This window comes from Pseudomonas sp. 05L36 (genome assembly GCF_056398125.1).
The window spans coordinates 57,672-115,342 of the sequence record NZ_JBFTOU010000015.1; the positions used below are offsets into that span (position 1 = coordinate 57,672).

Annotated in this window: 45 protein-coding genes, 1 pseudogene and 1 riboswitch (2 of these 47 cut by a window edge); of the genes and pseudogenes, 16 read left to right on the forward strand and 30 right to left on the reverse strand. The window is 59.7% G+C overall.

All coding sequences use genetic code 11. From position 1 onward, the window contains the following. From AC1DKH_RS16945 to orn, 5 genes are all read right to left on the reverse strand, one after another. Positions 1-4,022, reverse strand: partial view of an RHS repeat-associated core domain-containing protein gene (locus AC1DKH_RS16945; RefSeq protein WP_477798719.1) — the 5' portion only. It extends 721 nt beyond the left edge of the window; 4,022 of the gene's 4,743 nt are visible here — the first part of the coding sequence; its start codon is at positions 4,020-4,022; its stop codon lies off the left edge, out of view. A gap of 87 nt (positions 4,023-4,109) precedes the next feature. Further along, positions 4,110-5,141 carry a hypothetical protein gene (locus AC1DKH_RS16950; protein WP_477798720.1) on the reverse strand — a complete coding sequence of 344 codons (1,032 nt, stop codon included), beginning with the start codon at positions 5,139-5,141 and terminating at the stop codon, positions 4,110-4,112. 359 nt (positions 5,142-5,500) lie between these two features. Further along, entirely contained in the window at positions 5,501-9,508 is a 4,008-nt protein-coding gene (locus tag AC1DKH_RS16955) for a dermonecrotic toxin domain-containing protein (RefSeq protein ID WP_477798721.1), read from the reverse strand. 109 nt (positions 9,509-9,617) lie between these two features. After that, positions 9,618-10,229 carry a trimeric intracellular cation channel family protein gene (locus AC1DKH_RS16960; protein ID WP_477798722.1) on the reverse strand — a complete coding sequence of 204 codons (612 nt, stop codon included), beginning with the start codon at positions 10,227-10,229 and terminating at the stop codon, positions 9,618-9,620. A 157-nt stretch (positions 10,230-10,386) separates the two neighbouring features. Beyond that, positions 10,387-10,929: an oligoribonuclease gene (gene orn / locus AC1DKH_RS16965; RefSeq protein ID WP_007995036.1), complete on the reverse strand. Its 543-nt coding sequence runs from the start codon at positions 10,927-10,929 to the stop codon at positions 10,387-10,389. Between the two features lie 106 nt (positions 10,930-11,035). Between orn and rsgA the strand changes: the two genes are divergently transcribed. From rsgA to AC1DKH_RS16985, 4 genes are all read left to right on the forward strand, one after another. Beyond that, entirely contained in the window at positions 11,036-12,067 is a 1,032-nt protein-coding gene (rsgA, locus tag AC1DKH_RS16970) for a small ribosomal subunit biogenesis GTPase RsgA (RefSeq protein ID WP_477754989.1), read from the forward strand. Between the two features lie 198 nt (positions 12,068-12,265). After that, a complete protein-coding gene (locus AC1DKH_RS16975) occupies positions 12,266-12,673 on the forward strand; it encodes a TIR domain-containing protein (protein WP_007995042.1) in 408 nt (135 codons plus the stop codon). Between the two features lie 2 nt (positions 12,674-12,675). Further along, positions 12,676-13,635 carry a caspase family protein gene (locus AC1DKH_RS16980; protein ID WP_477798723.1) on the forward strand — a complete coding sequence of 320 codons (960 nt, stop codon included), beginning with the start codon at positions 12,676-12,678 and terminating at the stop codon, positions 13,633-13,635. Next, positions 13,635-14,126: a toll/interleukin-1 receptor domain-containing protein gene (locus tag AC1DKH_RS16985; RefSeq protein WP_477754986.1), complete on the forward strand. Its 492-nt coding sequence runs from the start codon at positions 13,635-13,637 to the stop codon at positions 14,124-14,126. Before AC1DKH_RS16980 ends, AC1DKH_RS16985 begins: the two co-directional genes overlap by 1 nt. Before the next feature lie 51 nt (positions 14,127-14,177). Here AC1DKH_RS16985 and motB read toward each other — a convergent pair whose 3' ends face one another. Together motB and motA are read right to left on the reverse strand one after the other, a co-directional pair. Next, complete coding sequence (gene motB / locus AC1DKH_RS16990) at positions 14,178-15,206, reverse strand: flagellar motor protein MotB (protein WP_477798724.1); 1,029 nt, start codon at positions 15,204-15,206, stop codon at positions 14,178-14,180. 3 nt (positions 15,207-15,209) lie between these two features. After that, on the reverse strand, positions 15,210-16,061 hold the full coding sequence (gene motA, locus AC1DKH_RS16995; protein ID WP_477798725.1) for a flagellar motor stator protein MotA: 852 nt from the start codon (positions 16,059-16,061) through the stop codon (positions 15,210-15,212). 167 nt (positions 16,062-16,228) lie between these two features. Here motA and AC1DKH_RS17000 point away from each other — a divergent pair, with 167 nt between their 5' ends. Genes AC1DKH_RS17000 through asd form a run of 3 tightly spaced genes read left to right on the forward strand, consistent with a single transcriptional unit; the run spans position 16,229 to position 19,503 of the window. Beyond that, on the forward strand, positions 16,229-17,767 hold the full coding sequence (locus AC1DKH_RS17000; protein WP_477798726.1) for an HDOD domain-containing protein: 1,539 nt from the start codon (positions 16,229-16,231) through the stop codon (positions 17,765-17,767). Positions 17,768-17,808: 41 nt separating this feature from the next. Then, on the forward strand, positions 17,809-18,624 hold the full coding sequence (locus AC1DKH_RS17005) for a rhodanese-like domain-containing protein (protein ID WP_477798727.1): 816 nt from the start codon (positions 17,809-17,811) through the stop codon (positions 18,622-18,624). A gap of 18 nt (positions 18,625-18,642) precedes the next feature. Next, positions 18,643-19,503, forward strand: a complete 861-nt coding sequence (gene asd / locus AC1DKH_RS17010) for an archaetidylserine decarboxylase (protein ID WP_477798728.1) — start codon at positions 18,643-18,645, stop codon at positions 19,501-19,503. A gap of 121 nt (positions 19,504-19,624) precedes the next feature. On the opposite strand, the gene serB is transcribed toward asd, so the two are convergent. Further along, complete coding sequence (gene serB / locus AC1DKH_RS17015; protein ID WP_108218400.1) at positions 19,625-20,839, reverse strand: phosphoserine phosphatase SerB; 1,215 nt, start codon at positions 20,837-20,839, stop codon at positions 19,625-19,627. Positions 20,840-20,974: 135 nt separating this feature from the next. Here serB and AC1DKH_RS17020 point away from each other — a divergent pair, with 135 nt between their 5' ends. Then, positions 20,975-22,498, forward strand: a complete 1,524-nt coding sequence (locus AC1DKH_RS17020; protein ID WP_477798729.1) for an AhpA/YtjB family protein — start codon at positions 20,975-20,977, stop codon at positions 22,496-22,498. Between the two features lie 251 nt (positions 22,499-22,749). Here AC1DKH_RS17020 and AC1DKH_RS17025 read toward each other — a convergent pair whose 3' ends face one another. The 9 genes from AC1DKH_RS17025 to AC1DKH_RS17065 form a co-directional block, all read right to left on the reverse strand. Then, positions 22,750-23,463: a PqiC family protein gene (locus AC1DKH_RS17025; RefSeq protein ID WP_477798730.1), complete on the reverse strand. Its 714-nt coding sequence runs from the start codon at positions 23,461-23,463 to the stop codon at positions 22,750-22,752. A gap of 175 nt (positions 23,464-23,638) precedes the next feature. After that, on the reverse strand, positions 23,639-25,906 hold the full coding sequence (gene parC / locus AC1DKH_RS17030) for a DNA topoisomerase IV subunit A (protein WP_477753911.1): 2,268 nt from the start codon (positions 25,904-25,906) through the stop codon (positions 23,639-23,641). Positions 25,907-25,913: 7 nt separating this feature from the next. Further along, positions 25,914-26,438 (reverse strand): retropepsin-like aspartic protease family protein, encoded by a 525-nt coding sequence (locus tag AC1DKH_RS17035; protein WP_477798731.1) that lies wholly within the window; start codon positions 26,436-26,438, stop codon positions 25,914-25,916. Then, entirely contained in the window at positions 26,435-27,424 is a 990-nt protein-coding gene (locus AC1DKH_RS17040; RefSeq protein ID WP_477787947.1) for an esterase-like activity of phytase family protein, read from the reverse strand. Before AC1DKH_RS17040 ends, AC1DKH_RS17035 begins: the two co-directional genes overlap by 4 nt. Next, the gene (gene parE, locus AC1DKH_RS17045; RefSeq protein WP_477798732.1) at positions 27,424-29,328 is read right to left on the reverse strand and encodes a DNA topoisomerase IV subunit B; all 1,905 of its coding nucleotides are present in this window, start codon (positions 29,326-29,328) and stop codon (positions 27,424-27,426) included. Before parE ends, AC1DKH_RS17040 begins: the two co-directional genes overlap by 1 nt. Before the next feature lie 50 nt (positions 29,329-29,378). Further along, on the reverse strand, positions 29,379-29,987 hold the full coding sequence (locus AC1DKH_RS17050) for a YqiA/YcfP family alpha/beta fold hydrolase (protein WP_477763680.1): 609 nt from the start codon (positions 29,985-29,987) through the stop codon (positions 29,379-29,381). Positions 29,988-30,035: 48 nt separating this feature from the next. Then, positions 30,036-30,851 (reverse strand): 3',5'-cyclic-AMP phosphodiesterase, encoded by an 816-nt coding sequence (gene cpdA / locus AC1DKH_RS17055; RefSeq protein WP_477753916.1) that lies wholly within the window; start codon positions 30,849-30,851, stop codon positions 30,036-30,038. Between the two features lie 112 nt (positions 30,852-30,963). After that, positions 30,964-31,416, reverse strand: coding sequence for a DUF1249 domain-containing protein (locus tag AC1DKH_RS17060; RefSeq protein WP_007977461.1), 453 nt, complete (start codon positions 31,414-31,416; stop codon positions 30,964-30,966). Continuing rightward, the gene (locus AC1DKH_RS17065; protein WP_008016925.1) at positions 31,407-32,024 is read right to left on the reverse strand and encodes an NUDIX domain-containing protein; all 618 of its coding nucleotides are present in this window, start codon (positions 32,022-32,024) and stop codon (positions 31,407-31,409) included. The genes AC1DKH_RS17060 and AC1DKH_RS17065 overlap by 10 nt, the downstream gene beginning before the upstream one ends. 226 nt (positions 32,025-32,250) lie before the next feature. Here AC1DKH_RS17065 and AC1DKH_RS17070 point away from each other — a divergent pair, with 226 nt between their 5' ends. Then, the gene (locus AC1DKH_RS17070; protein ID WP_477760288.1) at positions 32,251-32,997 is read left to right on the forward strand and encodes an RsiV family protein; all 747 of its coding nucleotides are present in this window, start codon (positions 32,251-32,253) and stop codon (positions 32,995-32,997) included. Here AC1DKH_RS17070 and cytX read toward each other — a convergent pair. Continuing rightward, on the reverse strand, positions 32,966-34,258 hold the full coding sequence (gene cytX / locus AC1DKH_RS17075) for a putative hydroxymethylpyrimidine transporter CytX (RefSeq protein ID WP_477798733.1): 1,293 nt from the start codon (positions 34,256-34,258) through the stop codon (positions 32,966-32,968). The two genes, AC1DKH_RS17070 and cytX, sit on opposite strands and share 32 nt — an antisense overlap. A 151-nt stretch (positions 34,259-34,409) precedes the next feature. Then, positions 34,410-36,299, reverse strand: coding sequence for a phosphomethylpyrimidine synthase ThiC (thiC, locus tag AC1DKH_RS17080; protein WP_477753919.1), 1,890 nt, complete (start codon positions 36,297-36,299; stop codon positions 34,410-34,412). A 165-nt stretch (positions 36,300-36,464) separates the two neighbouring features. Next, positions 36,465-36,570: riboswitch (TPP riboswitch) on the reverse strand. Between the two features lie 204 nt (positions 36,571-36,774). On the opposite strand from thiC, the gene AC1DKH_RS17085 reads away from it, so the two are divergent. Next, on the forward strand, positions 36,775-38,214 hold the full coding sequence (locus AC1DKH_RS17085) for a TolC family outer membrane protein (protein ID WP_477753920.1): 1,440 nt from the start codon (positions 36,775-36,777) through the stop codon (positions 38,212-38,214). A 100-nt stretch (positions 38,215-38,314) separates the two neighbouring features. Here the strand turns inward: AC1DKH_RS17085 and waaA are convergent, their stop codons facing one another. After that, positions 38,315-39,592: a lipid IV(A) 3-deoxy-D-manno-octulosonic acid transferase gene (gene waaA / locus AC1DKH_RS17090; RefSeq protein WP_477798734.1), complete on the reverse strand. Its 1,278-nt coding sequence runs from the start codon at positions 39,590-39,592 to the stop codon at positions 38,315-38,317. 11 nt (positions 39,593-39,603) lie between these two features. Continuing rightward, complete coding sequence (locus tag AC1DKH_RS17095) at positions 39,604-40,506, reverse strand: LysR family transcriptional regulator (protein WP_477753922.1); 903 nt, start codon at positions 40,504-40,506, stop codon at positions 39,604-39,606. A gap of 103 nt (positions 40,507-40,609) precedes the next feature. On the opposite strand from AC1DKH_RS17095, the gene AC1DKH_RS17100 reads away from it, so the two are divergent. The 4 genes from AC1DKH_RS17100 (at position 40,610) to AC1DKH_RS17115 (ending at position 44,075) form a co-directional block, all read left to right on the forward strand. Further along, on the forward strand, positions 40,610-40,942 hold the full coding sequence (locus tag AC1DKH_RS17100) for a DMT family transporter (protein WP_007977444.1): 333 nt from the start codon (positions 40,610-40,612) through the stop codon (positions 40,940-40,942). A gap of 147 nt (positions 40,943-41,089) precedes the next feature. Beyond that, complete coding sequence (locus tag AC1DKH_RS17105) at positions 41,090-42,265, forward strand: NAD(P)/FAD-dependent oxidoreductase (protein ID WP_477798735.1); 1,176 nt, start codon at positions 41,090-41,092, stop codon at positions 42,263-42,265. Next, positions 42,262-43,074 (forward strand): aldo/keto reductase, encoded by an 813-nt coding sequence (locus AC1DKH_RS17110; RefSeq protein ID WP_477798736.1) that lies wholly within the window; start codon positions 42,262-42,264, stop codon positions 43,072-43,074. The genes AC1DKH_RS17105 and AC1DKH_RS17110 overlap by 4 nt, the downstream gene beginning before the upstream one ends. A gap of 32 nt (positions 43,075-43,106) precedes the next feature. Continuing rightward, a complete protein-coding gene (locus tag AC1DKH_RS17115; protein ID WP_477760291.1) occupies positions 43,107-44,075 on the forward strand; it encodes a metal ABC transporter ATPase in 969 nt (322 codons plus the stop codon). 109 nt (positions 44,076-44,184) lie between these two features. Here the strand turns inward: AC1DKH_RS17115 and hldE are convergent, their stop codons facing one another. The 3 genes and pseudogenes from hldE to msbA all read right to left on the reverse strand — a co-directional run bounded on the left by hldE (position 44,185) and on the right by msbA (position 47,781). After that, entirely contained in the window at positions 44,185-45,606 is a 1,422-nt protein-coding gene (hldE, locus tag AC1DKH_RS17120; protein ID WP_477753926.1) for a bifunctional D-glycero-beta-D-manno-heptose-7-phosphate kinase/D-glycero-beta-D-manno-heptose 1-phosphate adenylyltransferase HldE, read from the reverse strand. 37 nt (positions 45,607-45,643) lie between these two features. After that, positions 45,644-45,874 (reverse strand): annotated as a pseudogene (locus AC1DKH_RS17125) (adenylyl-sulfate kinase); the annotation flags it as partial. 104 nt (positions 45,875-45,978) lie between these two features. Then, a complete protein-coding gene (msbA, locus tag AC1DKH_RS17130) occupies positions 45,979-47,781 on the reverse strand; it encodes a lipid A export permease/ATP-binding protein MsbA (protein WP_477763687.1) in 1,803 nt (600 codons plus the stop codon). A 154-nt stretch (positions 47,782-47,935) separates the two neighbouring features. Between msbA and AC1DKH_RS17135 the strand changes: the two genes are divergently transcribed. Both AC1DKH_RS17135 and AC1DKH_RS17140 read left to right on the forward strand, forming a co-directional pair. Next, the gene (locus AC1DKH_RS17135; RefSeq protein WP_477798737.1) at positions 47,936-49,798 is read left to right on the forward strand and encodes an O-antigen ligase family protein; all 1,863 of its coding nucleotides are present in this window, start codon (positions 47,936-47,938) and stop codon (positions 49,796-49,798) included. Further along, complete coding sequence (locus AC1DKH_RS17140; protein WP_477798738.1) at positions 49,798-51,021, forward strand: acyltransferase family protein; 1,224 nt, start codon at positions 49,798-49,800, stop codon at positions 51,019-51,021. The genes AC1DKH_RS17135 and AC1DKH_RS17140 overlap by 1 nt, the downstream gene beginning before the upstream one ends. A gap of 68 nt (positions 51,022-51,089) precedes the next feature. On the opposite strand, the gene AC1DKH_RS17145 is transcribed toward AC1DKH_RS17140, so the two are convergent. The 6 genes in view from AC1DKH_RS17145 to AC1DKH_RS17170 are tightly spaced (at most 8 nt apart) and all read right to left on the reverse strand, a layout consistent with a single transcriptional unit that may run on beyond the window. Beyond that, positions 51,090-51,974, reverse strand: a complete 885-nt coding sequence (locus AC1DKH_RS17145) for a glycosyltransferase (RefSeq protein ID WP_477798739.1) — start codon at positions 51,972-51,974, stop codon at positions 51,090-51,092. Next, positions 51,971-53,125 carry a glycosyltransferase family 4 protein gene (locus tag AC1DKH_RS17150; protein ID WP_477753616.1) on the reverse strand — a complete coding sequence of 385 codons (1,155 nt, stop codon included), beginning with the start codon at positions 53,123-53,125 and terminating at the stop codon, positions 51,971-51,973. Before AC1DKH_RS17150 ends, AC1DKH_RS17145 begins: the two co-directional genes overlap by 4 nt. Continuing rightward, positions 53,122-54,564, reverse strand: a complete 1,443-nt coding sequence (locus tag AC1DKH_RS17155; RefSeq protein ID WP_477798740.1) for a PIG-L deacetylase family protein — start codon at positions 54,562-54,564, stop codon at positions 53,122-53,124. Before AC1DKH_RS17155 ends, AC1DKH_RS17150 begins: the two co-directional genes overlap by 4 nt. An 8-nt stretch (positions 54,565-54,572) precedes the next feature. Further along, positions 54,573-55,469, reverse strand: a complete 897-nt coding sequence (locus AC1DKH_RS17160; RefSeq protein ID WP_477798741.1) for an antimicrobial resistance protein Mig-14 — start codon at positions 55,467-55,469, stop codon at positions 54,573-54,575. Further along, on the reverse strand, positions 55,469-56,599 hold the full coding sequence (locus AC1DKH_RS17165; RefSeq protein ID WP_477798742.1) for a glycosyltransferase: 1,131 nt from the start codon (positions 56,597-56,599) through the stop codon (positions 55,469-55,471). Before AC1DKH_RS17165 ends, AC1DKH_RS17160 begins: the two co-directional genes overlap by 1 nt. After that, on the reverse strand, positions 56,583-57,671 hold the 3' portion of the coding sequence (locus AC1DKH_RS17170; protein ID WP_477753620.1) for a carbamoyltransferase family protein. The gene runs 669 nt beyond the window's last position; the window shows 1,089 of its 1,758 coding nt (coding positions 670-1,758); its start codon lies off the right edge, out of view; it ends in the stop codon at positions 56,583-56,585. The genes AC1DKH_RS17165 and AC1DKH_RS17170 overlap by 17 nt, the downstream gene beginning before the upstream one ends.

The window sequence follows — 57,671 nt, forward strand, 5'->3', positions numbered from 1 at the left end:
AAGTGCCCGGTGGGGTCGACCCGATTGATCGGATCGCCACCGCAATAGGCATAGGGATTCAACCCGCCCGCACCGAACGGGCTCATGCTATCCGGGCTGAGGAAGCGCATCAGCGCAGGGCTGTAAGCCCGATAGCCATTGCCCAGCAGATACAACCCCGTCAACGGATCGAGTTGCTCGCCGCTGAATCCCAGCACGCTGAACAGCCCGCCTTCCGCCGGACGATGCCCGTATGGGCTATAGGCGAAGTCCCGACGCTGCGCCCCCGTCACTTCAGTCAACACATTGCATTGTTGATCAGTACCCAGAAGTCCAGTCCCGGCACCCTGCCCCTGCCGGTTCTGCCCCAATACAACATCAGCGTTGCGCAAACAGGTGCGCTTGTCCTGGCCACGCACTTCGTTGATCACTCGCCCTTCGCGATAATAACGCTGGGTTGCCGGGCCGGCCGGCTGCGACAACTCGACCAGACGATCCTGCGCATCATAGTGATAACCACGCACCACCGCTCCGACGGCGCTGGCCACTTGAGTCAGGCGCCCCAGTGCGTCGTACGTCAGTATGCGGGCCTGTTCATCCTCGATTAACTTTCCGTTGGCGTCGTACCGCAGCACCACCGGTGCCGGGTAATCCTTGTGACTGTGCTGAATGCCGATCAATTGAGTGGGATCGCAGGGACTGTAATTGTAGGAAGCGAGGTTTTTACCGCCGGGAAATTCGGTTTCCAGCGTGACGATGTTGTCTATCGCGTCGAACACATAGGTTTGCTTGACGATCTCTTTGCCGTACGGATCTCGGGGCCGGTGCGTACCAATGCTGCTGTACTGGCTCAATCGCCCGCGTTTGTCATAGCTGAAGCGCTCGTCACGCAAGACCACATTGCCGTTTTTCAAGGTCCTTTGCGCCAGCTTGCTGGCCGGAGTGTAACTAGAGGTCAGTGTGTGGGTACCCGACCCGCTGACCTCGAAACTGCGCGATATCTCTCGCCCCAGATCGTCGTATGCAAGGTCGGTTACCAGCGAACGGGTACCCGTCTTATCCTGTGCGTTGACCCTCGTCAATTGGCCGAGCGCGTTGTAAGTGAATGCCGCCTTGAGCGCATGGTGTTCAAACGATTTAGGGCGTCCGAACTCATCGTAAGTGGTCGCGTGTCGGTTCCCGATCACATCGGTGCAGGTCAAGGGGCGTCCGCCCAAGGAATAGGTATAAAATGCCTTCTCCTGCTTCGCACCCACGATCGAGACTTCACGTTTGAGTCGCCCGGAAGGGTAGTACTCGAAACGGCTCTCGCGTCCTTGCTCGGTACACATCGTCGGAAGACCAAGCTTGGGGTGATAGGTATAGCTGGCAAGTAAATCGCTGGCTTTGCGTTGTGTCACTTGCCCACCGAGGTTGCGCTCATAGAGGTATTCAACCCTCTCGCCGCCCGATGCCAGCTCCCAGGCCGGTTTACTGAAACCGCCCTCGAACCCTGCCGTGGCCACCCGCCCACCGACCTTGGACTGGGTCAACCGTCCGAGCCCGTCAAAGGTCTGCTGGCCCAGGCTACGCCCCGCGACTGTCACCTCGACGGGTAATTGGCCATGGCTCTGGGGCGCATACTCGGTTTCCACTATATTGCCATCCGGCAAAACGCTACGCCGAAGTCGATTGAATACGTCGTACTGGTAGAGCGTTTTGTTGCCGGACGGATCAGTCTGACTGACGCCCCGCCCGAGTCCGTCATATTCGTGAAGGGTCTTGCCCAGGCTCCCACCCTTGAGGTCAAACAGTTCGATGCTTTCGGGCTTGCCGAAATTCTTGTAGGCCGTGACAGTCTTGCCCATGCCTTCCTGCCAACTCGTTTCACGCAAGGTCACAGGGTCATACTCAACGTGTTCTTTGCGCCCATCGGTATGCAGCGTGGTCTTTACCTGACCCCAGTCATCGAAGACAAAGGCGGTTTTGAGTACCAGTGGTGCGCCTTGCAACCAATCAGTCGCAGTCTCTTCGACGAGTTGCCCCACCGCGTTGTATTGCGCCGAATAAACCGTACGCAACGGCCCGTCAGCCTGATCATCTGCGTCCTGCTCTTCGACGCGAATCGTGCGACCCAGGCCGTCATAGGTGACTCGTTGTTGCTGGCCGTTGACGTCGGTGCTGAGCCTCGTCGCGGGGACAGTACTGCCGGCAGCCAATTGATAACGGTTGCTGCGCCTGGCTTCGAACGCCGTACCCGGAGCGATTGTCTCACTCACCATCCGGCCAAGCGCATCGTACTCGAAGATCACCGTTCCTTCGTCTTCGTTCTGCTCGGACAATTTCGCACCATTGAGTAGCGAATAGATCCTGGTTGCCGTAGCGCGAGTGCCGTCAAACCCAGTCAACGTGGTCCGCACCGTGCGGCTAGTATCGCTGTGGCTGTACTGGAACCCGGAGTGAGTCGACTTGCAATTGCAGGTGACGGTTTGCTTTTGCAGCAGACCATGGAGTCGTGGGTCGTCGGGGCGCTCGAAATAAAGCAGGCCGGTTTGTGAGCGCAAGGTTTCGTTGTTCTTTACAAGCTCAAACAATTGCTCCCGCACGGGAACCACGTTTTGTACCGTTGCGCCGCTCACCCCTTGTTGCAACTGATAGCGATAGCGAGTGACGGTCGTTGCGGCCGCCGCGATCCCCTTAGTCGGGGACACCGTTCGTTGCTTTTCGAATCGCACGAATCCCAAAGGATCCGCCGGACAACCCTCAGCACCCGATGCCGGGTAGAACTCGGAGTCCGTCGTTACACCGTTCGAGTCGACCTGTTTAAGCAGGTTGCCAAAAACGTCAAACTCGGTGCGCTGCACCTCATCCCGCGACTGCTTCGTCTCAAGGTTCGTGTAACGTACTGTCTGGATTTTTGGCAATCGGAACTGTGCCGGTTGTTCCGCGAAATCCTTGCGCGGGTCCAAGTGGTACTCAATCAAGTGTGAGGTCACCATCTTTTTACAGGTCGTCACTTCCGACACCTGCAAATGGTACTTATTGTAAGTACGTACCGTAAAACTATGAGTTTTACCCTCCAGCATCACGCGCTCGGTCGATGTATAGGAATAGTCGCCCGCAGCTTGATAGAGATTGTCGCCCTCCGCTGACCACTTGATGCCTTCGGCATTGAACCCCAGAAAATTCTCGTCGGAAAACTCATAGTTCGTGGTTGAGGCTGGCTGGTCGTGCCTAGGGAATACAGTACGCGAATTGACGAATGGAATGGATCGCAGAGGGGCCCCTCGCGGGAATCGATGCCCTGCTTGCTGGTAACCGATGAACTCGCGTGCGCCCAACGGTGAATCGACTTGCGTCAAATAACTGCGACCGCCAAAAACCTCATACGTCAGGTTCCAGAATCCACCGGTAGGCAACCCTATGGATGCAACCCTGTCGTTTATGAGCGTCAGGATAAACTTCGCCTCGCACGGAGTATTTGGATATTGAGTAAAAGTGACGGCTCCCGGGGTGCGTGTAACACTCAGCAAAATTCGCTGATCATCGCTAACATCCTTGAGAACTGGCTGATCGTTGATCGCGCTGTAGTTGAGCTTGATGCTTGTGCCATTTGCCGCCACTATTCGTTTTGGAACGGCGACTTCGCTAGCACTGTAGACTTCCAACTCTTCACGCAAACCACTTTTATGCACGACGTCATAGCGGTTGGGTGATGGCCGACTGGCTTTGAAGGTTTCAAGTTTCAGCTCATCGAAAGTCAGACCTGTAGCCGATACGTTGGCCTTGTACGTTTCACCGCTGGACAGCGTCAAGATCTCAGTCGAAGCGTCAAAGCGGGTCAGTGCAAGCGACCACCCGGCCCCAAAGCCTATATCAATGTCATTGAGCGGATTGAAATACAAATTGATAGGCAAGGAAGGACCGTTCAACCCCCCGGACTTGATCTCACCGACTGTTAAAGCGCATGTATAAATCCCGGTACGAGGATCAACTCCACCCGAAATAAAACCCTGAAAATTAAATGCATTTGAATAAATATGCAGCGAATTCCTGGCAGCCATTTGGCCTCCACTCGTATTGATAACGAAGCACCCTGATGACAAACAGGCGCGCAGACTTCCAATGAAAATCTGCGCGCCAACCGAACATCAGCCTCTGCGCAGGACAAATGCGACTTTACTTACATCGATCCCGATCGACAGTTTATGATCATTGCCGTATTCATCAATAACTGTAAAAGGAAACTCTCCAACCCTGATCTCCCCCCCCATGACATGACTGGCAGAAACACCTTGCACAACCGTCAACTCCCCGGAGCGCATATTTATATCAACCAGATATTGACGAAGTGGCATATTTACTTGGACCGCCCGACCATACGGAGAAGGAAATTCGCCGACAAAGGACTTAACACCCTTCACACCGCTCACCGAACCCGTATTGCAAAATTCTACCGGATACCTATTTTTCGGATTATATTTTGAGCTCTCCCAACTAACCAACTTAAACTGCCTTGACCCCGGATAGAGTCCTAAGTGATATCGATAGAGTGTTTCTCCAGGACGTTCCCCCCCGACCCTTTCCGACTGCCAGATAAACTGATCTGGACTAAAGGTAGCCTTTGGCTGCGCGACAATCAGGACACTGCTGTTTATTTTCTTGCCGTCCGGATTTGTGGCGTTGTTACTTTTATAAACTTTTCCTTGCAACGTCACCTCTACGGCAATTTGCCTCTGCGAGACCTCGGAGGAAGAGACCCAGAAGATAAGAGGCTCACTTCTGCCCGAGGAATAATTCTCGACTGATACAGTTGCAAATCCACCAGGCATTTCATGGGCGTATTTATTTTCCATGGAACTGGCGCTCCAACCCACCAACGGTTTGCCCGTGTAAACCTCTCTTTCCAATGGTTTACCATTGTCGAAGTGAATCAACCTTGCAGAGATCAGATCAGGAAAATAGGGCAGTGATACAGGATCTCCATTTTCATCCTGGGCCTCTACAAAGACCAAGACACGCGTTTGCATCCTGCCATTGGCATATATCTTCTTTGATTCCACTCCAGGGATTTCAAATCTGACCTCCAGCCTGGTTACTTTAGCGATTCGACCGGTCGTGTTTATTTGCAACGCAGACACATCAGAAACAGTCTTGTCATTTAAATCATTAATATCGCTCATCAACATTCCTTGTCATTTATAATTACAACTCTTGGCTGCAGTGGATATCACAACCAGGCACTTAGCCAATCGCTACTTGCCCGACAGCACCAAACAAATAACAAGAAAATAAATTTACAGCCACCTGCAAGATTAACGGCTTATTTCAGACCTTTTGCCAAATAACTCCAAACACCCAACCCATTTTTAATGACTACAAGGCTGAGGACCGCACAAATACTCGCCCCCCGCTTTTTCAGAGCATACTCACATCAACCCACTCTTAACTTAATGTTTCTCGACTCTTACTGCTCCACGATTTGTACGACATCGATATACAGCACTACCGCAGCGACACCCGATTCACCGAGCACCGTAAATCAGTCGTCTCCCTCACCACTTTCCACACCACTTTCGTCAAATTCCGACTCATTTTCGACATCATCCTCATCGAACTCTTCTTCTAACGGTTCATCTATCTGAATCAAAACCCGCCGATCCAGGCTCGCATTATTTTTATAATCAGAAACACGTTGCTTGCTTGCCAGACTCAGTGGATTGTCAGAAAAGTTATAGTTCGCCTCACGTGTATCGGGCACATCGAGCAACGCCTCGGGCAGCTCGACAATCTCGTTGAATGTCAGGTCAACAAACGTCAGTTTTTCCAGTGCAAATAGCCCATAGGGCACTTCCGTAAGCCCTGTAGATTTCAATTGGAGCCGCTCAAGCCGCTTCAAATGACCGACTTCGGGACTCATACCCAACGGGTTGTTGTCCAGATCAAGCTCTTCAAGATTTTCCATATGAGCCAGCCCTTCCGCAGTGGCTTCAGTCAGACGCAGATTGCAGTTTTCAAGCGCAAGACTCACAAGCGATCGCATCTGGAAGGTTTCAACCGGAAAGCTGTCCAGACGAACGCCCCTTATCGTCAGGAACTCAAGACCGGGGAAGTTTTTCAAAAAGCTGCCAGCCTTTAGATAATCACTGCTGTTGACCAACAAAAATTCAGACACGTGACTGAAATCCGCCAACAACTCAGGCAAATCACCAATGATGTCCAGTTTTGAATAAAAACGGCGGGTATCGAAACGGTTCTCCGCTGTCAGCTGCCGACTCCAGCAAGCCTTCACGACCTCAATGAATGAAGCCCTGTTGCGCCTTTGAATGGCAGTCGCCTCCGCGGTCAAAGCAATATCCGTCAGCGGATGACGGTGTGGAATATCGGCGCCCCAGACATCCAGATCATTGACCAGCGTCAGGTATTCATTTTCCAGACGAGCCAAGGCCGGCAACGGATTGCCACCCAGTCGGGTTTCGCGCAAGGCCTGTAATTCTTCTTCTGCCAACGTCGGAAAAAGCCTGCGCAGGCGCGGCTCAACGGCACCGGACGCCGTAGGCAGGCTATCGCCTCCCCCCAACAGATACCCGGCGCGCCCAACGGCCAGCCCCATGGGTGAGCGCATGCCGGGCTCCAGCGGTGGCTGTCCGAACAACGTCCGCAACTCGGATCGCGGCAACAGGGTTTGGCGCATGACGGCCTGCTCCAGTTCGCCACCCTGCCCGACATGGGGCCGGCCAAGGGCTTCGCGCTGAGCCTGTGGCAGCGCGTGCTGAACAGAACCATATAAATTGTCGAGGCCATGGAGTTGCTCGCCATGCTCATCAAAGGCCTCGTACTTGCCCTGCTGCCTGACCAGCACCTTGCGTATCGGTGCATCGGGCCGACCGATGCTGTCAAGCAGAGCGCCGCCAACTTGTGCGTCACGTACCTCAATGCGCACATCCGCTGACCAGCCATCCAGTGTCTCAAGCGTATGCAGGGCAAGCACGTCAGTATCCGTACTCGATAGCGCCTCCAGGTAGAGCCCCTCATACGCACGATTGAGCCGCACTTCACGCAAATAGAACAACGCCTCATGCGCCATCCGCCGTGGCATGCCATGCCTGTTTTGCAGATGCAGGCGCTCTGCGGAACTGGCCTCGGCCCACAACTCTTGTGCGATCGCCCGCGGCAATTGTGGGAACACCCGACGCATTTGCTGTGCAGGGGTGTCAGCGCCCGATTCGAACGTATCGTCAAGAACCCTGAACAATTGTTCGCGAGAGGTTTGTGCCCATTGCGCCATCCGTCCGCGCAGCAACGAGGCACGGACCGACAGGGAAGGCAGGGAATCGCCAGACGCCGGGCTTAATCCCAGGAGTTTCTTCAGCGCTCCCTCCTCCAGTGTCGTCACAACGGTTTGAATCACGTTACCGTTACGCAACTGTCCCTCGGACAAATTCACTTGCCGAGTCTTCAGCAGGTGCAATTGCAGGCGCACGTCAGCCTTGGCGTAAAGCACCGGATCGGCACTACCCACATGATGACTAAACGCCCTGAGTTGCTCATCGAGCCTGAAGCGTCGAATCGTATCGCCCAGCAAGGCCGGCGGGCGTGTTGAGTGGACATGCAGGTGCCGCAACATGGCTTCGTCGACACCACTGACCGCAAGAATGCGCTGCGCCGTCTCGTCGGAAAATTCCGCCACCGAATGCCCCAGACGCCGGAACAGCTGTGCGCCTTGCCACTCCATCGGTCGCTCGACCTCATGTGCCCAGGCACCCGCACCGTTGTGGACAAGTCGCGGTCGGTAGGCTCCCGGCCGCTGTGGGTGACGAGCGTGATAGGTGCCACTGTTCGCATCGGCGCCCACTTCATAGGTACGGTCTTCAAGCGTCAGAAAAGCTTTGCCTGCCCGATGATGCAATCCCAGTTCATCCACTCCTGAGCCTGCGGGCAGCGATATACGTTGCTCATAGGGCTTGAGATCAGGATTCCACAAACGCGTGCGGCCGTCGTCCAGTACAACCGGTTCAAGGCTCTCGACAAACACCGAAGGTTTGACGGCCAACAACCTCCCGGCTACCGCCCCAGCAACCCCGAACCCGCCCAGTTGCGCCAGGTTTTCTGCGATGTCCAGAAGGTGGCCCGTGGCCTCGATCACCTGCCCTTCAGCCCAATCGAGAATGCCGGTAAAGGTTTCGTCCAACAGTTGATAAGCGGTATACGCCAGCATCAACTCGCCCAAAAACGGTACAAACGGCATTGCCACCACGGTGGCGACCTGGAGGATGATGGATGCCACTTTCTGCACACTGTCCCAAAACGCCCAGCGCGACTGGCGGTCTTCGTCCGCCGTGGGCACCGCGATGATGCGTGCGTCGTTGAGGATTTTGTTCAGCGATTCCTGGTACAACCACTGCCACGGGTCGCCCTGAACCTGGTGCACGTCAAATCGCAGCAAGGGATTGTCCACTCGTGTGCGACGCCAGGCAGGTTGCGGGTCACCGGGTTGCGGGGGATGCCACGCCACAACATTCAGAGACTGGTCGAGCGCGGCAAAAAACGCCCCGCGCTGTTCATGGGCGATAAACCGGGCAAAAAACCTTTGGTAGGCCGGTGAGCGCAGTTGCTCAATCAATGTCGCCCTGAACACCGACGTCGACGGATATTCCTTGATCGGGTGCTGTGGATCATCGGGTATGTACACCAAAAGCGGCTCAACGCTGGAGGAATGTTCCAGATCACTCGCCAGCAACATGATCCCGGTCAGCCGGGCCGACATGATCTGCAATTGATAACAATGCACGGCAGGGCTGCGCACGCCATCAAACAGGCGCAACAGCAAGGCCTGTGAATCCGCGCCAATATCCCCTTTCATCCGCGCCAACAACACAGCCGCTCTGAATCCGTCCTTTTGGCTGGTTTTGACTCTGTATTCCAGGCCCGCTTTGGCTACCGCATCCTCCGGTAATAATATGGCTTCCAGTTGCTGTGAGTACTGACCACCAATATCCAAATCGCGACAAATCGAAATAAACGCATCAACACCTATTCGCTCATTAATCGACAGAATATTGAAGTGGCCACGAATATCGGGCTCACTGATAAAACAAGAAGCACTGTCAAAGTAACTCGCAGCCGATTCTTTCGCTTCGAAGTTATGCAGCGCCGCATCAAGCAGGGAAAGGGTTTTAACCTGATACCCCTTCAAAATGCCCGTTGGCAGGTAGAGCCGCAGAAACGTCCGGGAGACGTCCAGTTCAACACCAAAACGATCTTTCAATGCCTTATGGAGCAAAGGCTCGGCAAACCGACGGACATCGGCAAGCGGCTCGAACACTTTATCCAGCCTGGACTGCGACAACCAGGCAGTCTTGATAGCTTGGGCCAGGGCGGCGTGAGAGGCTTCTGATGCGGTTCTGTACCAATCAGCAACGGCGACAGCTGCTCTACGTAGCGCCAAGCGTCTGTCAGGTAACGCCTGGATTAGCCAGTTCGGGACTTTTTCTTCGATGAATCGATTACGACTATTACCTGTGCATTTCTCTGAACATTCGTCAACCATTACAAGTAGCCTATAAACTGAAATGAAAATCCAGCTTATAAAAAGTAACAGCTCATAAAGTGCTAAATAATTACCGCACATTCACTTGAAGCAATAAGAGCCGTAACACTCACTGTTCGTCGTTATAAACAAACTTGGGCATTTCCCAATGAAAACGGATCGCCAGCAAGCGCAGCAGAAAACCGCCGAACAGGGTGATCAGAATCGATTGTTCATCGGGTAATTGCAGATAAATGCAGAGCATGTAGCACCACGCTGCCGCAAACGACACGCTGGCATAGAGCTCACGCCGGAAGATCAGCGGAATGTCATTGCAGAAGATGTCCCGCAGGATGCCGCCGAAAACCCCGGTGATCACGCCGCTGACCGAGGCCACCAACATGCCGTGGCCCATTTCCAGGGCGGTGATGCAGCCGATCAGGGTGAACGCCACCAGGCCCATGGCATCGAGCACCAGGAACAGTGAACGCAGATGGCGCATCCAACGCGCCGTGAACACTGTGATCATGGCGGCAGCCGTGGTCAGCACCAGGTATTCCGGGTGTTTGACCCACGTCAGCGGGTAATGCCCGAGCAGCACATCACGCACCGACCCGCCCCCCAGCGCCGTGACGCAAGCGATCAGCACCACACCGAACCAGTCCATGCCACGACGCCCTGCAGACAGGGCGCCGGTCATGGCTTCGGTGGTGATGGCGATCAGGTAGAGCATCAGCAGCATGGTGGCGATCCTTGCAAAAAGGCGCGAAGTCTACTCACTTCACCAAAGCCTACAACCCCCTGTAGGAGCTGCCGCAGGCTGCGACCTTTTGACTTTGGTGTTCAAGATCAAAAGATCGCAGCCTGCGGCAGCTCCTACACAAGGACCGTGGGCCGTATCAGAACTTGATGAAATGCTTGCGGTAGTGCTGCAACTCGGCGATGGATTCGCGGATGTCGTCCAGAGCCAGGTGGGTGCTGCCCTTCTTGAAGCTGTCACGCACGTCCGGTGCCCAGCGCGCGGCCAGCTCTTTGAGCGTGGACACGTCGAGGTTGCGGTAGTGGAAATAGCTTTCCAAAGATTTCATGTGGGTATAAAGGAAGCGACGGTCCTGGCAGATGCTGTTGCCGCAGATCGGCGACTTGCCCTTCGGCACCCACTTTTCCAGGAAGGCGATGGTTTCGGCTTCGGCTTCGGCCATGCTGATGCGGCTGTCGCGAACCCGCTGGGTCAGCCCGGAACCGCCGTGCTGACGGGTGTTCCACTCATCCATGCCAGCGAGGATTTCGTCGCTGTGGTGAATGGCGATCACCGGACCTTCGGCCAGGGTGTTCAGGTCACTGTCGGTGACGATGGTGGCCATTTCGATGATGACGTCGGTGTCCGGGTTCAGACCAGTCATTTCCAGGTCGATCCAGATCAGGTTCTGTGGGTTTTGCATGTTTGGCTCCTAGGCAATGCTGCGCAGTTTAGCCTAGGCCGGTAGCCGGGCGTGCTAAACTCGCGGCCGTTTTACCTAATCGCTGCATTCTTTATACGGAACACCCATGGCCAAACGCCAACTCAATCGTCGTCAAAACTGGCGCATCGAAAAGATTCAGGGCGAACGCGCTGCCCGCGCCGCCAAACGCGAGTCCTCGGCTGTCGAGGCGCTTGAAGGTGGCGATCTGGGCCCGGAACAGCACGGTCTGGTGATCGCGCACTTCGGCGTGCAGGTCGAAGTCGAGGCCCGTGATGGCGAACTGGCCGGCCAGGTCTTCCGTTGCCACCTGCGCGCCAACCTGCCGGCGCTGGTGACCGGCGATCAGGTGGTCTGGCGTGCCGGCAACCAGGGTATCGGCGTGATCGTGGCGCAACTGCCGCGCAACACCGAGCTGTGTCGCCCGGATAGCCGTGGTCAGCTCAAGCCGGTTGCGGCGAACGTCGACATGATCGTCATCGTGTTTGCACCGCTGCCCGAGCCCCACGCCAACCTGATCGACCGCTATCTGGTGGCGGCCGAGCATGCGGGCATCAAGCCGCTGTTGCTGCTGAACAAATTCGACCTGATCGACGACAACAACGCACCAGCGCTGAATGCCTTGCTCGCGGTTTACCGCACCCTCGGCTATCCGGTGCTGGAAGTGTCGGCGCACCACGGCAACGGCATGGAGCAGTTGCAGAAGCAACTCGACGGACGCATCAGCGTGTTCGTCGGCCAGTCTGGTGTCGGCAAATCGTCGCTGGTCAATAGCCTGCTGCCGGAAGTCGAAGCCCGTGTCGGCCCGTTGTCCGAACTGTCCGGCCAGGGCACCCACACCACCACTACCGCGCGGTTGTTCCACTTCCCCGGCGGCGGTGAGTTGATCGACTCCCCGGGTATCCGTGAATTCGGCCTGGGCCACGTCAGCCGTGCCGACGTCGAAGCCGGTTTCATCGAGTTCAACGATCTGCTCGGCACCTGCCGCTTCCGTGACTGCAAGCATGATCGCGAACCCGGTTGCGCCCTGCTCAAGGCCCTGGAAGACGGCCGCGTGCAGCAGCAACGGATGAACAGCTACCGCTCGATCATCGCCAGCCTGCCGGAAAACGGCTACTAAACAGACGTGCCGGCCGCCCTGCCTTCAGCGGGGCGGCCGGTGGCTGGATCTTCCCCCGCTTAAACATCAGACCTTTCTGTAAGACGCGCGCACGCTCGCTTGTAGGGCATTTCTCTTTCCGCGCCGACACCTTGTGGCGGCCCTGTAATCACCTAAGTTCAAACCCTCTTCGCACTCCAGCGACACCGAGGGACACCCATGCAAACCTACCACCTGTTCATCAGCCACTCGTGGAACTACCCCGACGCCCACGACAATCTCGTGCGCCTGCTCAACGCCAAGCCGGGTTTCACCTACAAGAATTTTTCGGTGCCACCGGACAACCCGATTGTCGGCGCAAAAACCGACAAACAACTTGAGGAGGCCATCGAAAACAAGATTCGCCCGTGTTCGGCGGTATTGATCATGGCCGGGATGTACTCCACCTACAGCAAGTGGATCAACAAGGAAATCGAGATCGCCAAGCGCATGGGCAAGGTGATCATTGCGATCAAGCCGTTCGGTGCCGAGCGCATTTCCACGGTGGTACGTGACGCGGCACATGCCGAATGTGCGTGGAACACCAACAGCATCATCGATGCAATTCGCCAGCATACGGCGGTGTAACCATGCGCAAGGGACTGTTTATCGGCATCAACGACTACACCCATGTATCGCGCCTGAGCGGTTGCAGCAATGACGCCATGGCCATGGCGTCCGTTTTGAAGACCGATGCCAATGGCGATCCGAACTTCAAGAACATCGTACTGACCTCCGCCGAGGACTACCTGAGCCGGGAAAAACTCGAAGATCAGATCCGCGAGCTGTTTGCCGGGGACTGCAATGTCGCGCTGCTGTATTTCGCCGGCCACGGCAGCTTCGATACCGACACCGACGAAGGCATGTTGATCCCGCAGGATTACAAGAGCGCCAAGGACGGGATTCGCCTCAGCGACATTCTCAACTGGGCGAGCAAAGCCACGAAGATCAAAAACAAAGTGATCATTCTCGACTGTTGCCAGAGCGGCTCGGCCGGCGAACTGCGCGCCTTGCGCAGTGAAGGCAGCGTGGTCGGCGAAGGCATGACCATCCTGACCGCCTGCAAAAAGGAAGAGCCGGCGATGGAGGGCGTGCATCACGGCGTGTTCACCGGATTGTTGCTCCAGGCCCTGCACGGTGGAGCCGCGAACATCCTGGGCAAGATCACCCCCGGCAGCCTTTATTCGTTTGTCGACAATGCCCTCGACGCCTGGGAACAGCGTCCGGTGTTCAAGACCAACGTCTCGCAGTTCATTTCCCTGCGCGAAGTGTCGCCGCTGATCCCCAAGGAAATCCTGCGCAAACTCCCCGAATGGTTTGCCGAAGCGGAGTCGGTGTACCCCCTCGCCTCCAGCTTTGAGCCCACCGAACCCGAGTTCAACCCGGAACACGGCGAAGTCTTCGCCCAACTGCAAAAGTGCAACCGCCACAGCCTGGTCGAACCGGTGGACGCCGAACACATGTACTACGCCGCCATCCACGCCACCGGCTGCCGCCTCACCGCCCTCGGCGCCTATTACCGCGAACTCGCGATCAAGGGACATTTCTGATGCCAGTGTTTATCAGCTACCGCCACATGGATCGCGCCCACGCGGTCAAAATCAACGGGCGCCTGATCCAGGCCAATATCAAGACCTACCTCGACGTACTGGATATCGAATCCCAGACCACCGATGACATCACCGGGGTGATCACCCGCAACATCAGCGAATGCACGCACCTGCTGGCGGTGGTGTCGGAGAAAACCGCGCTGTCCTGGTGGGTGCCGTTCGAAATCGGCGAGGCGACTATCACTAATCGGCGTATCTGCTCGTTCAAGACCGGCCCGACAGAGCTGCCGCTGTACCTCGATAAATGGCCGAAGCTGATCAGCGACCGGGACATCGAGTTCTTTATCGATGCCTATCGCAACGAAGCGACACTCAAGCGCTCGATGTCGCTGGAATCGGTGACAGGTAGCGAGTCGGTGCGCAGCGTCAACAAATCCAATGCGGATCGCTTTCACGCCGATCTCAAATCCCGAATCACCCGCGGCTTTTAACGTAGAAAACGCCGACAAAAAAGCCGACATCGCTGTCGGCTTTTTTGTCGGTCACTGCTTGGGCGGCTCACCCGGTTTCGGTGCCGGATCATCGAACAGGTTCAGACGCTCACGCAGTTCATGAGCCGGCAGCGGTTCCTTGTCCGCCGGCAACGCGTTCGGGTCGACCGGTGCAGCCGGTGTGGCGCCTGGTGCAGCCGAACCTTGCGGAACATCAGGCGTAGGCTCCGCCCCTTGCGAACCTTCGATCGCACGCTGGGCTTTCTTGGTCAGCACCACGATGTCGATACGGCGGTTCACCGGATTGAACGGATGCTCGCGATCGAACAGGGCCGACGAGGCATAACCGACCACCCGCGCCACCTGCGCATCCGGATAGCGGCCCGCCACCAGCGCACGCCGAGCGGCGTTGGCACGGTTGGCCGAAAGCTCCCAGTTACCGAAGTCACCCGTGCCAGTGTACGGCTTGGCATCGGTGTGGCCGCTGATGCTGATCTTGTTCGGCACCGCTTTGATGGTGTCGGCCATGGCCAGCAGGATGTCTTCGAAATACGGTTTCAGACGGGCTGAACCCGAGTCGAACATCGGGCGGTTTTCCGCGTCCATGATCTGGATACGCAGGCCGTCCGGCGTGATTTCGAACAGGATCTGATCCTTGAACTTCTGCAGCTGCGGGTTTTCTTCGACCTTGTTCTGCAGCTCTTGCAGCAACAGCTCGAGGCGCTCCTTTTCGACCTGCTCGGCCATGCCTTCGACCTGGTCGGTATCGATGGTGACCTTGTCCGGCTGCGGCTGGGACTTCACTTCAGGGTTGAGGGTGTTTTCCGGCGCCAGGGTCGGCGTGCCGCCCAGATCGATGATGTACGGCGTACCGCTTTCGGAAAAGCCGATCGGGTCCTTGAAGTAACCGGCGATGGCAATCTTCTGTTCCGGCGTGGCGGTGGACAGCAGCCACAACACCAGAAAGAACGCCATCATCGCCGTGGCGAAGTCGGCGAAGGCGATTTTCCAGGCGCCCCCGTGGTGCCCGCCGGCGATGCGCTTGACGCGCTTGATGATTATCGGCTGATTGTTTTCCATAACTTAACGACCGCGAACCGCTTGTTCCAGCTCGGCGAAGCTTGGACGGTGCGCCGGGTACAGGACCTTGCGCCCGAACTCCACGGCCAGCGATGGCGGCATGCCGGAAGCCGAAGCCACCAACGAGGCCTTGATGGCTTCGTAGACGTTCAGTTCTTCCTTGGCATCGTGGGCCAGGGAATGGGCCAGAGGGCCGAAGAAGCCGTAGGCGGCGAGAATACCGAAGAAGGTACCCACCAGTGCCGCACCCACGTGCAGGCCAATGGACTTCTGATCGCCCTCACCCAGCGAAGCCATGGTCACCACGATCCCCAGTACCGCCGCGACGATACCGAAACCGGGCATGGCGTCAGCAATGCCGTTTACGGCGTGGGATGGGTGTTCCAGGTCTTCCTTGAGGCTGAACAGCTCCATGTCGAACAGGCCTTCCAGCTCGTGGGGAGCCATGTTGCCGGAGGACATGATGCGCAGGTAATCGCAGATGAACGCGGTCATGCGCTCGTCCTTGAGGACCGTCGGGTACTTGGCGAAGATCGGGCTCGCGGCGGCATCTTCGATGTCGCCTTCGATGGCCATCATGCCTTCGCGGCGGCTCTTGTTGAGGATCTCGTAGATCAGGCCCAGCACTTCAAGGTAGAAGCCGTGATTGAAACGCGAGCCGAACATGCCCAGGGACTTCTTGAGCACGTGCATCGTCATGTAGCCGGGGTTGGCCTGCAAGAATGCACCAAGGGCGGCGCCACCGATGATCATGACCTCGAAAGGCTGGATCAAGGCGGCAATCTTGCCGTGGGAAAGCACGTATCCGCCGAGCACGCTCGCGAATACGACGATGATGCCGATAATTTTAGCCATAGGTTAGGAGAGCACTTACTGAGTCGGGTTCAAGGTCATATTCGGAAGTTAAAAAATCTCTTCTTCTCCTTATCGGCAAAACTGCGCCAGACTATAGCCAGTTCAGGCGAAAAACTGATTTGACCCCATCCGGGCACAGGTAATGTTGACGATGATCGCCTCCCACCATGGTTAACGAAACGAACGTTCCAACCCCGAAACCGACCACTCTCGAAGGCTGGGTCAAGCTTCTCGATGGCGTACGCCTGCCGGTTCCGCAAGCCAGCCACGACCGGGTCTGCAAGGCCATCCGTGACAATCGCAGCTCGCTGCGCGACATCGCTGACTTGATGCAAGGCAGTCCGGCCCTGGCCTTGAGCGTGATTCGCGAAGCCAACCGGCATACCCATGGCAGCATGACCGAACCTGCGGAAAACCTTGAAATTGCAATCAACCGCCTCGGCTTGAAGCGCACGGAAGAACTGCTCGCGCGCCTGCCCGCCGAACCCCGGTCCGAGATCCCCAAAGCCTTGCGTCAGCTGCAGATGATCAGCCAGCACGCCACGCAACAGGCCAACGGTTTTTTCGCCAGCCGCCTGGCGCGGCTGTGGCAGGACATCCACTGGGGCAGCCTGCTGTTTCTTTCGCCCCTGTGGCCGTTGGCGCTGACCCATCCAAAACTGCTCGAAGAATGGGAGTTGCGGGTCATCCACAAAGGCGAGTCCGCATGCAAAGTCGAAAAGCAATTGCTTGGCGTACGCCTGCTGGAGATCGGCCAGGCGATGGTGGAGATCTGGCGCTTGCCGATCTGGGTGCAGCAGGGCTATCGACTGCTGCTCACTGAACAGCGGGAACTGGTGAAAGTCCTGCGCATCGCCCGTGACAGCGAGCATCCACTGCGCCAGCAGAACCGTCTCGATGACGACCCGACCCTGCGCCGCTGGCTCAATCAACCGGCCAATACGGTATTGCTGGCCAATGGGCTGGCACTGTCGGCGCAACACGCCTGGGACAGCCCGCACAGTGAGCGCTGGCAATTCCTGACCAGCCTTTACCTGCAAATGCCGATGGACGAGGTGCAACAGCAACTGCACCAGCAAGCTGTCAACAGCGCACGCCAACACGCCATGCCCGACCTCTGGCACCCCGCCGAATCACTGATCTGGCCGTGGGGCACGAATCGTATCCACGCCGGGCTGCTGCCGGCATCGGCACCCACCGCCGAAGACCTGGCGAAGTGGCGCAAGCAATGTGCCGAATTGCTGGCCGAGCCGAGTCGCTTCACCAACGCCATGCACCTGACCATCGCCGCCCGGGACGCCCTCGCAGCCTGCGGCATGCGTCGGGTGATGATCCTGATGGCCGACCGCACCCAAGCCAACCTGCGCGCGCACCAGACGGCCGGTCTGCCGAAGGAAGCGGCCGGGTTGAACTTCGTGGTCAGCCAGAGCAACGTGTTGCAACGCCTGCTCGCGCAACAGGCCCAGGTGCGCCTGACGCCAGCCAACAACGCGCAATTCTCGGCGCTGCTGCCCAACAGCCTGCGTTCGCAGTTCAGCGGCGAACACCTGCTGCTACGCTCGCTGGTCAATAATGGCCGGGTGATCATGATCGTCGTGGCGGACCAGGGCGGCGGACCGTTTTCGGAAATTTCCGTACAGGCCTTCGGCAAAACCGCGCAGTGCATCGAGAAAGCCCTGCACAGCTTTAGCCACCGTGGCCAATAAGCTGCGCTACAATCCCCCCTTTTGTGCTCTGGAGACCTCACATGCCTGACTTCTCTGGCTTGCCGCTGGTGATCGAGCCGAGCGACTTGCTCCCTCGCCTCGACGCTCGCGAATTGATTCTGGTGGACTTGACCAGTGCCGCCCGCTACGCCGAAGGGCACATTCCCGGCGCGCACTTTGTCGATCCGAAACGCACGCAGCTCGGCCAGGCCCCCGCCCCGGGACTGATGCCCCCGCAGGCCGCACTCGAAGCGCTGTTTGGTGAGCTGGGACACAACCCCAATGCGGTCTACGTGGTGTATGACGACGAAGGAGGCGGTTGGGCCGGGCGCTTCATCTGGCTGCTGGATGTCATCGGCCACAGCAAGTACCACTATATCGACGGCGGCCTGACGGCCTGGCTGGCAGAAGGCTTGCCCATGTCGATCCAGATCCCGCCACCCGTGGGCGGCCCGGTTCCACTGACCTTGCACGACGAACCCACCGCCACCCGCGAATACCTGCAAAGCCGCCTCGGCGCCGCCGACCTGGCAATCTGGGATGCGCGCGGACCGCTGGAGTACTCCGGCGAGAAAGTCCTCGCAGCCAAGGGCGGGCACATTCCCGGCGCTGTCAATTTCGAATGGACCGCCGGCATGGATCAGACGCGCCAGTTGCGCATCCGCACCGACATGCAGCAGATCCTCGAACAACTCGGGATCAGCAAAGACAAAGAAGTGATTACCCACTGCCAGACCCATCATCGTTCTGGCTTCACCTATCTGGTGGCCAAGGCTCTCGGTTATCCGCGGGTCAAAGGCTACGCCGGCTCCTGGGGCGAATGGGGTAACCATCCCGATACCCCGGTAGAAATTTAAGATTTTTAAGGACCGTTAATGAACAAGCGTCTGTTTCTCCTCGGCCAGTACCTGCTGCCCCACAACTTGCTCTCGCGACTGGCCGGCTGCATCGCCGAATGCCGCGTGCGCTGGTTCAAGAATGCCTTTACCGCCTGGTTCGCCAAGCGTTATCAGGTGGACATGTCCCAGGCGTTGGTCGAAGACCTGACCGCCTACGAACACTTCAACGCATTCTTCACCCGCGCACTGAAAAGCGGTGCCCGTCCGTTGGACGAGACCCCGGGCGCGATCCTCAGCCCAGCCGACGGCGCGATCAGCCAGCTCGGCCCGATCGAGCACGGCCGCGTGTTCCAGGCCAAGGGCCACAGCTTCAGCGTGCTGGAACTGTTGGGTGGCGATGCGGCGAATGCTGCGCCGTTCATGGGTGGCAACTTTGCGACCATCTACCTGTCGCCGAAGGACTACCACCGCGTGCACATGCCACTGGCTGGTACCCTGCGCGAGATGGTCTACATCCCGGGTCGCCTGTTTTCGGTCAACCAGACCACCGCTGAAAACGTTCCGGAATTGTTTGCCCGCAACGAGCGCGTGGCGTGCATTTTCGACACCGAACGCGGGCCGATGGCCGTGGTGCTGGTGGGCGCGATGATCGTGGCTTCGATTGAAACCGTCTGGGCCGGTCTGGTGACACCGCCGAAGCGCGAGCTGAAAACCTTCCGCTACGACGAAGCCGCACGCACGCCGATCCACTTGGAAAAAGGCGCAGAACTGGGTCGCTTCAAGCTGGGTTCGACCGCTGTCGTGCTGTTCGGGCCGGATCAAGTGAAGTGGGCTGAAGAAATGACCGCCGGTACAGCGGTGCAGATGGGTCAGGGCATGGGCTCACCAAAAGCCTGACCGTCGTACATAACTGTAGGAGCGAGCTCGCTCGCGATGGACGTTAACGATGACGCGCGCATTCTGTATGCACGCGTCGCCCTTATGTTCATCGCGAGCAAGCTCGCTCCTACAGTTTGATTTAAAGCTGGCCGTCGCGATCGCGGAAGCCCAGCAGATACAGCACGCCGTCCAGCCCAAGGGTCGAAATCGCCTGCTTGGCCGACTGTTTCACCAGCGGCTTGGCACGGAATGCCACGCCCAACCCGGCAATTGCCAGCATCGGCAGGTCGTTGGCACCGTCGCCGACCGCGATGGTCTGCTCCAAGCGCAAACCTTCCTTGTGCGCCAGTTCCTTCAGCAAATCGGCCTTGCGCTGCGCATCGACAATCGGCTCGACCGCCACGCCGGTGACTTTGCCGTCGACCACTTCCAGTTCGTTGGCAAACACGTAGTCGATACCCAGCTTGGCCTGCAATTGCTTGGCGAAGTAGGTGAAGCCGCCCGACAGAATCGCAGTCTTGTAACCCAGGCGCTTGAGTTCAGCGAACAGGGTTTCGGCGCCTTCGGTCAGGCGCAGCGAGGCACCGATGGAATCCAGAACATTGACATCCAGACCTTTGAGCAAGGCCAGGCGCTCCTTGAAGCTGGCGCGGAAATCCAGCTCACCGGCCATCGCCCGTTCGGTGATTTCCGAAACCTTGTCACCCACACCGGCCGCCTTGGCCAGTTCATCGATCACTTCGGCTTCGATCAGCGTTGAATCCATATCGAACACCGCCAGGCGACGGTTGCGCCGGAACAGCGAATCTTCCTGGAAGGCGATGTCGACGTTCAGTTCCTGGGCAACGCTGAGGAATTCGGCACGCAGCGCCTGCGGATCAGCCGCCTCGCCACGCACGGAGAACTCGATGCAGCCCTTGCCCTTGTCGGCCGGGGTGTCCAGCGGCATACGTCCGGACAGACGATCGATGTGATCAATGTTCAGGCCATATTTGGCGGTGATCGAACTCACGGCCTGCAACTGCCCGGCTGTCACCTTGCGGGTCAACAGGGTCACGATGTGGCGTTTTTTACCCTGGTTGCCGACCCACTGCTGGTAATCCTCTTCGGACACCGGCGTGAAACGCACCTGTTGATCGAGCTCGTACCCCTTGAACAGGATGTCCTTGAGCACGGACTTGCCTTGTTCGGTGTCGGGAATTTCAACCAGGATGCCGAACGACAAGGTGTCGTGGATCACCGCCTGACCGATGTCGAGAATGTTCACACCACCCTGGGCCAGAACGCCGGTAATGGCCGCAGTCAGACCCGGACGGTCGACTCCCGTGATGTTTATCAGGACGATTTCGCGCAAGGCGCACCCCCGCAGGTGGAAAAAAAACGCATTCTACCCACTTTCAGTGACCATCGGGCACCGTGAGCGCTTTGACGGCCTAGGGCCTGTCGCTATACTGCGCGTCAACTTCACGGACAAAAGAGCCGAGCTCAAGTGAACCGGCCCACGCCAGTAAAAACCGACAACTTCTTCCTGCTGATCTTCCGGGCACTGCGCCACCGCCGTGTACCGATTGCATTGCGCATCGCCAGCCATAACGTGATCCTGGTCGCCCTGGCCCTGGTCATCTATGCCGGTGTGATGGGCTTGCAGTTCAAGCAGGCCATGCACGAGCAGGCGGATGCGCTGGGCGAAAGCCTGACCACGCAGACGGCCACCTCGGCCACCGAGCTGTTGGTGTCCAACGACATCCTCAGCCTCAACGTGCTGCTCAACAACCTGACCAAGAACAAGCTGGTGGCGCATGCAGCCATCTACAGCATGGATAACCGCATCCTTGCCGAAGCCGGTCAGCGCCCCAAACACGGCCTGCTGGGCGAAGCCGAGGGCATCTACCAGAGCAAGATCACTTTTCAGGACGTGACGGCTGGCCAGCTGCGCATCAGCCTGGACATGGATCAGTTCCAGCAGCCGATGACCATCAGCCTGCAAAGCATGGGCATTCTGAGCGCCATCCTGCTGGCCCTGTCTTTGGCCCTGAGCCTGCGCATGGGGCGTTATCTCTCCACGCCGCTGCTGCAATTGCGGGTGTGGCTGCGCAACATCGATGAATACACCCCGGCCACCGACCGCCAGGACGAAATCGGCGACCTGGCGCGTCAGCTGCACGCCAACTTCGCCCCGGAGCCCGCCCCTGTGCCGGAACCGGAACCGGAATTCGACGACATGGATGACGAAGCCGACCCGGCCTTCGAAGTCCGCAACCTGCGCGATCCGAGTTTCGACGAGAGCAGCCCGGTAGCGGCGCTCAAGCCAGCGCCACGGCAGATCGTCAGCACCGTCGAAGACGACGATGATGAAGATGAAGACCCGTTCGCCGACCTGCGCGACGAATCGCTGGGCAGCAACCCGCAACCGGTCATTCGCAAGGCCACGCCGAGCGTGCCACAACACAGCGCGGTGCTGGCAGTGCAGCTGGGCTCCCAGGAACAACTGCGACGCCTGCCGCGGGCACGTCTTGAAGAACTGCTCGAACGCTATCGCGACTGCCTCGATCAGGCCGCGTCGCTGTATCAAGGCGAAGTGGAAACCTTGAACGATGGCAGCACCTTGATGCTGTTCCACACCGAAGACAGCGGCGACGATTACCTGACCAACGCCATTTGCTGTGGCGAGCTGCTGCGGGCTCTGGGCCACCAGTTGCAGATCGAAGTCGCGGACAGCGGCATCACCCTGCAATTGCAGCTGGGCCTGACCCTCGGTGACGAATTGTTCGGCCTGAGCCAGATCGACCTGCTGCTGACCGACCCCGCCCAGGACGCCCTGGCCCTGTCGCAACACAGCCGCAACCTGCTGCTGGTGGAGCGCAAGATCAGTGATGACGCCTTGATCCGCCAGCGCGCACGGATCCGCCCGATTGCCAGCCCTGAGGGCGCGTGCTGCGTGGAACGGTTGATGGAGCCGTATCCATCGATGCTTGAACGGCAACTGGCGCGGATGCATGAGCGCCGCGCTTAAACCTTGACCCCAAGGTGAAGAAGCCCGTAGATGAGCGATCGTCTGCGGGCTTTTTTGTAGCCTGCTCTGGCCTCATCGCGAGCAAGCTCGCTCCCACATTGGTCTCTGTGAATACAATTCTTGCGTACGACCGCGCCCCCTGTGGGAGCGAGCTTGCTCGCGATGAGGCCGGGACAGGCGCTAGATATCTCCAACCTGCAGAAACAACAAAGCCCGCATCAATGCGGGCTTTGTTTCAAATCCATCCAGGCTTAGAAGCGGAACACTTCCATATCCGTCCGGACCGGCGCGGCCATCGGGATTTTCGGCTGCTTTTCCTGTTCTACCGCAGGTGCTGCCGCCTTGGCTGCCGGCTTGCGCGGGACCTCGGCGATCGGCGGCTGATTGGCCAGCGGCTTGAGCGCCACCGACAGCTGCTCGGCCAGGCGTTGCAGCAACACACCCTGAGCCTGGACCTGAGCCGCCGTACTACCGGCATGCTGCTCCTGCAAATGGATGATGCGGTTGTCGCGGACCTGCCCGCGACGGTCGATCAGGCGCCATTGCGCGTCGAGGATCGCCGGTTGTTTTTCACCCGAGTCCAGCCGCGTGATGGTCAGCAGTACCTGAACGTCCGGGGTGAAGCCCACTGTCGCCGGGGCCAGCACCACGCGCTGGCTGTCCAGGCGACCTGCGACCTGACGCAGCAGCAGCTGATCGATATCCGACGAAAGGCTGCCAGCCCAACGACCGTCGGTCGAGGCTTGCAGGCTGCCATCCGGCTGACGCTGCAACAGGGTTTCGCGTTGCAGGTAGTCGGCCACGGTGACCGGTCCCAACAATACCGCCATGCCCGCGTTCTGTGCGGGCTGAACCGGACTACCAGCGTCCAGTTGATACAACGACACCGGTTGGTGAACGCTGCAACCCGCCAGGCCAAGAACGCCGACGAGCAAAAGAATAAAAGGAAGGCGCAGAGCAGTCATCGTCCCATCCAGGTGATCGCTAAAAGGCTGATCACAGTGAAAATACTCAATAAATATGAAGAACGCGCGGCAATGCCGGCGCTTGAAAGGCCATATCATCCGTGAATATGCGTTCCGACTCCAGCGCAAAGCGCCGAACTACGGGTTAAATCGTAGATCGGCGCTTCTAAGTCGCCTAATTGAGGTTTTCGACGAGCAGCGCATCGACCCTCTGGAAGCCACGCGGCAACTTATTGCCACGACGGCCACGTTCACCCTTGTAGTGTTCGAGGTCGTCCGCTTTCAGTGACAAGGTCCGTTTCCCGGCCTGCAACACCAATGTTGCACCGTCCGGCAATACAGCGATGTCCGTCACGAACTCTTCGCGACTGGCCACTCGCTCACCGGGAATCCCGATGATCTTGTTGCCTTTGCCCTTACCTAATTGTGGCAGGTCGCTGATTTTGAAGATCAGCAGGCGACCTTCGGTCGTCACCGACGCCAGCCAGTTCTGCTCACGATCGGCCACTGGGCGCGGCAGCATGACTTTGGCGTTGTTCGGCAGGCTCAGCAGGGCCTTGCCCGCCTTGTTCTTGGCCTGCAGGTCTTCACCCTTGACCACAAAACCGTAGCCGGCGTCGGAGGCTATCACATACAGCGCATCGTCTTCCGGCATCAGCACGCATTCGAAACTCGCTCCCGGCGGTGGCGTCAGGCGACCGGTCAGCGGTTCGCCCTGGCCACGGGCCGACGGCAAGGTGTGGGCGGCCACTGAATAACTGCGGCCGGTGGAGTCGATAAACACCGCGAACTGGTTGGAGCGTCCGGCTGCCAGCGCCTTGAATCCGTCCCCGGCCTTGTAGGAAAGCCCAGTGGCGTCGATTTCGTGGCCTTTGGCGGAGCGAATCCAGCCTTTTTCCGACAAAACGACCGTCACTTTCTCGTTCGGCAGCAGATCGTGCTCGGTCAGGGCCTTGGCTTCGGCGCGCTCGACAATAGGCGACCGACGGTCATCGCCGTAGGTTTCCGCGTCCTTGATCAGTTCGCTGCGCACCAGTTTTTTCAACTTGGCTTCGCTGCTGAGCAGGGCTTGCAGCTTGGCTTGTTCCTTGAGCAGTTCATCCTGCTCGGCACGCAGCTTCATCTCTTCCAGTCGCGCCAACTGACGCAAACGGGTGTCGAGGATGTATTCGGCCTGGATTTCGCTGAGGGCGAAGCGCTCGATCAGCGCGGCTTTCGGGTGCTCCTCGGTGCGGATGATGTGGATCACTTCATCCAGGTTGAGGTAGGCAATCAACAAACCGTCCAACAGGTGCAGGCGACGCTCGACCTTGTCGAGGCGGAATTGCAGGCGGCGACGCACGGTCTGCACCCGGAACTCCAGCCATTCGACCAGCAGCGCCCGCAGGTTTTTCAGTTGCGGCTTGCCGTCCAGGCCAATGATGTTGACGTTGACCCGGTAGCTCGACTCCAGCTCGGTGCTGGCGAACAGGTGCTGCATCAGCGCATCGTGGTCGAAGTTTTTCCGCGCGCCCGGAATGATCACGATCCGGCACGGGTTTTCGTGGTCGGATTCGTCACGCAAGTCGGCAATTTGCGGCGCCTTGGACGGCTTGGCCTGCATCATCGCGGCGATCTGTTCCAGCACCTTGGCGCCCGAGACCTGGTGCGGCAGTGCGGTGACGATGATGTCGCCGTCTTCAATGTGATACACGGCACGCATGCGCACCGAACCACGACCGGTTTCGTAGATCTTCAGCAGGTCGGCGCGCGGGGTGATGATTTCCGCTTCGGTCGGGTAGTCCGGGCCCTGGATGTGTTCGCAGAGCTGTTCGACCGTGGCCTTGGGCTCATCGAGCAAACGCACGCACGCCGTGGCGACTTCCCGCAGGTTGTGCGGCGGAACGTCGGTGGCCATGCCCACGGCGATACCGGTGGTGCCGTTGAGCAGAATGTTCGGCAGACGGGCCGGCAAGACCAGCGGTTCGTCGAGGGTACCGTCGAAGTTCGGGCCCCAATCAGCCGTGCCCTGGCCCAGTTCGCTGAGCAGCACTTCGGAATAACGCGACAACCGCGCTTCGGTGTAACGCATGGCAGCGAAGGACTTGGGATCATCCGGCGCACCCCAGTTGCCCTGGCCGTCGACCAGCGTGTAGCGATAGCTGAACGGCTGGGCCATCAGCACCATGGCTTCGTAGCAGGCCGAATCGCCGTGAGGGTGGAACTTGCCGAGCACGTCACCGACGGTACGCGCCGACTTCTTGTGCTTGGAATCGGCGTCCAGCCCCAACTCGCTCATCGCATAAATAATGCGGCGCTGTACCGGTTTCAGACCGTCGCCGATATGCGGCAGGGCACGGTCCATGATCACGTACATGGAGTAGTTGAGGTAGGCATTTTCGGTGAAGTCAGCCAGCGAGCGGCGTTCTACACCGTCCAGGCTGAGATCAAGGGAGTCGCTCATGCGGGCCTCATCGGTTCGTTGTCTGGCGCAGCAGCATGGTGCCACCGCGCTGGGTAAATTCAAGTTTGTTCAGTGCGCTCATGCCGAGCAACACCTGATCGCCATGCAGCCCCGGGGCCACCAGTGCGCGTACATCCCGCAGCACGATGTCGCCCAGTTGCAGGCGTTCGATACGGGTGCGATAGCCATGGCTCAGGCCATTGGCCGTGCTCAGGGTCACGCCGAATCCTTCTTCGAGCTTCAATCGCCTGGCCAGATCCAGAGGGATCGATACATCGGTCGCCCCGGTATCGAGCATGAAGTCCACCGGCTGACCGTTGATCTGACCGCTGGCGACAAAATGCCCCTGCACATTGCTGGCCAGTTTCACCTCAATGAAACCTTCGCCCTGCTCCGAACTGACCACCACATTCGGATTTTGCTGACGCGCTTCCCACTGGCCGAAAAACCGCGTGGCCAGAAACAGCGCCGCACACCAGGCCAGCACCATGAACACCCGGCCGATGCGCTGCCCCGGGGTTTGTTGTCTCACGGCTTGGCACTCCAGCCACCTTCCGGTGCAGCGAAGCGCCAGACCACCGGACGGACTTCGCCATCGGCACGCGCGCCAAAATTGTTGTCGACACCGACCCAGGCGCCATCGGCATCCACGATCAACGCTTCTTCCAGTCCGTAGCTCTGTGGATAACGACGGTTTTCCTGCAACAACTCGGCGGCGTACGACCAGCAGCGCTCGACCTTGGCCGTCTGCGGATCCCGGCGGCAGATCTGGTAGGCGTTGCGTTCAAGGGTGAACAGCTTGCCGTTGAACAGTGACAGGTCAGAGAAGTCCCGCGGCACGGCTTTGGCATGGGGAAACTGCTCGGGCTGCATTTCCATGCCCGCCTCGCTCAGCAGCACGCAACCACCGTCGCAATCCCACAGGGTCTGTTTGCGCTTGATCATCAGCAGTCCGCGGCCTTGCCGCTCGGCGGCGAACCACAACTGATCGCCTGCCGGATTGACCGCCAGCCCTTCGAACAACGCATTGAACTGCAACAGCAGGCCTCTGGCCCGTGCCTCGCGAACCAGCATCGGCGAGATCTTCAGCCAGGCGGCGGGCCCCGTTGGCGGAACTTGCAAGACAGCAGCATGGCCTTCGCTGACGATGTAGCGATTGCCGGCGCTGTCGCAGGTGATGCCTTCAAAGTCCAGATCACCGCCACGCACGAAAGAAGCCCCCCAGACGCGAGACTTCAGCCCCCAGGGCAAGCCGCTGTCAGGCACTGGCGGTGCGTTGATGTGCACCGTTTCAGCCTGCCAGACAGATTCGCTGGTATCCAGGCGGTAGATCTGATTATCGTCGCGGTCGGAAACCGCCCACAGATCATTGCCGCACTGCGCCAGCCCGGACAGGTTGCCGCCGCGCATGCCGTCGACGACATGTTCGGACAACAGGCGCAACTGTGGCGCCGGCTCGGCGGATACCATGTTCGACGTCAGCAGCAACCCACAGGCCAGGGCAAAGCCCAGGCGCATCAGCCCAGAACCTCGGCCAGGTTGCCCTTGGACTCCAGCCAGGTCTTACGGTCGCCGGCGCGCTTCTTCGCCAGCAGCATGTCCATCATTTCCGAGGTCGCCTCGAAATCTTCCAGGGTCAACTGCACCAGACGCCGGGTGTTCGGGTCCATGGTGGTCTCACGCAGCTGCGGCGGGTTCATTTCACCCAGGCCCTTGAATCGGGTGACCTGCGGCTTGCCGCGCTTCTTCTCGGCCACCAGGCGATCGAGGATGCCATCGCGTTCGGCTTCATCGAGGGCGTAGTAGATCTCTTTGCCCAGATCGATGCGGTACAACGGCGGCATCGCGACGTAGACGTGACCGGCATCCACCAATGGGCGGAAATGCTGGACGAACAAGGCGCACAGCAAGGTCGCGATGTGCAGACCGTCGGAGTCGGCGTCGGCGAGGATGCAGATCTTGCCGTAGCGCAGCTGGCTGATGTCCGCCGCGCCCGGATCGACACCGATGGCCACGGCAATGTTGTGCACTTCCTGGCTGGCCAGCACTTCGCTGCCGTCGACTTCCCAGGTGTTGAGGATCTTGCCGCGCAATGGCAGGATCGCCTGGAATTCCTTGTCCCGCGCTTGCTTGGCGGAACCGCCGGCGGAATCACCTTCCACCAGGAACAGTTCGGAACGCATCGGGTCTTGCCCGGCACAATCAGCCAACTTGCCTGGCAGCGCCGGGCCTTGGGTAATGCGTTTGCGCTCGACCTTCTTGCTGGCCTTGAGGCGACGGCCAGCGTTGTTGATCGCCAGTTCCGCCAGCAGCATGCCGGTTTCCGGGTTGGCATTGAGCCACAGGCTGAACGCATCCTTGACCACACCGGAGACGAACGCCGCCGCTTCACGAGAAGACAGCCGCTCCTTGGTCTGGCCGGAGAATTGCGGTTCCTGCATCTTCATCGACAGCACGAAGGCAATGCGCTCCCAGACGTCTTCCGGCGCCAGCTTCACGCCACGCGGCAGCAGGCTGCGGAATTCGCAGAATTCACGCATGGCGTCGAGCAGGCCTTGACGCAAACCGTTGACGTGGGTGCCGCCCTGGGCTGTCGGGATCAGGTTGACGTAGCTTTCCTGGACCGCGTCGCCACCTTCGGGCAGCCACAGCAGCGCCCAATCCACCGCTTCTTTATTACCGGCCAGGCTACCGCAGAACGGCTCGTCCGGCAGGCGCTCGAATTCGCTGACCGCATCCACCAGGTAGGAACGCAGGCCGTCTTCGTAATGCCATTCGACTTTCTCGCCGGTGGCCTTGTCTTCAAAACTGACCAGCAGCCCCGGGCACAACACGGCCTTGGCCTTGAGCACGTGCTTGAGGCGACTGATGGAGAATTTCGGGGAGTCGAAGTATTTCGGATCCGGCGCAAAGAACACGCTGGTGCCGGTGTTGCGCTTGCCGACAGTACCGACGACTTCCAGCTCGGTGGCCTTGTAGCCATCCTTGAAGGTCATCTGGTATTCGTTGCCGTCACGTTTTACACGCACCCGCACTTCGGTGGACAAGGCGTTGACCACGGAAATACCCACACCGTGCAGACCGCCGGAGAACTGGTAGTTCTTGTTGGAAAACTTGCCACCGGCATGAAGCTTGGTGAGGATCAATTCAACGCCCGAAACACCTTCCTCGGGGTGAATGTCCACCGGCATGCCACGGCCGTCGTCGCTGACTTCCAGGGAATGGTCGGCATGCAGGATCACTTGCACCGATGTGGCATGCCCGGCCAAGGCTTCGTCGACACTGTTGTCGATGACTTCCTGGGCAAGGTGGTTCGGCCGACTGGTGTCGGTGTACATGCCGGGGCGCTTGCGCACCGGGTCGAGGCCCGAGAGGACTTCGATGGCGTCTGCGTTATAAGAGCTAGCGCTGGGAGTGGCCATGGGGTCTCGTCGTCAGTGTTCGGTGAAAAAAGAATTCATGGGGCTATCGCTCACAATGCGGTGAAATCGATTGCCTGATACAAATCGGCGCCAATGCCGGCAAAACTCAGCATGGCCGGCAGTTGCGTGGCAAAACCCTGGAAACTGTGGTCGCCGCCGGCCTGAATGCGCAAGGCACAGGCCCGGTAATACTGCTGGGCGAGGCGATAGTCCAGCGTTTCGTCCCCGGTCTGCAACCATACCTGATAACGCTGTGGATCCTGGGGCACCGGCACTTCCAGTTCGGCCAGGGCCGCCACGTGGTCGTGGGTCATTTCCCAGGTCTCTTCGGTATACAGGTTTTTCTGTGTCCCCAGAAAGCCGTCGAACATCCGGTGCGGGCTGACGGCAGGGTTGATCAACAGGGCTTTCAAGCCAAGGCGCTCGGCCAAGTGAGTGGCATAGTAGCCGCCGAGCGAGCTGCCGACCAGCAGTGGCCGCCCCAGCTCGGCAATCGCCTGCTCCAGTTGAGCAATAGCCTGGCGCGGGTGATGGTGCAACGCTGGAACGCGCAAGTGTTCGCTCAGGCCCAAGCGCTCCATCACGTCGATCAACTGGCAGGCCTTCTTCGACAACGGCGAGCTGTTGAAGCCGTGGACATAAAGGATCGAACCGGACATTTGAGTTCCCTGTGCATCGGCTAAAAGAGGCGGAGTTTACGGGATTTATCAGTAGCCGTTGGAACCGTAATCCACAGTGAAATCGAACCCGGTGACCCGCTCCACCCCGGTTTCCAGCCGCCCGTCGGGCAGCAGTCGCAACCAGCGATAGCCCGGTGCCTGTTCGCCGACCTTGAAATCCTCGCTGCCCGGTTCGAACTGGATGCAAGTCGAGGGCGAGGCGATCAGACGCACGCCGTTACGTAATTGATCGATTTCCTGGTGCACATGCCCCCACAGCACGGCACGCACTTGTGGAAAACGATCCAGCACTTCAAAAAACGCCTCGGGATTGCGCAGACCGATAGGCTCCATCCACGCGCAACCAATCGAAACCGGGTGATGGTGGAAGCACACCAGATGATGACGCTCCGGCGCTTCGCTCAACGCGCGGGCGAGCAGCTGCAACTGTTCATCCTCCAAATAACCCGGCACCGAGCCTGGCACGGCCGAATCAAGCAACGTGACCCGCCAGTTGCCGATATCCACCACCGGTTCGAGCAAAGCACTCTGCACCGCGGCCTCGGCCATGATCTGCGGCTCATCGTGATTACCGGGAATCCAGCGCGCCGGCGCATCGAGCTGGCGCGTCATGTCACGAAATTGCCGGTAGGACTCCAGCGTCCCGTCCTGGGACAGATCACCCGTTGCCAGGATCAAGTCAATCTGCGGCTGTTGCGCGCGCACCAGTTCGATGACCTTCTGCAGGCTGTCGCGGGTATTCATGCCCAGCAACGCGCCGTCCGCTTCGGCAAACAGATGGCTGTCGGAGAGTTGCACCAGCAACGCCGGATCGGCGGTGGTCAATGTGGATACGCTCGGCAAGGCGTTCTCCCAGGGCGTGATCACGGGGATGGGTAAGTGCCGCAATTATGCTGGGGGACGATCGAAAGGGGAAACCTGTGAACCTGACATAGTTCACAACTGCGCTTCACAACTAACGTACTACTTCGTATTCATGCCCCAGCGCCAGGCAATGGCTCAGCCATTCGCCCAGAAACATGTTCAACTGGGCCTTTTCGTCCGGCTGGTGCATCGAGGCGTTCGGGTAAGGATAGATGCCGCGAAAGCGTCGTGCATGTTCGGCGCTGACCACTTCGGCCATGCGCGCGTCGTGATAGACCTGCACTTCCAGTTGCGGCACCGGCAGCCAGGGCAGGCTGTGTTCCTGACGCACTTGCAGGGTCGTGGTGTAAGGACAGGTCAGCAGCACTTCCAGCGCCAGTACGCCGAGCATCTGGTCGCCATGGGTCACGGCGATGCGCCGCGCGGCAGGCTCGCTGCGCATGTCCGGCAGCAGTCGCATCAGGCGTGCGTAGTTCGCCTCGCAGGACGCTTGCAGCCCCACCAGGTCCACCCGATAGCGATCGCGCAGCTTGTTTACGACCATAACCCCCTCACTTCAACGCGGTTCAAAGCCAGCCATTGCAAGGCAATGATGCTCGCCGCGTTGGCAATACGTCCATCGCGTACGGCTTGCAGGGCATCTTCGAAAGCCCAGACCGTGACGCGAATATCTTCTGCCTCTTCCTCCAGCCCATGCAGGCCGCCAACCCCGGTAGTGTCGCAACGCCCCAGGTACAGATGCACGAATTCGTTGCTGCCGCCCGGCGATGGAAAGTATTTGAGCATCGGCCAGAGCGCCCCGATTACCAGCCCAGCTTCCTCCTGCGCTTCGCGGTGAGCAACTGCTTCCGGCACTTCATCCTTGTCGATCAGACCAGCGACCAGTTCGATCAGCCACGGATTGTCGGTCTTGCCCATGGCACCGACGCGAAACTGCTCGATCAGCACCACTTCATCGCGCTGCGGATCGTATGGCAGCATGCAGACCGCGTCATGGCGAACGAACACTTCACGATTGATCTCGCGGCTCATGCCCCCGGCGAATAATTCGTGGCGCAAGTGCACGCGTTCGAGTTTGTAGAAGCCCTCGTAGCACTTTTCGCGCCGCACGATATCAACGGCGGTCGGAATGGCGTTGGCAAAATCCGTCATGACAATCCTCTTTTACTGCAAATCCTGTTCGAGGCTGCTTTTTTTCCTGGGCCTCGACTTCGCGCCATCCTAACGCGCCCGTGACGTTTGATGCAGCCCCTTTCCCGTCAGCGGGATGGACGGTGAGGGCGAAACCCACTCTAATTAGCTTAGTGGCGAACTGACTGCTTTGTTGAGAGTCGAAGCCGGTAACTTTTTGCCTTCCCCTGTTTCAGAAAGGACGCTCATGTCGCTTTTCAAAATCGCCTCCGTGGCCGCTATCGCCCTGACCCTGGGCGCTTGCGCGAGCCTGTTCCAGCCCAACTACCGGACGCCGCTGGAAACCACCCGCGACGCCTCCGAGCAACTCAAGCCCGGTTGCAGCAACCCGGATTGCCCGCTGGTCAACATCGACACCCTGCACTTTCCGGCCGAGCCGGCACTGGACGGCATCATCGAAAAACGCCTGCTGCAAATGACCCGCACCTCGCCCGACGCGCCGGTCGCTCCGACCCTGGCGGCCTATCGCGAAGAATTTTTGCGCACCGCCGGCCCACGCAACAGCAGTTATCTGCAGGCGAAGGTACGTGAGCAGCATGACGGCTTGGTTATCGTCGAATTGTCCAGCTACCTGGACACCGGCGGTGACCACGGCACCGCAGGTCGAGGTTTCATCAACTATTCGCGCCAGCAGCATAAAGTGCTGACGTTGTCGGACATGCTGGTGCCAGGGCAGGAAGACGCGTTCTGGAAAGCCGCGCAGGTGGCGCACAACAGCTGGTTGATCAGCACCAAACTCGATCAGGAACCGGAGTTCGTGAAGAGCTGGCCGTTCCAGAAAACCCGGAACGTGGCGCTGACCTACGGTGGGGTGATCCTCAAGTACGAAACCAGCACCATCGCGCCTTACGCGCTGGGCCATGTCGAACTGAAGATCCCCTACCCTCGCCTGAACGGCATCATCAAGCCCGAGCTGTTTCCCGGCCGTAACTGAAGACCCGGCCCAGCACTAGCTGGAGCAACCCTGCCACTACCAGTGCCGGCAGGGTTGCACCGACATCCGGATACAGGTTGGCCAACAAATGATAGGTGCTGACCCCGCCCAGCCAGGCGAGCAGCGCCGGCCAGCGCAGTGCGGCCGAGGCCACCTGGGCACTGCGCTTGCGCAGGATGAAGTGGTCAACCAGCACCACGCCGAACAACGGCGCAAACACCGAGCCGATCAGCAGCAGGAAGTTCTGGTACTGGGCCAACGGCGCCAGCAGGGCAATCAGCGTGCAGATAACGCCGATGGCCAACGCCAGGTGTTCGACTTTGGCGCGCAGCAGAATCCCGCTGGACACCGCCGCCGAGTGAATATCGGCAAAGGCGTTTTCCGATTCATCCAGCAGAATCAGCAGCAGCGGAATCCCCAGGCCGGCACCGGCCAGCGCCAGCAGCAAGGCATTGACTTCACCACTCGGCGCGAACGCCAGGGTGTAGGCCACGCCCAGGCTCATCAGCCAGAAATTGCCGATGAAGAAACCGATGGCGGTGCCACCGAAGACATTTTTCGCCCGCTTGCCGAAGCGCGAGTAGTCGGCGATCAGCGGCAACCACGAGAGCGGCATGGCAATGGCGATGTCGAAACCCACGGCGAACGGCATCGAACCGTCACCGGCCTGGGCCCACAACGCGGCCAGGTCGGCCTTGGCGAACAGGTTCCAGGTCAGCCAGGTGCAGGCGGCCAGCAACAGCCAGATACCCCATTTGCGCAGGATCTGCCGGACGAAAGTCAGCGGACCGCTGACCGCCAACAGGGTCGCCAGGGCGCCGAAGACTAGCGTCCAGATCAGCGGATTCGACAGCAGACTGCCTTCGCTGAAGGCCTTCGCACCCAGCAGGCTGGCGGCATCGCGCATGACGATGATTTCGAACGAACCCCAGCCGATCAATTGCAGCAGGTTCAGCACCGCCGGCAGGCTCGCGCCTTTGACACCGAGGCTGAGCTTGAGCGCGGCCATCGACGACAGGCCGGTATCACTACCGATCACCCCGACCGCCGCCAGCAGCAGAACGCCGACCAGGGTGCCCAGAAAAATCGCCAGCAATGAACCGCAGAGGCCCAGGCCCGGTGCCAGCAACGCACCGGTTTGCAACACCATCAGGCCGATGCCGAGGGAGAACCACAGGGAAAACAGGTCGCGGCCGCCGAAGACACGTTTGTCGGTCGGCACCGCGATGTCAGGGGAGTAAGTGCTGGGTTGAATGCTCAAGGGTGTTATCTCAGAGGGGCATTTGTTGTTGTGTAGATCGCTATCGCCAGCAGGCTGGCTCCCACAGGGGACATGTGAACGCCACAGATCCAATGTGGGAGCCAGCCTGCTGGCGATGGGGCCTGTGCAGACCCCACCCTTTCAGGTCAGATCAAACTTTCTGGTAAAGCTGACTGCCTTCCTGCTTGAAGCGCTCGGCCTGTTCGGCCATGCCTTGGGCAACGTCCACGTCGACCGCTTCGATCCGTTGGTTGGCCGCATACTCGCGGACTTCCTGGGTGATTTTCATCGAGCAGAATTTCGGCCCGCACATCGAGCAGAAGTGCGCGACCTTGGCCGAATCCTTCGGCAGGGTTTCATCGTGATACGAACGGGCGGTGTCCGGATCGAGACCCAGGTTGAACTGGTCTTCCCAACGGAATTCGAAACGCGCCTTGCTCAAGGCATTGTCGCGGATCTGTGCGCCCGGGTGCCCCTTCGCCAGATCGGCGGCATGCGCGGCGATCTTGTAGGTGATGATCCCGGTCTTCACGTCATCCTTGTTCGGCAGGCCCAGGTGCTCCTTCGGCGTCACATAGCAAAGCATGGCGCAACCGAACCAGCCGATCATCGCCGCACCGATGCCGGAGGTGATGTGGTCGTAGCCCGGCGCGATGTCGGTGGTCAGCGGGCCGAGGGTGTAGAACGGCGCCTCGTCGCAGCACTCCAGCTGCTTGTCCATGTTCTCTTTGATCAACTGCATCGGCACGTGGCCCGGGCCTTCGATCATGCACTGCACATCGTGCTTCCAGGCGATCTTGGTCAGCTCGCCGAGGGTCTCCAGTTCGCCGAACTGCGCTTCGTCGTTGGCGTCGGCAATCGAGCCCGGACGCAGGCCATCGCCCAGCGAGAAGCTGACGTCGTAGGCCTTCATGATTTCGCAGATGTCTTCGAAATGGGTGTAGAGGAAGTTCTCTTTGTGGTGCGCCAGGCACCACTTGGCCATGATCGAACCGCCACGGGAGACGATGCCGGTCACGCGCTTGGCGGTCATCGGCACGTAGCGCAGCAACACGCCAGCGTGGATGGTGAAGTAGTCGACGCCCTGCTCGGCCTGCTCGATCAGCGTGTCGCGGAACAGCTCCCAGGTCAGGTCTTCAGCCGCGCCGCCGACTTTTTCCAGGGCCTGGTAGATCGGCACCGTACCGATCGGCACCGGCGAGTTACGGATGATCCACTCGCGGGTTTCGTGGATGTGCTTGCCGGTGGACAGGTCCATGACCGTGTCCGAACCCCAGCGAATGCCCCAGGTCAGTTTCGCCACTTCTTCTTCGATGGACGAACCCAGGGCGCTGTTGCCGATGTTGCCGTTGATCTTCACCAGGAAGTTACGGCCGATGATCATCGGTTCCAGTTCGGTGTGGTTGATGTTGGCCGGAATGATCGCGCGACCGCGGGCGATCTCTTCACGGACGAATTCGGGGGTGATGATTTTCGGCACGCTGGCGCCGAAGCTGTGGCCAGCGTGCTGCTGGTCCAGCAGGCCGGCGGCGCGGGCCACTTCCAGCTTCATGTTTTCGCGGATGGCGACGTATTCCATCTCGGCGGTGATGATGCCTTTGCGGGCGTAGTGCATCTGGCTGACGTTGGCACCCGGCTTGGCGCGGCGCGGGTTGTTGACGTGGGCAAAGCGCAGCTTGGTCAGCTCCGGATCGGCAAGGCGCTCCTGGCCGAAATTCGAGCTCAGGCCGCTCAGGCGCTCGGTATCGCCACGGGATTCGATCCACGGCGAACGCACGTCGGCCAGGCCTTTGCGCACATCGATGATGACATTGGGGTCGGTGTACGGGCCCGAAGTGTCATACACCACTACCGGTGCGTTGACCTCGCCGCCGAAGTCGGTCGGCGTCACGTCCAGGCTGATTTCGCGCATCGGCACGAGGATGTCCGGGCGAGTGCCCTGTACATAGATTTTTTGCGAGCGGGTAAACGGCTGAACCGATTGCTGATCGACCTTGGCCGAGTCACTCAGGTTGGTGGCGATTTTTGCTTTTGTAGTCATCACGGGCTCTCCAGACACACATCCAGGCAGTGGATTTTTGTCGGAGCGAACCTGTAAACGAATGGACGCACGGGCGCTGGGAAAACCAGCTGTGCTGTGCTCAGTGCTCGAGGGGTGTTCGATTGTCGAACAACATCCCGGACGAAGCACAAGAGGACTCGCCGGGTGACGAGAAATCTTGTTCCCTACGCAGGCGCTAACCTGATCAGGTTCAACGGGATCCGAAATTATTCGATCTCAGCCTCATAGCAAGGCACCCCGACAAGAACCCGGCCAGTCTAGACACAACTGGCAAAGAACGCCAACCCCACGGCAAATACCATGATGAATGGCGTAATTACACGCAGTATCAGGATTGTTGCAGCCCCAATGCACAACTACACTCGCTACGCTGAGCCGGCATTGACGCTGTCAAAGCGGGGCCTTAGCCTTGGCGCTCAAATTACCTTCGTAATATCAATTCTAGGGATCGTCTATGCTGCGCAAACTCTCACTGGCCCTTGCCGTGTCTTGTGCGTCCAACGGAATGGCCTGGGCAGCAGATGCGCCCTTATCGACCAAGACGGACCTGGTCAGCGTTTATCAGGAAGCCGTCAACAACAACGCCGATCTGGCGGCTGCCATCGCCCAATACGGCGCGCAGAAAGAAGTCGTACCCCAGGCCCGCGCCGGGCTGCTGCCGAACCTCTCGGGCGGCGCAAATATTTCCGAGGTGCGTACGGATCTCGATCAGCCGTCCGCCACGTCCAACCGCGATGCTCATTCTTACCAGGCCACTTTGGCGCAGCCGCTGTTCCGGGCTGACCGCTGGTTCCAGTTCCAGGCCGCCAAGGAAGTCAACGAACAGGCCGCCCTGCAACTCTCGGCGACCGAGCAAAACCTGATCCTGCAAACCGCTAACAGCTATTTCAACGTGCTGCGCACCCAGGACAACCTGGCCTCGACCAAGGCCGAAGAAGCGGCGTTCAAACGCCAGCTCGATCAATCCAACGAGCGTTTCGATGTTGGTCTCTCGGACAAGACCGACGTATTGAACTCACAAGCCAGCTACGACACCGCACGTGCCAACCGCATCGTTGCGCAGCGCCAGGTGGACGACGCCTTTGAAGCATTGATCACCCTGACCAACCGCCAGTACAACTCGATCTGGGGCATCAGCCATAACTTGCCGATCCTGCCGCCAGTACCGAACGACGCCAAGGCCTGGGTCGAAACGGCGGGCAGGCAGAACCTCAATCTGTTGGCCAGCAACTATGCCGTCAGCGCCGCCGAGCAGACCCTCAAGCAACGCAAGTCCGGTCACTTGCCAACGGTTGACGCGATCGCCAAGTACGAGAAAGGCGACAACGACGCACTGGGCTTCAGCAACCCGAACAACCAGCCCCTGCCGTACGGTGGCAACGTCGAGCAAACGACCGTTGGCCTGCAACTGAACATCCCGATCTACAGTGGTGGTTTGATCAACTCTCAGGTGCGTCAGTCCTATGCACAACTGGACCAGACCGAGCAGCAACGCGAATCCCTGCGCCGCAGCATCGTGGAAAACACCCGTGACCTGCACCGGGCGGTGAACACCGATGTCGAGCAGGTACAGGCGCGCAAGCAATCGATCATCTCCAACCAGAGCGCGGTGGAAGCGACTGAAATCGGCTATCAGGTGGGTACGCGAAACATCGTCGACGTGCTGGATGCGCAGCGCTCGCTCTACACCTCGGTGCGCGACTACAACAACACCCGCTACGACTACATCCTCGACAACCTGCGCTTGAAGCAACAGGCCGGTACGTTGAATCCCGGAGATCTGCAAACCCTGGCACGCTGGCTCAATCCCAACTACAACCCGGACAAGGATTTCCTGCCACCGGATCTGGCCAAGGCTGCGGCTGAGCAGTTGAAAGCGAGACCTGATCAGTAAAAGCAAAAGATCGCAGCCTGCGGCAGCTCCTACAGGATGAACATCAATCCCGTGTAGGAGCTGCCGCAGGCTGCGATCTTTTTCTGTCCGACCATTCGGTCTACCTTTCGATCAACCGCCCCAACCCGTCCAGCAACCGCTGCAATGCACCCTGATTGGCGCGCATCACGTTCAACCCGGCCTCTGCCATGCGCTGCGCATCTCGCGGCAGTTCGAACAGCCGTTGCACCGCCACCGCCAGCCCTTCGGCATCCTCCACCTCCTGCAACGCCCCGGCACTGCGCAACTGCGCGGCGATTTCGAGGAAGTTGAAAAGATGCGGCCCGCTCAATACCGGTTTAGCCAGGGCCGCCGGCTCCAGCAAGTTATGCCCGCCATTCGGCACCAGGCTGCCGCCGACGAATGCACTGTCCGCCAGGGCGTAGAGAAACAGCAACTCGCCCATGGTGTCGCCCAGCAGCACCGACGTATTCGCACTGACCGCATCGCCGCTGGAACGCCGGACCGTGGCAAACCCTTGTTGCTGGCACAACCCGTACACCGAATTGAAGCGTTCCGGATGACGCGGCACCAGAATCAGCAAGACATCGGGGTGAGTGACCAGCAACTGACGATGGGCCGCCAGCACCACCTCGTCTTCGCCGTCATGGGTACTGGCCGCGATCCACACCGGTCGTTCCAGCGCCTGCCATTGCCCGCGCAATTGGCTGGCGCGCTCAAGCAGTTGCGGGTCGATGGTCAGGTCGAACTTGATCGATCCGGTCACTTCGACGGTTTCCACTCGCGCGCCGAGGTCGCGCAAGCGTCGGGCTTCGGCTTCGGTCTGCACCGCGAACAGGCTCATCTCGGCCAGCATCGGCCGGGTCAGCCTGGGGAACCGGCCGTATCCCCTGGCCGAACGCTCGGACAGCCGCGCATTGGCCAACGCCACGGGAATCCCGCGTTTGGCACATTGATGGATATGGTTGGGCCACAGCTCGGTTTCCATGATCACCGCCAGTTGCGGCTGGACCCGATCGAGGAAACGCCGGGCAGCGCAAGGCAGGTCATAGGGCAGATAACAGTGCTGGATGCGCGGCTCATTGGCGAACAGTGCCTGGATGCGTTCCGAACCGGTCGGGGTCATGCAGGTCACGGTGATCGGCAGATTCGGATAACGCGCCAGCAAGGCGCGGATCATCGGCGCGGCAGCAATGCTTTCGCCCACCGACACAGCGTGCACCCAGATGCCGCCCGGTTTCATCGCCGGCATCCCGTAGGAAAAGCGTTCGCCGATGCGCCTGGCATAGGCAGGCGCCTTGCGTGCGCGCAGCCAAAGCCGAATCGCTACCAATGGCAGCCCCAGATAAAACAGCGCGGTGTAGAGAGTTCTATTCATGGCGGCGGAGTTTATCGGCTTTTTTCGCCAATCGTCTGCAAGTGCACGGCAAAACGTTCGGCGAGCCAGCGCGCGGCCGGACCGAGCGGCTCATCCCGGCGCCATACCAGCTCCACCACCAGGGCCGGCGGGGTCCATTCGCTGACCAGTTCGACCATCTGATTCTGATAAGTCGGGTACTGCACCACGTGGCGTGGCAACCAGGCCCAGCCGAGGCCACGCACCAGCCATTCGGCCATCACATAGAAACTGTCGGCGCGCCAGACTTGCGGGCTGGCGGGATCACTGCCGGGATAAATGCTCGACTCCGTGGACATCAGCAACTGCCGATGTTGCGCCAATTGTTGGCTGTCCACTGCGCCTTTACGCGCCAACGGATGATCCTTGCCGCACACCGTGACCATTTCCACGCTGCCCAGCACCCGCCGTTCAAGTGCCTCGGGAATCTGATCGTGAAAGAACAGCAGCCCAAGATCGGCACGCCGCTCCACCAGCTTGCGCGCGACTTCGCCTTGGGCGGCGCTGGTCAGTTGCACTTCAAGACTGGGGAATTTGTCCGCCAGGGCCTCGAAGCTTTCGATGATCGGCTGATAAGGCATCGCTTCATCCTGCGCCACACGCAGTCGTGCCTCCTGGCCGCGCATCATCGCCAATGCCCGCCCGTTTAGCCGTTCGCACTGGCGCAACACCTCCCGCGCTTCGTCCAGCAAAGCGGTACCGGCTTCAGTGAGCTTCGGTTGACGCCCGCTGCTACGGTCGAACAGGCTGACACCCAGGTCTTCTTCCAGCAACGCTATCGAACTGCTGACCGCCGACTGCGCCTTGCGCTGATCCCGCGCCACGGCAGAAAACGAACGCTGCTCCGCTACGCTGACAAACAACTGCAGCTGCTCCAGATTCCATTGCATGCTCATGGCTCAACCCATCTCTCAAACAGATAGGTAATGACTTTACCGCATCTGGCGAATCACTAGAATGCCGACCTCAGAGAGCAACACTTCACACGAGGATTGACCCATGACCGCTTACTACTACCTGGCCATTGCCATCTGCGCCGAAGTGATTGCCACTGTTTCGATGAAAGCCGTCAAGGGCCTCAGCACCCCACTGCCGCTGGTGCTGGTCATCCTCGGCTACGGCATTGCCTTCTGGATGCTGACCCTGGTGGTGCGCAGCGTTCCGGTGGGCGTGGCGTACGCCGTGTGGGCCGGCATGGGGATCGTGATGGTCAGCGTTGCAGCGCTGTTTATCTATGGGCAGAAGCTGGACGTGCCGGCGATGCTGGGGATGGCGTTGATTGTGCTGGGCGTCGTGGTCATCCAGCTCTTCTCCAAGACGGCCGGGCATTGATAAAAAGATCGCAGCCTGCGGCAGCTCCTACAAAGGCAGACCGAGCCCACCTGTAGGAGCTGCCGCAGGCTGCGATCCTTTTCCCGTCTCAGCTCCAATCCATGAATCTGTATACTGCGCCCTCGTCTTGAACACAGAGGTCGCTGCATGCCATCCGTTATTTCCACCGACGTTCTGATTGTCGGCGCTGGTGTCGCCGGCCTCTGGCTGAACGCGCGCCTGCGCCGCCAGGGTTTTTCGACCGTGCTGGTGGAAAGTGCCAGCCTCGGCGGCGGGCAGAGTGTGAAGTCCCAGGGCATCATCCACGGCGGCGCCAAATACGCGCTGCATGGCGCCTTGACTGGCGCCTCGGAAGCCATCGCCGACATGCCGCGCCGTTGGCGTGAAGCATTGGCAGGGAATGGCGAGCTGGATCTGTCCGGCGTGCGCCTGCTGTCCGAAGCCCATTACTTGTGGTCCCCCGGCACCCTTGCCGGCAACCTCACCAGTTTCTTTGCCAGCAAGGCCGTGCGCGGTCGCGTCGATCAGGTCAAGGGCGAGCAATTGCCGCCAGCCCTGCAAGACAAGCGCTTCAAGGGCAAGGTCTATCGCCTGGCGGAACTGGTGGTCGATGTGCCGAGCCTGATCCAGCGCCTGGCCGATCTGGCGGGAGATGGTTTGCTCGCCGGGCAGAGAATCGAGCCGTTGCTGGAAAGTGGCGTGCTGGTCGGCCTGAAGGTGGATGAGCGCGAAATCCGTGCCCAGCGCATCGTCCTGAGCGCCGGTGCCGGGACGGCGGCATTGCTTGAAGCACTGGGTCTGAGCCAGCCCGCCATGCAGCGCCGTCCGTTGCACATGATCATCGCCAAGGGGCCGAGCCTCAAGCCGCTGTACGCCCACTGTCTGGGCGGCGGCACCAAACCGCGTATCACCGTGACCACGCACCCGGCGGCGGATGGCCAATGGGTCTGGTATCTGGGCGGCGATATCGCGGAATCTGAAGGCGTGGCCCGTGAGCCCGCCGAACAGATCGCCACCGCACAGAAAGAACTCGGCCAATTGCTGCCATGGATCGACCTGAGCACGGTGCAATGGGCGACCTTGCGCGTGGATCGCGCCGAACCGCTGCAATCAGGCCTGACCCGTCCCGACAACGCCTTTGTGGCCGAGGAGGGGCGACTGCTGGTGGGCTGGCCGACCAAACTCGCCCTGGCGCCGGACTTCGCCGACCGCGTGATCGCCAGCCTGACCCGCGACGGTATCCAGCCAAGCCACCCAGCAGCACTGCCTGAATTACCGAAGCCGCCGATGGGCGTACCGGCCTGGGAGCAACTGCTGCCATGAGCCAACCGACCCTGCACGACTTGCATCGCCCGCTGGGCAGCACCGGCCTGGTGGTTTCACCCTTGGGCCTGGGCACGGTGAAACTGGGCCGCGACCAAGGGGTGAAGTACCCCAACGGCTTCCGGATTCCCGATGACGTTGAAGCTCGCATGCTGCTCAAACTCGCCCGCGACCTGGGCATCAACCTGATCGACACCGCCCCGGCCTATGGTCGCAGCGAAGAACGCCTCGGCCCGTTGCTGCGCGGTCAGCGTCAGGATTGGGTGATTGTCAGCAAGGTCGGTGAAGAGTTTGCCGACGGCCAGTCCCGTCACGATTTCAGCGCCGCACACACTCGAATGTCGGTGGAACGCAGCCTGCAACGTCTTGAAACGGATTTCATCGACCTGGTGCTGGTGCACTCCGATGGTAACGACCTGGCGATCCTCAATGACTGCGAAGTCTACGAGACCCTCGCCGCGCTCAAGGCCGAAGGCAAGATTCGCGGTTTCGGCTTTTCCGGCAAAACCGTCGACGGTGGCCTGAAGGCACTGGAGCAAGGCGACTGCGCGATGGTCACCTACAATCTGAACGAACAAAACGAGAAGGCCGTCATTGACTATGCTGCTGCACACGGCAAAGCCATTCTGGTCAAGAAAGCCCTCGCCAGTGGTCATGTCTGCCTGAGTCCGGGCGTGGATCCGGTGCGCGCCAGTTTCGAATTGTTGTTTGAACATCCGGGTGTTGCCAGTGCTATTGTCGGGACCATCAATCCGCTGCACCTCGCCCACAATGTCGCGACCGTTGCCCAGGTCCTACGTAGCCACTGACGCCGCCCACGCGGCCTTAAGCAGGAGCCGACATGTCGCGTACGCTCATCAGAAAGAACCCGAGCAACTTCAAGACCCTGCCGTTATTCGTCGAAGCGACCCCCGAAGGCCTGACTTATCAGAGCGTCGGCAGGCCGCTGAATTTCTCCCAGACCCTGCAACGTCGTCGGCCGGTGACGGTCGGCGACAGCGAACGGTTTGCCCTGGAGCTGGCCAACCTCGGGGTTTCGGTGCGCCTGACCCTGCATTGGCAGAATCGCGATTATTGGGTGCTGGTGCGCCAACGCCGGCAGGACCGTGGCGATGTGGTGCTCAAGCTGATCTCCGGCTACGTGCCGGCCCATGAGCTGAACCTGCCCTTGCACACGGCGATCCAGGAAATTGCCGAAGAATGTCTGCTGGAAACTCCGGAAGGCTGGCTCGGTGGGCGGTTCAATGACACCTGGCTGCCGACGCCCTACTCGGCCGCCCTGCATTACCGTGAAGCCCTGCCGTTTCGCTTGTCGCCACTGTCCGGCTCGGCGCGGCCGGTACGTTGCGCCAACCTGATGCTGATAGAGCGCCCGCGGGCTTACGTGCATTTGCCAACGGCGTCACTGCAACTGATTTACGACTTGCGCCTGGACGTTCCCAGGGAAGCCAAATCCCTGAGCCTGTTCCATGTCGATGAAAGACTGGAAGGCGATCAACTCGTCGCCCGCCTCGACCGCAAGCGCCCCGATCTGTACTTGATGCCCTTGCAGGACGGCCACCCGATGGCTGAGCTCTACACCTTGAAAAAGGATCAGCTGTACCCGGCCAGCACGCGCGGACTATACCTGGCCGAGAGTTTCGCCCAACAGGAAGGCTGGCTGGTTCGCGACGAGCGAATTCGCTGGAAGGACTGGGTGAGGCAGCAGGGTCTGACCCCGCCAGGGAAGGATTCAGGCCTGGCGCGGTTGCGCGGCAAGGCCAAATTGCTGCTGAAGAAAATCGTGCCGCGTAAAAAGGTAAGCTCTTAAACGCAAAAGATCGCAGCCTGCGTACTCCATGCAGGAGCTGCCGCAGGCTGCGATCTTTTGATTTTACGATCCCCAGGCTACCGGAAAAGATCGCAGGCTACGCCAGCTCCTACGACTTGCGGATCTTCTCGACAATCGCCGTGGTCGAGCTGTTTTCCACCAGCCCCAGCACTTTCACGGTACCGCCGTAGGCCGTCACGATGTCCGCGCCGACCACCTGGTCGATCCCATAGTCGCCGCCCTTGACCAGCACGTCCGGCTTGACCGCGCTCAGCAGGTTTTCCGGAGTGCCTTCCGAGAAACTGATGACCCAGTCCACCGCACCCAGACCGGCCAGTACCGCCATGCGCCGGTCGACACTGTTGATCGGACGGCCCGGCCCTTTCAGGCGGCTGACCGATGCATCGTCGTTGATCGCGACGATCAGGCGATCGCCCTGGGCCCGTGCCTGTTCCAGATAGGTCACGTGACCGGCGTGCAGGATGTCGAAGCAACCGTTGGTGAACACGATCCGCTCGTTGTGCGCGCGGGCATCGTCGACCGCCAGCAACAGCTGCTCAAGGCCCAGCACTCCACGCTCGGAACCTTCCTCACGCTGAATCGCACGACGCAGTTCCGGCGCACTGATGGCCGCCGTACCGAGTTTGCCGACCACGATACCGGCCGCCAGATTGGCCAGAGCCACCGCGTGAGGCAGTTCTTCGCCAGCGGCCATCGCGGCCGCCAGAGTGGATATCACCGTATCGCCGGCACCGGTCACGTCGAACACTTCACGGGCACGGGCCGGCAAGTGCAGCGCCGGGTGATCCGGACGCAACAAGGTCATGCCGTGCTCGCCACGTGTCACCAGCAAGGCACCGAGGTCCAGGTCGTGCATCAACTGCGCGCCCTTGCTCACCAATTCGTGCTCATCGGCGCAACCACCGACGATGGTTTCGAATTCGTTGAGATTCGGCGTGATCAGGCTCGCACCGCGGTAGATCGAGAAATCCTTGCCCTTGGGATCGGCCAGCACCGGAATGCCACGGGCACGGGCGGCCTGGATCAGCGCCTGATGGTTTTTCAGCGCGCCTTTGCCGTAGTCGGACAGCACCAGCACCTTGATGCCTTCGAGCAACTCATCGACCTGCACGGCCAGCGCCAGCGCGTCAGTGGCGAAGGGTTCTTCGAAGTCGATACGCAGCAATTGCTGGTGACGGCTCATGACCCGCAGCTTGACGATGGTCGGCTGGTGCGCAATGCGCTGGAAGATGGCCCGCACGCCGGCGCCCTTGAGGCTGTTGACCAGGCTGTTGGCGGCTTCATCGTCGCCGGTTACACCGACCAGCGAGGCCGGGGCCCCCAGGGCGGCAATGTTCAAGGCAACGTTGGCAGCGCCGCCCGGACGGTCCTCGATGTGATCGACCTTGACCACCGGCACCGGCGCCTCAGGAGAAATCCGTGAGGTACCACCATGCCAGTAACGGTCGAGCATGACATCGCCGACCACCAAGACGGGGGCTTGATCGAATCGCGGCATGGACAACTTCATGGTGCAACCCACATACAGAATGAACAGGGGCGCGATATTAACACAGGGTTGGTGTCGGCTTGTGCGGTGGCTGCAACCGGATTATTCGCCGGGCTTTATTGCTCGTTTTTTGAGCAAAAAAACCCGCCAGACGACGGCACGCGTCGCTCATTTCCATCGCCTGCGTATCGATTTCACACTCCGCATGCAGCGGCGCCTCGTAGGGACTGTCGATGCCGGTGAAATCCTTGATCCGGCCTTCCCGGGCAGCCCGATACAAACCCATGGGATGAATTCCGGCTTGGTCAAGAAGCGTGAAGGTCTGGATACAAATCACCGGACGCGTTGCACGTCGGGTGCGCGAAAGGGCGAGCCAGGCTCGCCCTTTCGCGGTCAGGCGATGTCTTCGGCCGGGGCGTCGAGGCCCATCGCGTTGAGGCGCGAGTAGTAGCCGTTTTGCGCCAGCAGTTGATCATGGGTGCCGCGCTCGACGATTTTCCCCTGATCCATGACCAGGATCAGGTCGGCCTTCTCGATGGTCGACAAGCGGTGAGCGATCACCAGCGTGGTGCGACCTTTCATGACCTGATCCAGGGCTGCCTGAATATGCCGCTCGGACTCGGTATCGAGTGCCGAAGTCGCCTCGTCGAGAATCAGCAGCGGAGCATTCTTCAACAATGCCCGGGCAATCGCCAGGCGCTGGCGCTGACCACCGGACAGCAGCACGCCGTTTTCCCCGACCTGGGTGTCCAGGCCTTCAGGCAACTGAGCAATGAAGTCCATTGCATAGGCGTCCTTGGCCGCCTTTTCAATGTCTTCACGGGGTGCGCCAGCCAGGTCGCCATAGGCGATGTTGTTGGCCACGGTGTCGCTGAACAGGGTCACGTGCTGGGTCACCTGGGCGATATGCTGACGCAGGTTCAACAGTTTGTACTGTTCCACTTCGACGCCATCGATGAGGATTTCGCCCTTGTCGTGGTGATAGAAACGCGGAATCAGGTTGGCCAGGGTCGACTTGCCGCTGCCCGAACGCCCCACCAGCGCCACCATTTGCCCGGGCTCGACCGAGAAACTGATGTCATTGAGCACCTGACGCTCGGTGTCAGGGTACGTAAAGCTGAGGTTGCGCACGTCCAGGCGACCGCTGACGACGTCACGCTCGACGGTGCCGGTATCGACTTCGGGCGCGACATCCAGTTGTTCAAAGATACTTTCGGCACCGGCCACACCCTTCTGGATGGTCGAGCTGACTTCGGACAGCTGGCGAATCGGCTTGGGCAGCAGGCCGGCCAGGGTGATGTAGGCCACCATGTCGCCGGCGGACGCATCGCCACGCAGGAACAGCACCAGGAACATCAGCACGGCCATGGCGGTGTAGATCACCAATTGCAGTAGCGGCGTGTAGATGGCGCCGGTGCGGGTCATGCGCAATTGCTTGTCGGTGTTGCCCTGGCTGGCGTCGAAGAAGCGTTTCTCTTCGTACTTTTCACCGCCGAAGCTGCGCACCACGCGATAACCCTGGATCGTTTCGGACGCCACATGCGTCACGTCCCCCATGGCCAGCTGGATTTTCTTGCTCTGCTTGCGGAATTTCTTGCTGGCGGTGCGCACCATGATGGCGATCAGCGGCAGGATGGCGACCATGACCAGCGTCAGGCGCCAGTTCATGAACAATAGCGAGGCAAACAGGAAGATCACCGTCATGCCTTCACGAATTACGACCTTGATCGCATCCGTTGCCGCCCCCGTGACCATGGTCACGTTGAAGGTGATACGTGAAATCAGGTGCCCCGAGTTATGCTTGTCGAAATACCGGTTTGGCAACACCAGCAGGTTGTTGAACAACTGCACCCGCAAGTCATGGACCAGGCCCAGGGAAACCTTGGCCAGGAAGTAGTTGCCCAGGTACGACCCCAATCCCTGCCACGCAGCGATCAGGATGATCAACAACGGCACCGCCTGCAGCAGTTGCAGATCCCGCAGGTAGGGCACGGTTGGAAACAGCGCCGCTTCAGGGTTGGACAGACCGTCGACGAAGTACTTGAGGATGTAGCCCAGCATTGGCTGTGTAGAAGCGAAAATCAGAAAACCGACGATGCTGATCAGGAACAGGCTGATGTACGGCCGGACATAGCCGAGCAGACGGAAGTAGATTTTCAAGCTCGATGGGCTTGCGCAGAGACTGGAGTCGGTCATATCACGCGATTGTCGATAAAAAGGACGCTGACTTTAGCACAGCTTCCCCAGGGTTCTGGCAATCGCATACAGTCTGTGTATTGTGGCGCGTCAAATAGCCACCAAATGTCCCTGCCTTGGTACGCTCGCTCAATTCAGGAATAAGTTACTCAGCATGCAATTAAACGCGTTGAACAGCACGTCCAATAGAATCTTCGATTTCATTTGCTTGTGGATCCTTCCGCTCGGTTATTTATTGCTGCTTTGTGCACTGTTTTTCCTGCCAGGGCGCAGTGTGCATCACAAGCTTTACTATGGCCTGTTCAGCATTCCGGCACTGATTGCGCTGTGCCTGCGTCCGCGGCTCAGCAAAGAACTGCTGCACGAACCGATCGTCATTGCAGCCCTGTTGTTTCTGGCGTGGGCACTGCTCAGCCTGTGCTGGGGGCCAGGCAACGACATCGACTTTGGTCAGTTCAAACCGCCATTGCATACCCTGTTTCTGTTCGTTGGCTGCTACCTGCTGGTGCGCTATCGCAGCGAAATCATTCAGCCCCTGCTGTTCTGCGCCGCGATTGTGGCGCTGGTCGCCACTGTCTACAACCTGTACAGGTTCGGTCTGATCTACCAACCGGAAATGCGCCTGATCGGAGTAGGTGCGTTCGACAATCCACTGCTCAGCTCCCACGTTTTCGGCTTTTTCTGTACCTACTGGCTGAGCCTGAGCATGACCTGCAAGCGACACCAGGTACTTTGGTTGAGCATACCGGCGATGGCGATCATGTTCGCCGCCGTCCTGGCCACCGGCTCCAGGACCCCACTGGTTGCACTGACGCTGGCTGCGCTGTGGCTGTGTTACATCTGCTGGAATCGACGCCCGGTCTTCATGCTTGGTTCCATGCTCATTGCAGGAACGGCGACTTTCGCGTTGTTTGCGGACAAGATCCTCGAAAGAGGCAGTTCCTTCCGTATCGAACTCTGGCAATTGGCCCTGGACAGGATCGCTGAACATCCATGGATCGGGCACGGCTACAACGCCGGACTGAGCCTGGACCCCGGCGCCGGCTACCTCCTTCAGGAGCCCCATAGCTTCGCCCTGGGCGTGCTCTACTACGTCGGCATTATCGGCCTGCTGCCATGGCTGTTCTTCCTTGCGTGGAGCTTCATCAGCAGCCGGCGCCATCGCGTGCAACCGCTGTTTATCATTGCCTCCGCCTGGCTGGCCTTCGGTATCGGTGCAGGCCTGACCGAAGGTGGCGGGATTATCTCTCGCCCCAAGGAGCACTGGTTCCTGCTGTGGATCCCGTTGGCACTGATTGCCGCGTTGAGCATCAATCAACGGGCCAGGCGCCTGCTGGACATGCCGATCAAGACCGCGACGCCAAGCGCCCTGCAACAGCTGACTGTCGATGCCCGGGTCATCGAAGAAGATGGTTTGGGCCCCAAAGTCCTGCGCCTGACCGATGGCAGCTTTCTCAAGCTGTTCCGCCGTCGCCGCTGGTACACCTCGGGCAGTTTCACGCCCTACTCCGATCGTTTTGCCGTCAACAGCGTGCAACTGCGCAGCATGGGCATCCCGACACCGCACATCCTCGACCTCTACCGGTTCGAAGACGGCAGCACCGCTGTGCACTACTCTCCCTTGCCGGGCAACACGCTGCGCCAGATCCTGCAAGGCATCACCGCCCCGGCGGTGCGCCAGGCACTGGTGGAGCGCTTCGGCAAATTCATGGCCCAACTGCATCAGCAAGGGGTCTACTTCCGCTCCCTGCACCTGGGCAATGTGCTGGTGCTGGAGGACGGCGAGTTCGGCCTGATCGACCTGGCCGACCTGCGAATTTACCCTTCATCGTTGAGCCCTTCGCTGCGGCGGCGTAATCTGCGCCACATGCAACGCTACGCATCAGATCGGCACTGGCTGTTCGAGGATCACTTCGAAGCGCTGCTGCAGGGATACGCCGCGGCGGCTTCGAAAGCCGACGTGGATAATTTGCACAGACACGTGCTGGCCGGGAGTCCTTCGGCCCAGGCTCACTGATGATAGAAACCAACCCCCTTATCGCGATGATGGCCTACCTGCTCGCCATCGCGACCGCTGCGCTACTGTTGCACCGCGTGCCGAGATTCACCCGACAGCTGGAGCATTGCGGCGAAAGCCGCTTTGCCGGCATCGACGGCTTACGCGGGTATCTGGCCTTCGGCGTGTTCGTGCACCACTCGATCATTACCTGGATCTTTCTGCAAACCGGCGTGATCGATTTTCCGCCGAGCAACTTCTACTCGCAGCTCGGCCAGGGTAGCGTCGCCCTCTTTTTCATGATCACCAGCTTTCTGTTCTGGGACCGCTTGCTCACCCACGGGCGGCAACACGACTGGCTGGCATTTGCGGTATCTCGGCTATTTCGCCTCTACCCGCTCTACCTGCCGCTGATGTTGACCGTGTTTGTCTGTGTGTTCTATTTGCAGGACTGGGAACTCAAGGACTCCGGCACCCAGCTCATTGGCCAGACCCTGGCCTGGCTGATCTTCGACCGGCCAGACGTCAACCAGTACCACCAGACCGGCATGCTGATCTCCAACGTCACCTGGACGCTGGGGTATGAAGTGTTTTTCTACCTGGCCCTGCCACTGGCCGCCATGGTGTTCATTTATCGCGGCGGCTGGATGCAGACAGTGCTGTGCCTGATCGGCATCTACACCCTGTACCAGGTGGTCGGCTGGGAACACTCGCTGAAGAAGCACTACCTGGCCAGTTTCCTCGGTGGCATCGCTGCGGCGTACTGGGTTCGCCGTCCACAATGGGTCGCCTGGAGCCTCTCTCCGCTGGCGGGCATCATCGCCCTGATCGCATTGGCGATCGCCTTTACGGCGTTCAACCGGGCATTCAATCCGGGAGCGCTGCTGCTGCTTTCACTGTTTTTTGTGATTGTGGCGTCCGGCAACACCTTGTTCGGCGCCCTGAGACCACGCAGCATTCGCTGGCTAGGGGAAATCAGCTACAGCACGTATTTGCTGCACGGTTTCGTGCTCTGGATACTGGTGCAGCGACTGCCGCCGGTATTGCATCTTGACGCCAGGGAAGTGTGGGTCTTCCTGCCGTTGCTGGCCGTGTGCAGTTGCCTGCTGATCATCATCAGCAGCCTGACCTACCTGCACATCGAAAAGCCCGGTATCAATGCCGGCAAGAAAACCCTGCACTGGTTACGCCAGAACAGGAAACCGAGGAAAGAACTTTTGGAGGAGACGGTTCAACAACGTTGAGCAATCGTCGAGGCATGTCACCGCGAACAATGCCACGTCGTCCACCCCCCTTGAATCCAGCCTATGGCTCAGTCTTTCTCCAACCGTGAGAAATACATCCGGCCCAACCCACGCCAGGTTTTCTTGCTCCAGGCCTTGAACGGAATCTGCGCCAGCAACTCCCGCGCCAGCTTGCGATCACGATTGGCGGTCTTGAGGAACATGGAATTGAGAAACTTGTAGCGCACCTCGTCATACAGCGGGTGATCGCTGAAGAGCGCGTAGGTGCGCAGGATGCTGTCGATCATGAAGCGGTGGTTCTTGTAGGAGTTGGTGGCGTGCTTGCGATAACGCGCCATCAACACATTCAGACCGTCGATGAAGTAACCGGCATGGGTCACCTTCAACTCGATCAGCAAGTCTTCCAGGCGAATGGTCGGGTCGAAACCGCCCACCTTGTCCAGAGCTTCGCGACGAATCATCAGCGTGGGTGCCGGTGGATAGGGCTTGCGCTCCAGGAACATGTCATCGAAGTCCAGGCGACGGAACGGCACATCCCGGCGCTGGCGCTTCTCGGGGTAGAGATTGCCGTCGGCATCGATCAGTTCGATGTTGCCGGCGCAAATGCCGACCTCGGGTTTGCCGTCCATATGAGCGACCTGGGTGGCGATTCGCTCCGGCAGCATGATGTCATCCGAACCGAACGGCACGATCAGGCTGCCCTTGGCCCGGGCAATCGCACCGTTGAGGGTGTTGGTCAGCCCCTGGTTTTCCTGCACCCGGAAATCGAAACCATGGATGACCTGCAGCGCCTTGATCCGCTCGACGCTGTCATCTTTCGAGCCATCGTCGACCACCAGCAACTCGATGTTCCGGTAGGTCTGGTTGAGGACGCTGAGAATGCTTTCCTCGATGTAAGGGGCATGGTTATACGACGCGATGATGACCGTGACGATGGGTTGCGCGTCGTTCATGGCTGTTCCTTGCGGGCCTGTTCCAGGCCGGAGTCGATCAGATTGAGGTATTCCCGACGGAACTCCTCGATGTCATGGTGTTGCTGCAGATAACGGAAGGCCTGCTCACCCTTGGCCTTGAGCTCGTCATCCGACAGCCCGAGGTAGGTGTCCAGCGCCGCCTGCAGCGTCGGCACATCCTTCGGTGTAATCGCCAGGCCACCGGCGCCCTCGATGAGCGGCAACATGGCCGGCACGTTCGAGGCAATCACCGGCAAATGCCCGCTCATGCCTTCAAGCAGCGCCAGCCCGAGGCCTTCGGCCAGGGAGGGCATGGTCCAGATATCGAAAGCGCGAATGTACTGCAGGGCGATTTCCTTGAACCCCAGCAAATGGGCACGACCGCTGAGGCCGAGGCGGTCGATTTCCGCGGCCAGGCGCGACTCTTCGCGGCCGGCACCGATGATCGCCAGTTGGGTATTCGGGTATTTGTCCTTGAGCGCGGCAAAGGCCTGCAGCAAATAGATATGGCCCTTGACCGGCACCAGTCGCCCCAACGCACCGATCAACCGCACCGACGGATCGATGCCCAACAGTTCACGGGCCTTTTCACGACTGTGTTGCAGACCTTCGGCTTGCTCGATGTCGATGGCGTTGGTGATGGCGTAGGTATTCTGGTCGGTGAAGCCACAGTCACAGTCCAGCAGATACTGTTTCACTGCAGGCGACACGCCAACGAAGCGCCAGTGACGATCAATCAGGCGCTGGGTCTGGCGGCGACGGTAAAAGCGGTCGTACTCGCCAAAGCCGTGGGAAATGCCAATGCACAACGACACTTTCAACCAGCGGTTGAGCGCCAGCATCATGTTCACCGGTTTGAAGCGGTTGCAGATCACCACATCGAATTTTTCCCGGCGGCAGAACTTGTACAGCTGCCACATGGCCCGCAGGCGCATGCCCTTGAGGGACTTGTCGGAAAACTCGAAGTACACCGAACGGTCGGCTCGGCTCACTGCTTCGCCCGGCCCGGGTTTGCCACGCAGAAACGCGGCGGTCACTTCATAGCGATCACTGGGCAGGGCCTTGACGATTTGCTCCGCGAGGTCGGCGAAATCATGGGCTTTGACGTTGTAGTCAGGCTGCAGCTGCAGGACCTTTGACCGCTGACTCATAACTCTCCCCGCTGAGAAACATTGCCTGGTGTGTGCTTGAGGGACCACAAAAGCTCGTGGCGCCGGACTGCCTTGCGAAAGAATTCGTTCTGGCCATAGGTGGGCGGCAAGCGGCCGGCCAACAACCGTTGGATCAACCGACGCAAGCGACGCTTGAACGGCATCGCCGGTTGCAGGTCGTGCATCATGCCCAACGCCATGGCTTTGTCTCGCTGTTGCTCCAGCGGTATCGGCAGGCAATAAGGCTGCATCGGCCGGGCCGAATCGAAGGCAGGCGGCAAGGCGATGCCATCACCGGTATCGCCCATCGGCCAGCGGTCGTTGTCGTGCAGGTGGTTGGCATAGCCCAATAGCGTGGCCGGCTGCCAGTCCAGGCCTTGCAAGGCTTCGAGGACTGCCGCCTGGGCGCAGACATGATCGGGATGCGGATCGAGGGTCGGATGCGGCAGGACGATGACCTCGGGCCGGGCCCGCAGCAGCAACTCACGCAGATCCGCCAGAAGATTGTTCCAGGTCGGCGCACCATCGGCATCGCCAGGCAGCGCGAAAGGATTCAACCGGCGGAACAGCCGGGTGTCGCTCATATCCGCCTCCCGCGATCCCGCCGCCACGGCAGGCGCGGCCTGCATGTTCGCCAGTTGCAGACAGAAGTAACCCAGTTGTACGCAGTGAGCCTCGGGCACACCGGCCCAACGTGGCACGGCGATGCTGTCCCAGGTGCGCAGACGGCCTTTCAAGCGGGCCGCATCGACCTTGTTCAGGCCCATCTGCTGATAGTGTTCGGCTTCGATTTCACCCGCTGTCAGCGTGACGATCCAGGTTTCGTCGGCCTGGCTGTACAAACCGTAGGCCGCCAGCTCGGCGTCATCGGCGTGGGGGGCGATGACCATCACCCGCTGACGTCGGTAATCCGGATGTTCGAACGCCCACAGCACGGGCTCACCAAACACGCGACAGAAGCGCCCGCGCAAGCGCAGGTCACCGCGCGACAACGCCTGAGCCTGACCACTGAGATTGAGGTAACGCAGGCCGTTCACGCCCCGTTCGAAGGTTTGTCGGTCAGGGTTTTCGCCACCCGCCAACTCCACCACCGGATCGATAAATCGTCCCAGCCAGGTGCTCTTTACCCGCAGGGCCAGCACCAGCGTCGCGTCGTCGACCAACATCACGCCCTCGTCCAGCCGCAAATGTTCACCGCTCAGGTGCACCTTGGGTTGTGGCGTGTACGGGGGAAAGCTGTACTGGTAATCGTCTTTCGCTGAGTAGAACAGATGGTCGGCAAACCAGGCTTCGTGGGCAATCCAGCCCAGAACCGCCAGCACCAGCGGCAACCACCAGGCCACCAGAACACCGATGACGATCAACAACGCCAGCGCAATCAACAGGCCTATGCGTTTATTGCGCCGATGGCGCTTGAGCAGTTGCTGTTTGCGGCTCATGGCTTGGCTCATACAGTGAAGACCGGCACGGGGTTGCACCAGCGATCCTTGTATTCACGGTCGGCGCGACCGAAGGAAAAGCGCAACGGTTTGTCCTGCGCCCGGGCATGCTCCCAGGCGCTTTGCGTATTGAGGAAACTCAGCACGCTGCCGGGGCTGAACTCACGGGTTTGTGGATCGACCCCGCCGTTGATGTACTCGACACTGATCCACTGCGTGGTTTCTACGCGGTACACCAGTTGAATCGCAATCGGCGCATCGTTGAGGAAAATCACCGAACCGATCAGCAACTCGCGCAGCAACTCGATGACCTCGGCCATGCGCTCGGCACCCGTCGCCGGGAAACCCCAGCGGCGCTGGAACAGGTCGCAGTAAATCGCCGCCAGATCGAAGCTGGAAAATTCGGACACCGGTCGAACCACGCCACCGGCCTCTTCCAGCAAGCGCAACTCGCGGCGCTGGTTATAGCGAAACTTTTTCGACAGCTCTTCGGGGGTACGGGCCATGGCCAGTTGCTCGGTCTGCAACCTGATGCCAGTGAAACGGCCTTCGTTCAGCGCCGACAGATACCGCGCGCGATGGCGCAAAGGCACCTGGGCATCGGCAGCGGCCGGCAGGATGATCTCGGCGTTGCCCAGATCGAACAGACCTTTTTTGCCGCGACGCTTGAGCACGTCCTTGGACAAGGCCAAGTCGCGGCCCCAGGTCGGGATCGCCGCCTTGACCTCATCGCCCTGCACCCAGGCCAGGTAACGCACCGGAATGTCAGCCAGTTGCGCCAGCCGCTCGACCACCATGGGATGAGTCGCGACACTGCCGCCATAACGTTGCCAGGTTTCGGCGTATGTCGAGCCGTCGACTACCGCCCAGCCACGCTCGCGCCAGCCTTGAAATCGGTTGAGCATCAGCCCCTCTGTGCCAGTTCGGTAACATGCGGCAAATGCCAGAAAGCATCGCGTACCGCGCAATCGGAGAAGCGTTCGCGCAAGCGCTCGAGCATTAACTCGGCACACTGTCGGCGTTGCTGATCATCCATGCCAGCCAGATGTTGCAGCCCTTGGGCCAGACGCTCGGCATCGCCCAACGGGAACAGGATGCCCACGCCTTCGACCACTTCTTTCGCTCCGCCGCACGCCGTTGCGAGCAAAGGTACACCAGCGGCCATGGCCTCCAGCAGCACCATGCCGAACGGTTCGTGATCGGAGCTCAGGGCAAACACATCGAAGGCCCGGAAGTAGTTGCGCGCATCAGGCACCTGACCGAGAAACAGAACCCGGTCACCGATACCCAGCTCCCGGGCTTGAGCCTTGAGGTTCTCCTCCAGACGCCCCTTACCGAGAATCACCAGTTGACTGTTGGCCGGCAACCCCGGCAACGCCTCGGCGAAACCGTGCAACAGCGTGGCCTGGTCCTTGTCCGGATGCAGCCGTCCGACGTTGCCGACGATCCAGGCATCCGCCGCCAGCCCGAGGGTTTCCCGGGCCTCGCGAGCCAACACCTGCGAGGCTTGCAAGGCATCTACGTCGATACGGTTGTACAGGGTCTGGATCCGCGAAGCCGGCCACTTCGGCAGGCAATTGCGCATGTCGTCGCGCACGGCGTCGGACACACCGAGCAGACTCAAACGCTTGCGGAAAATATGCGCGAACAGTTTGCGGCTACCACGCTTGTAATCGTCAAAAGCGTGATGCACGCCAATCACCGGCAACGACGTGCCGAGCAAGGCGATATAGATCGGCTTGAAGCGGTGAGCGATGCAGAAACTGAAGTTGCGCGACGCGACGATCTTGCGCAGATCGCCGATGGCCCCCAGCTTCAGGCCACGAATGGCCTTGGAGCTGTACTCCATGAATAGCACTTCATCGCAAGCACAACCCGCGGCGACTTCGGCATCGGCAACCCCGGTGAGAAACACCGTGGTCACTCGATAACCGGTCCCCGCGAACAGGCTGGCGTACTGCCGTGCGCAGTCCAGGAACGGCCCGTCATAGCCGTGGCAGAACTGCAGCACATGGCGTTCAGCCGAACGTGTCATAGGCGTTCGCGCCCTCTTTGACCACCAGGATGTCTTCCATGATCAGATACTGTAGATCCGAACCGAAGAACATGTTCAGGGCGTCGGTCGGCGAGCAGATCATCGGTTCGCCGCGACGGTTGAGCGAGGTGTTGAGCGACACGCCGTTGCCGGTGAGCACTTCCAGCGCTTTCATCATGTCGTAGTAGCGCGGGTTGTATTCGCGCTTGAGTACCTGGGCGCGGGAAGTGCCGTCTTCGTGGACGACTTCCGGCACGCGGGTTTTCCATTCTTCCGCCACTTCGAAGGTGAAGGTCATGAACGGAGCCGGGTGATCGATCTTGATCATCTGCGGCGCCACGGTGTCGAGCATCGACGGGCAGAAAGGCCTCCAGCGCTCGCGGAACTTGATCTGGTGGTTGATCCGGTCAGCCACGCCCGCAATGCTCGGGCAACCGATGATCGAACGACCGCCCAATGCACGCGGACCGAACTCCATGCGGCCCTGGAACCAGGCCACCGGGTTGCCATCGACCATGATTTTGGCGATCTGCTCCGGCATGTTGTCGAGCTTGCGCCACGTCGGCTTGTTGGCGTGACGGGCGCACGCGGCGATCACGTCTTCGTTGCTGTACGACGGGCCGAGGTAGACGTGTTCCATCTTCTCGACCGGTACGCCACGGGCGTGAGACACATAGGCTGCCGCGCCCACCGCGGTACCGGCGTCGCCGGAGGCAGGCTGAACAAACAGCTCCTTGACGTCGTCGCGGGCGATGATTTTCTGGTTCAGCTTGACGTTCAACGCACAGCCACCGGCGTAGGCCAGTTTGCCGGTTTCCTTGAGCACGTCGCCCAGGTAGTAGTCGATCATCTGCAGCGCAATTTTTTCGAACAGCGCTTGAATGCTCGCGGCGTAGTGGATGTAAGGCTCGTCGGCGATGTCGCCTTCTCGCTTGGGACCCAGCCACTCGATCAGCTTCGGCGAGAAGTAGTAACCCTTGCCCTTCTCTTTGTAGCGACGCAGGCCGATGACGTTGGCGTAGTCGGTGTTGATTACCAACTCGCCGTTTTCGAACGAAGCCAGTCGCGAAAA

Excerpts from the sequence above, each read along its gene's own strand:
- AC1DKH_RS16950 (WP_477798720.1), bottom strand. The coding sequence starts at position 5,141 with ATGAGCGATATTAATGATTTAAATGACAAGACTGTTTCTGATGTGTCT.
- AC1DKH_RS16955 (WP_477798721.1), bottom strand. The coding sequence starts at position 9,508 with ATGGTTGACGAATGTTCAGAGAAATGCACAGGTAATAGTCGTAATCGA.
- AC1DKH_RS16960 (WP_477798722.1), bottom strand. The coding sequence starts at position 10,229 with ATGCTGCTGATGCTCTACCTGATCGCCATCACCACCGAAGCCATGACC.
- orn (WP_007995036.1), bottom strand. The coding sequence starts at position 10,929 with ATGCAAAACCCACAGAACCTGATCTGGATCGACCTGGAAATGACTGGT.
- rsgA (WP_477754989.1), top strand. The coding sequence starts at position 11,036 with ATGGCCAAACGCCAACTCAATCGTCGTCAAAACTGGCGCATCGAAAAG.
- AC1DKH_RS16975 (WP_007995042.1), top strand. The coding sequence starts at position 12,266 with ATGCAAACCTACCACCTGTTCATCAGCCACTCGTGGAACTACCCCGAC.
- AC1DKH_RS16980 (WP_477798723.1), top strand. The coding sequence starts at position 12,676 with ATGCGCAAGGGACTGTTTATCGGCATCAACGACTACACCCATGTATCG.
- AC1DKH_RS16985 (WP_477754986.1), top strand. The coding sequence starts at position 13,635 with ATGCCAGTGTTTATCAGCTACCGCCACATGGATCGCGCCCACGCGGTC.
- motB (WP_477798724.1), bottom strand. The coding sequence starts at position 15,206 with ATGGAAAACAATCAGCCGATAATCATCAAGCGCGTCAAGCGCATCGCC.
- motA (WP_477798725.1), bottom strand. The coding sequence starts at position 16,061 with ATGGCTAAAATTATCGGCATCATCGTCGTATTCGCGAGCGTGCTCGGC.
- AC1DKH_RS17000 (WP_477798726.1), top strand. The coding sequence starts at position 16,229 with ATGGTTAACGAAACGAACGTTCCAACCCCGAAACCGACCACTCTCGAA.
- AC1DKH_RS17005 (WP_477798727.1), top strand. The coding sequence starts at position 17,809 with ATGCCTGACTTCTCTGGCTTGCCGCTGGTGATCGAGCCGAGCGACTTG.
- asd (WP_477798728.1), top strand. The coding sequence starts at position 18,643 with ATGAACAAGCGTCTGTTTCTCCTCGGCCAGTACCTGCTGCCCCACAAC.
- AC1DKH_RS17025 (WP_477798730.1), bottom strand. The coding sequence starts at position 23,463 with ATGACTGCTCTGCGCCTTCCTTTTATTCTTTTGCTCGTCGGCGTTCTT.
- parC (WP_477753911.1), bottom strand. The coding sequence starts at position 25,906 with ATGAGCGACTCCCTTGATCTCAGCCTGGACGGTGTAGAACGCCGCTCG.
- AC1DKH_RS17040 (WP_477787947.1), bottom strand. The coding sequence starts at position 27,424 with ATGCGCCTGGGCTTTGCCCTGGCCTGTGGGTTGCTGCTGACGTCGAAC.
- parE (WP_477798732.1), bottom strand. The coding sequence starts at position 29,328 with ATGGCCACTCCCAGCGCTAGCTCTTATAACGCAGACGCCATCGAAGTC.
- AC1DKH_RS17050 (WP_477763680.1), bottom strand. The coding sequence starts at position 29,987 with ATGTCCGGTTCGATCCTTTATGTCCACGGCTTCAACAGCTCGCCGTTG.
- AC1DKH_RS17060 (WP_007977461.1), bottom strand. The coding sequence starts at position 31,416 with ATGGTCGTAAACAAGCTGCGCGATCGCTATCGGGTGGACCTGGTGGGG.
- AC1DKH_RS17065 (WP_008016925.1), bottom strand. The coding sequence starts at position 32,024 with ATGACGGATTTTGCCAACGCCATTCCGACCGCCGTTGATATCGTGCGG.
- AC1DKH_RS17070 (WP_477760288.1), top strand. The coding sequence starts at position 32,251 with ATGTCGCTTTTCAAAATCGCCTCCGTGGCCGCTATCGCCCTGACCCTG.
- thiC (WP_477753919.1), bottom strand. The coding sequence starts at position 36,299 with ATGACTACAAAAGCAAAAATCGCCACCAACCTGAGTGACTCGGCCAAG.
- AC1DKH_RS17085 (WP_477753920.1), top strand. The coding sequence starts at position 36,775 with ATGCTGCGCAAACTCTCACTGGCCCTTGCCGTGTCTTGTGCGTCCAAC.
- waaA (WP_477798734.1), bottom strand. The coding sequence starts at position 39,592 with ATGAATAGAACTCTCTACACCGCGCTGTTTTATCTGGGGCTGCCATTG.
- AC1DKH_RS17095 (WP_477753922.1), bottom strand. The coding sequence starts at position 40,506 with ATGAGCATGCAATGGAATCTGGAGCAGCTGCAGTTGTTTGTCAGCGTA.
- AC1DKH_RS17100 (WP_007977444.1), top strand. The coding sequence starts at position 40,610 with ATGACCGCTTACTACTACCTGGCCATTGCCATCTGCGCCGAAGTGATT.
- AC1DKH_RS17105 (WP_477798735.1), top strand. The coding sequence starts at position 41,090 with ATGCCATCCGTTATTTCCACCGACGTTCTGATTGTCGGCGCTGGTGTC.
- AC1DKH_RS17110 (WP_477798736.1), top strand. The coding sequence starts at position 42,262 with ATGAGCCAACCGACCCTGCACGACTTGCATCGCCCGCTGGGCAGCACC.
- AC1DKH_RS17115 (WP_477760291.1), top strand. The coding sequence starts at position 43,107 with ATGTCGCGTACGCTCATCAGAAAGAACCCGAGCAACTTCAAGACCCTG.
- hldE (WP_477753926.1), bottom strand. The coding sequence starts at position 45,606 with ATGAAGTTGTCCATGCCGCGATTCGATCAAGCCCCCGTCTTGGTGGTC.
- msbA (WP_477763687.1), bottom strand. The coding sequence starts at position 47,781 with ATGACCGACTCCAGTCTCTGCGCAAGCCCATCGAGCTTGAAAATCTAC.
- AC1DKH_RS17135 (WP_477798737.1), top strand. The coding sequence starts at position 47,936 with ATGCAATTAAACGCGTTGAACAGCACGTCCAATAGAATCTTCGATTTC.
- AC1DKH_RS17140 (WP_477798738.1), top strand. The coding sequence starts at position 49,798 with ATGATAGAAACCAACCCCCTTATCGCGATGATGGCCTACCTGCTCGCC.
- AC1DKH_RS17145 (WP_477798739.1), bottom strand. The coding sequence starts at position 51,974 with ATGAACGACGCGCAACCCATCGTCACGGTCATCATCGCGTCGTATAAC.
- AC1DKH_RS17150 (WP_477753616.1), bottom strand. The coding sequence starts at position 53,125 with ATGAGTCAGCGGTCAAAGGTCCTGCAGCTGCAGCCTGACTACAACGTC.
- AC1DKH_RS17155 (WP_477798740.1), bottom strand. The coding sequence starts at position 54,564 with ATGAGCCGCAAACAGCAACTGCTCAAGCGCCATCGGCGCAATAAACGC.
- AC1DKH_RS17160 (WP_477798741.1), bottom strand. The coding sequence starts at position 55,469 with ATGCTCAACCGATTTCAAGGCTGGCGCGAGCGTGGCTGGGCGGTAGTC.
- AC1DKH_RS17165 (WP_477798742.1), bottom strand. The coding sequence starts at position 56,599 with ATGACACGTTCGGCTGAACGCCATGTGCTGCAGTTCTGCCACGGCTAT.